Annotated in this window: 55 protein-coding genes, 1 tRNA gene, 1 rRNA gene and 1 riboswitch (1 of these 58 running past the window's edge); of the genes, 38 read left to right on the plus strand and 19 right to left on the minus strand. The window is 62.5% G+C overall.

The genetic code is table 11. From position 1 onward, the window contains the following. The first annotated feature begins 30 nt into the window (after nucleotides 1-30). The 19 genes from rrf (at nucleotide 31) to AC1DVN_RS20440 (ending at nucleotide 18,304) form a co-directional block, all read left to right on the plus strand. Nucleotides 31-147: ribosomal RNA gene (rrf, locus tag AC1DVN_RS20350) — 5S ribosomal RNA — on the plus strand. Between the two features lie 61 nt (nucleotides 148-208). Further along, nucleotides 209-1,150 (plus strand): tetratricopeptide repeat protein, encoded by a 942-nt coding sequence (locus tag AC1DVN_RS20355; RefSeq protein ID WP_073513327.1) that lies wholly within the window; start codon nucleotides 209-211, stop codon nucleotides 1,148-1,150. Beyond that, nucleotides 1,147-2,130 carry an HAD-IIA family hydrolase gene (locus tag AC1DVN_RS20360; RefSeq protein WP_060939849.1) on the plus strand — a complete coding sequence of 328 codons (984 nt, stop codon included), beginning with the start codon at nucleotides 1,147-1,149 and terminating at the stop codon, nucleotides 2,128-2,130. The genes AC1DVN_RS20355 and AC1DVN_RS20360 overlap by 4 nt, the downstream gene beginning before the upstream one ends. Nucleotides 2,131-2,206: 76 nt before the next feature. After that, entirely contained in the window at nucleotides 2,207-2,449 is a 243-nt protein-coding gene (locus AC1DVN_RS20365) for a hypothetical protein (protein WP_019748595.1), read from the plus strand. A gap of 1 nt (nucleotide 2,450) precedes the next feature. Continuing rightward, nucleotides 2,451-3,308 carry a TlyA family RNA methyltransferase gene (locus tag AC1DVN_RS20370; RefSeq protein ID WP_060939850.1) on the plus strand — a complete coding sequence of 286 codons (858 nt, stop codon included), beginning with the start codon at nucleotides 2,451-2,453 and terminating at the stop codon, nucleotides 3,306-3,308. Further along, nucleotides 3,305-4,252 (plus strand): NAD kinase, encoded by a 948-nt coding sequence (locus AC1DVN_RS20375; protein ID WP_019748593.1) that lies wholly within the window; start codon nucleotides 3,305-3,307, stop codon nucleotides 4,250-4,252. Before AC1DVN_RS20370 ends, AC1DVN_RS20375 begins: the two co-directional genes overlap by 4 nt. Nucleotides 4,253-4,254: 2 nt before the next feature. Next, nucleotides 4,255-6,033, plus strand: coding sequence for a DNA repair protein RecN (gene recN, locus AC1DVN_RS20380; RefSeq protein ID WP_477994168.1), 1,779 nt, complete (start codon nucleotides 4,255-4,257; stop codon nucleotides 6,031-6,033). 86 nt (nucleotides 6,034-6,119) lie between these two features. Continuing rightward, the gene (steA, locus tag AC1DVN_RS20385; protein WP_020907868.1) at nucleotides 6,120-7,304 is read left to right on the plus strand and encodes a putative cytokinetic ring protein SteA; all 1,185 of its coding nucleotides are present in this window, start codon (nucleotides 6,120-6,122) and stop codon (nucleotides 7,302-7,304) included. Further along, a complete protein-coding gene (locus AC1DVN_RS20390; protein ID WP_019748590.1) occupies nucleotides 7,301-8,254 on the plus strand; it encodes a copper transporter in 954 nt (317 codons plus the stop codon). Before steA ends, AC1DVN_RS20390 begins: the two co-directional genes overlap by 4 nt. Nucleotides 8,255-8,410: 156 nt before the next feature. Beyond that, a complete protein-coding gene (locus tag AC1DVN_RS20395; RefSeq protein ID WP_003946139.1) occupies nucleotides 8,411-10,171 on the plus strand; it encodes a CTP synthase in 1,761 nt (586 codons plus the stop codon). Between the two features lie 6 nt (nucleotides 10,172-10,177). Beyond that, nucleotides 10,178-10,810, plus strand: coding sequence for an NUDIX domain-containing protein (locus AC1DVN_RS20400; protein ID WP_020907867.1), 633 nt, complete (start codon nucleotides 10,178-10,180; stop codon nucleotides 10,808-10,810). A gap of 1 nt (nucleotide 10,811) precedes the next feature. After that, the gene (gene xerD, locus AC1DVN_RS20405; RefSeq protein WP_019748588.1) at nucleotides 10,812-11,735 is read left to right on the plus strand and encodes a site-specific tyrosine recombinase XerD; all 924 of its coding nucleotides are present in this window, start codon (nucleotides 10,812-10,814) and stop codon (nucleotides 11,733-11,735) included. Nucleotides 11,736-11,878: 143 nt separating this feature from the next. Continuing rightward, nucleotides 11,879-12,892, plus strand: coding sequence for a ParA family protein (locus AC1DVN_RS20410; protein ID WP_020969711.1), 1,014 nt, complete (start codon nucleotides 11,879-11,881; stop codon nucleotides 12,890-12,892). Continuing rightward, nucleotides 12,892-13,764: a segregation and condensation protein A gene (locus tag AC1DVN_RS20415; RefSeq protein ID WP_095996185.1), complete on the plus strand. Its 873-nt coding sequence runs from the start codon at nucleotides 12,892-12,894 to the stop codon at nucleotides 13,762-13,764. The genes AC1DVN_RS20410 and AC1DVN_RS20415 overlap by 1 nt, the downstream gene beginning before the upstream one ends. Beyond that, nucleotides 13,761-14,489 carry an SMC-Scp complex subunit ScpB gene (gene scpB, locus AC1DVN_RS20420; protein WP_269577159.1) on the plus strand — a complete coding sequence of 243 codons (729 nt, stop codon included), beginning with the start codon at nucleotides 13,761-13,763 and terminating at the stop codon, nucleotides 14,487-14,489. Before AC1DVN_RS20415 ends, scpB begins: the two co-directional genes overlap by 4 nt. 77 nt (nucleotides 14,490-14,566) lie before the next feature. Continuing rightward, nucleotides 14,567-16,012: a pseudouridine synthase gene (locus tag AC1DVN_RS20425; protein ID WP_477994169.1), complete on the plus strand. Its 1,446-nt coding sequence runs from the start codon at nucleotides 14,567-14,569 to the stop codon at nucleotides 16,010-16,012. An 11-nt stretch (nucleotides 16,013-16,023) separates the two neighbouring features. Then, the gene (cmk, locus tag AC1DVN_RS20430; protein WP_029255443.1) at nucleotides 16,024-16,704 is read left to right on the plus strand and encodes a (d)CMP kinase; all 681 of its coding nucleotides are present in this window, start codon (nucleotides 16,024-16,026) and stop codon (nucleotides 16,702-16,704) included. Further along, entirely contained in the window at nucleotides 16,701-18,128 is a 1,428-nt protein-coding gene (gene der, locus AC1DVN_RS20435) for a ribosome biogenesis GTPase Der (protein ID WP_019748583.1), read from the plus strand. Before cmk ends, der begins: the two co-directional genes overlap by 4 nt. A gap of 102 nt (nucleotides 18,129-18,230) precedes the next feature. After that, a tRNA-Pro gene (locus tag AC1DVN_RS20440) sits at nucleotides 18,231-18,304 on the plus strand. A gap of 157 nt (nucleotides 18,305-18,461) precedes the next feature. Here the strand turns inward: AC1DVN_RS20440 and AC1DVN_RS20445 are convergent. Then, nucleotides 18,462-18,731 carry a hypothetical protein gene (locus AC1DVN_RS20445; protein ID WP_223257804.1) on the minus strand — a complete coding sequence of 90 codons (270 nt, stop codon included), beginning with the start codon at nucleotides 18,729-18,731 and terminating at the stop codon, nucleotides 18,462-18,464. Between the two features lie 15 nt (nucleotides 18,732-18,746). Continuing rightward, complete coding sequence (locus tag AC1DVN_RS20450; protein ID WP_047888125.1) at nucleotides 18,747-19,172, minus strand: hypothetical protein; 426 nt, start codon at nucleotides 19,170-19,172, stop codon at nucleotides 18,747-18,749. Between the two features lie 338 nt (nucleotides 19,173-19,510). Here AC1DVN_RS20450 and AC1DVN_RS20455 point away from each other — a divergent pair, with 338 nt between their 5' ends. Then, the gene (locus AC1DVN_RS20455) at nucleotides 19,511-19,966 is read left to right on the plus strand and encodes a hypothetical protein (RefSeq protein ID WP_047888126.1); all 456 of its coding nucleotides are present in this window, start codon (nucleotides 19,511-19,513) and stop codon (nucleotides 19,964-19,966) included. On the opposite strand, the gene AC1DVN_RS20460 is transcribed toward AC1DVN_RS20455, so the two are convergent. The 8 genes from AC1DVN_RS20460 to AC1DVN_RS20495 all read right to left on the minus strand — a co-directional run bounded on the left by AC1DVN_RS20460 (nucleotide 19,967) and on the right by AC1DVN_RS20495 (nucleotide 27,589). Then, nucleotides 19,967-20,308 carry a hypothetical protein gene (locus AC1DVN_RS20460; RefSeq protein WP_047888127.1) on the minus strand — a complete coding sequence of 114 codons (342 nt, stop codon included), beginning with the start codon at nucleotides 20,306-20,308 and terminating at the stop codon, nucleotides 19,967-19,969. Between the two features lie 35 nt (nucleotides 20,309-20,343). Further along, nucleotides 20,344-21,024 (minus strand): hypothetical protein, encoded by a 681-nt coding sequence (locus AC1DVN_RS20465; protein ID WP_397510325.1) that lies wholly within the window; start codon nucleotides 21,022-21,024, stop codon nucleotides 20,344-20,346. A gap of 166 nt (nucleotides 21,025-21,190) precedes the next feature. Then, nucleotides 21,191-22,075 carry an SCO6745 family protein gene (locus AC1DVN_RS20470; protein ID WP_020907854.1) on the minus strand — a complete coding sequence of 295 codons (885 nt, stop codon included), beginning with the start codon at nucleotides 22,073-22,075 and terminating at the stop codon, nucleotides 21,191-21,193. 65 nt (nucleotides 22,076-22,140) lie between these two features. Further along, nucleotides 22,141-23,001 carry an ABC transporter permease gene (locus AC1DVN_RS20475; protein ID WP_020969703.1) on the minus strand — a complete coding sequence of 287 codons (861 nt, stop codon included), beginning with the start codon at nucleotides 22,999-23,001 and terminating at the stop codon, nucleotides 22,141-22,143. After that, nucleotides 22,998-23,960 (minus strand): ABC transporter permease, encoded by a 963-nt coding sequence (locus tag AC1DVN_RS20480; RefSeq protein ID WP_157920617.1) that lies wholly within the window; start codon nucleotides 23,958-23,960, stop codon nucleotides 22,998-23,000. Before AC1DVN_RS20480 ends, AC1DVN_RS20475 begins: the two co-directional genes overlap by 4 nt. Nucleotides 23,961-24,040: 80 nt before the next feature. After that, the gene (locus AC1DVN_RS20485) at nucleotides 24,041-25,567 is read right to left on the minus strand and encodes an ABC transporter substrate-binding protein (RefSeq protein WP_397510324.1); all 1,527 of its coding nucleotides are present in this window, start codon (nucleotides 25,565-25,567) and stop codon (nucleotides 24,041-24,043) included. Nucleotides 25,568-25,703: 136 nt separating this feature from the next. Continuing rightward, nucleotides 25,704-26,678: an oligopeptide/dipeptide ABC transporter ATP-binding protein gene (locus tag AC1DVN_RS20490; protein ID WP_020907850.1), complete on the minus strand. Its 975-nt coding sequence runs from the start codon at nucleotides 26,676-26,678 to the stop codon at nucleotides 25,704-25,706. Beyond that, a complete protein-coding gene (locus AC1DVN_RS20495) occupies nucleotides 26,678-27,589 on the minus strand; it encodes an ABC transporter ATP-binding protein (protein ID WP_241841158.1) in 912 nt (303 codons plus the stop codon). The genes AC1DVN_RS20490 and AC1DVN_RS20495 overlap by 1 nt, the downstream gene beginning before the upstream one ends. A gap of 275 nt (nucleotides 27,590-27,864) precedes the next feature. Between AC1DVN_RS20495 and AC1DVN_RS20500 the strand changes: the two genes are divergently transcribed. Beyond that, nucleotides 27,865-28,422 (plus strand): QsdR family transcriptional regulator, encoded by a 558-nt coding sequence (locus tag AC1DVN_RS20500; protein WP_020969699.1) that lies wholly within the window; start codon nucleotides 27,865-27,867, stop codon nucleotides 28,420-28,422. Nucleotides 28,423-28,506: 84 nt separating this feature from the next. On the opposite strand, the gene AC1DVN_RS20505 is transcribed toward AC1DVN_RS20500, so the two are convergent. After that, a complete protein-coding gene (locus tag AC1DVN_RS20505) occupies nucleotides 28,507-29,328 on the minus strand; it encodes a class II glutamine amidotransferase (RefSeq protein WP_397510334.1) in 822 nt (273 codons plus the stop codon). Between the two features lie 21 nt (nucleotides 29,329-29,349). Further along, nucleotides 29,350-29,793, minus strand: a complete 444-nt coding sequence (locus AC1DVN_RS20510; protein WP_037119503.1) for a DUF7144 family membrane protein — start codon at nucleotides 29,791-29,793, stop codon at nucleotides 29,350-29,352. Between the two features lie 337 nt (nucleotides 29,794-30,130). On the opposite strand from AC1DVN_RS20510, the gene AC1DVN_RS20515 reads away from it, so the two are divergent. The 6 genes from AC1DVN_RS20515 to AC1DVN_RS20540 all read left to right on the plus strand — a co-directional run bounded on the left by AC1DVN_RS20515 (nucleotide 30,131) and on the right by AC1DVN_RS20540 (nucleotide 36,261). Further along, the gene (locus tag AC1DVN_RS20515) at nucleotides 30,131-30,508 is read left to right on the plus strand and encodes a hypothetical protein (RefSeq protein WP_397510323.1); all 378 of its coding nucleotides are present in this window, start codon (nucleotides 30,131-30,133) and stop codon (nucleotides 30,506-30,508) included. A gap of 172 nt (nucleotides 30,509-30,680) precedes the next feature. Beyond that, nucleotides 30,681-30,815: a hypothetical protein gene (locus tag AC1DVN_RS20520; protein ID WP_397510322.1), complete on the plus strand. Its 135-nt coding sequence runs from the start codon at nucleotides 30,681-30,683 to the stop codon at nucleotides 30,813-30,815. 49 nt (nucleotides 30,816-30,864) lie between these two features. After that, nucleotides 30,865-31,479, plus strand: a complete 615-nt coding sequence (locus AC1DVN_RS20525; RefSeq protein ID WP_397510321.1) for a class F sortase — start codon at nucleotides 30,865-30,867, stop codon at nucleotides 31,477-31,479. A 94-nt stretch (nucleotides 31,480-31,573) separates the two neighbouring features. Beyond that, nucleotides 31,574-32,374 (plus strand): bifunctional hydroxymethylpyrimidine kinase/phosphomethylpyrimidine kinase, encoded by an 801-nt coding sequence (gene thiD / locus AC1DVN_RS20530; RefSeq protein ID WP_003946192.1) that lies wholly within the window; start codon nucleotides 31,574-31,576, stop codon nucleotides 32,372-32,374. A gap of 48 nt (nucleotides 32,375-32,422) precedes the next feature. After that, nucleotides 32,423-34,906 carry an aminopeptidase N gene (gene pepN, locus AC1DVN_RS20535; protein ID WP_477994170.1) on the plus strand — a complete coding sequence of 828 codons (2,484 nt, stop codon included), beginning with the start codon at nucleotides 32,423-32,425 and terminating at the stop codon, nucleotides 34,904-34,906. Nucleotides 34,907-34,971: 65 nt separating this feature from the next. Next, entirely contained in the window at nucleotides 34,972-36,261 is a 1,290-nt protein-coding gene (locus AC1DVN_RS20540; protein ID WP_477994171.1) for an alpha/beta hydrolase, read from the plus strand. Here the strand turns inward: AC1DVN_RS20540 and AC1DVN_RS20545 are convergent. Further along, entirely contained in the window at nucleotides 36,223-38,490 is a 2,268-nt protein-coding gene (locus AC1DVN_RS20545) for a DUF2254 family protein (protein WP_021344358.1), read from the minus strand. The genes AC1DVN_RS20540 and AC1DVN_RS20545 overlap by 39 nt on opposite strands. Nucleotides 38,491-38,494: 4 nt before the next feature. Further along, nucleotides 38,495-40,630 (minus strand): bifunctional lysylphosphatidylglycerol flippase/synthetase MprF, encoded by a 2,136-nt coding sequence (locus AC1DVN_RS20550; RefSeq protein ID WP_477994172.1) that lies wholly within the window; start codon nucleotides 40,628-40,630, stop codon nucleotides 38,495-38,497. Nucleotides 40,631-40,769: 139 nt separating this feature from the next. On the opposite strand from AC1DVN_RS20550, the gene AC1DVN_RS20555 reads away from it, so the two are divergent. From AC1DVN_RS20555 to gcvP, 11 genes are all read left to right on the plus strand, one after another. Beyond that, nucleotides 40,770-41,384 (plus strand): NUDIX hydrolase, encoded by a 615-nt coding sequence (locus tag AC1DVN_RS20555; RefSeq protein ID WP_020969692.1) that lies wholly within the window; start codon nucleotides 40,770-40,772, stop codon nucleotides 41,382-41,384. A 109-nt stretch (nucleotides 41,385-41,493) separates the two neighbouring features. Next, nucleotides 41,494-42,093 carry a CDP-alcohol phosphatidyltransferase family protein gene (locus AC1DVN_RS20560; protein ID WP_020907837.1) on the plus strand — a complete coding sequence of 200 codons (600 nt, stop codon included), beginning with the start codon at nucleotides 41,494-41,496 and terminating at the stop codon, nucleotides 42,091-42,093. After that, nucleotides 42,090-42,956 carry a DUF881 domain-containing protein gene (locus tag AC1DVN_RS20565; RefSeq protein ID WP_020907836.1) on the plus strand — a complete coding sequence of 289 codons (867 nt, stop codon included), beginning with the start codon at nucleotides 42,090-42,092 and terminating at the stop codon, nucleotides 42,954-42,956. Before AC1DVN_RS20560 ends, AC1DVN_RS20565 begins: the two co-directional genes overlap by 4 nt. Nucleotides 42,957-42,969: 13 nt before the next feature. Further along, nucleotides 42,970-43,320, plus strand: a complete 351-nt coding sequence (locus AC1DVN_RS20570) for a small basic family protein (protein WP_003946178.1) — start codon at nucleotides 42,970-42,972, stop codon at nucleotides 43,318-43,320. Between the two features lie 3 nt (nucleotides 43,321-43,323). Beyond that, nucleotides 43,324-44,103, plus strand: a complete 780-nt coding sequence (locus AC1DVN_RS20575) for a DUF881 domain-containing protein (protein WP_021344355.1) — start codon at nucleotides 43,324-43,326, stop codon at nucleotides 44,101-44,103. A gap of 44 nt (nucleotides 44,104-44,147) precedes the next feature. After that, nucleotides 44,148-44,552: a glycine cleavage system protein GcvH gene (gcvH, locus tag AC1DVN_RS20580; protein WP_477994173.1), complete on the plus strand. Its 405-nt coding sequence runs from the start codon at nucleotides 44,148-44,150 to the stop codon at nucleotides 44,550-44,552. A 211-nt stretch (nucleotides 44,553-44,763) separates the two neighbouring features. Next, nucleotides 44,764-45,258 (plus strand): glycogen accumulation regulator GarA, encoded by a 495-nt coding sequence (garA, locus tag AC1DVN_RS20585; protein WP_003946166.1) that lies wholly within the window; start codon nucleotides 44,764-44,766, stop codon nucleotides 45,256-45,258. Further along, nucleotides 45,258-45,995, plus strand: coding sequence for a transcriptional regulator FtsR (gene ftsR, locus AC1DVN_RS20590; protein WP_477994174.1), 738 nt, complete (start codon nucleotides 45,258-45,260; stop codon nucleotides 45,993-45,995). Before garA ends, ftsR begins: the two co-directional genes overlap by 1 nt. Nucleotides 45,996-46,088: 93 nt before the next feature. Continuing rightward, nucleotides 46,089-46,562: a bifunctional nuclease family protein gene (locus tag AC1DVN_RS20595; RefSeq protein WP_003946194.1), complete on the plus strand. Its 474-nt coding sequence runs from the start codon at nucleotides 46,089-46,091 to the stop codon at nucleotides 46,560-46,562. 335 nt (nucleotides 46,563-46,897) lie between these two features. Continuing rightward, nucleotides 46,898-47,452 (plus strand): MerR family transcriptional regulator, encoded by a 555-nt coding sequence (locus AC1DVN_RS20600; RefSeq protein WP_021344354.1) that lies wholly within the window; start codon nucleotides 46,898-46,900, stop codon nucleotides 47,450-47,452. A 220-nt stretch (nucleotides 47,453-47,672) separates the two neighbouring features. Beyond that, nucleotides 47,673-47,800: riboswitch (glycine riboswitch) on the plus strand. Between the two features lie 53 nt (nucleotides 47,801-47,853). Continuing rightward, nucleotides 47,854-50,712, plus strand: a complete 2,859-nt coding sequence (gene gcvP / locus AC1DVN_RS20605) for an aminomethyl-transferring glycine dehydrogenase (RefSeq protein ID WP_477994175.1) — start codon at nucleotides 47,854-47,856, stop codon at nucleotides 50,710-50,712. 22 nt (nucleotides 50,713-50,734) lie between these two features. On the opposite strand, the gene AC1DVN_RS20610 is transcribed toward gcvP, so the two are convergent. The 5 genes from AC1DVN_RS20610 to AC1DVN_RS20630 form a co-directional block, all read right to left on the minus strand. Beyond that, nucleotides 50,735-51,883 carry a metallophosphoesterase gene (locus tag AC1DVN_RS20610; RefSeq protein WP_133728092.1) on the minus strand — a complete coding sequence of 383 codons (1,149 nt, stop codon included), beginning with the start codon at nucleotides 51,881-51,883 and terminating at the stop codon, nucleotides 50,735-50,737. Then, nucleotides 51,883-53,577 (minus strand): VWA domain-containing protein, encoded by a 1,695-nt coding sequence (locus AC1DVN_RS20615; RefSeq protein ID WP_397510316.1) that lies wholly within the window; start codon nucleotides 53,575-53,577, stop codon nucleotides 51,883-51,885. The genes AC1DVN_RS20610 and AC1DVN_RS20615 overlap by 1 nt, the downstream gene beginning before the upstream one ends. A 161-nt stretch (nucleotides 53,578-53,738) precedes the next feature. Beyond that, on the minus strand, nucleotides 53,739-55,922 hold the full coding sequence (locus tag AC1DVN_RS20620) for a malate synthase G (RefSeq protein ID WP_019748551.1): 2,184 nt from the start codon (nucleotides 55,920-55,922) through the stop codon (nucleotides 53,739-53,741). 152 nt (nucleotides 55,923-56,074) lie between these two features. Beyond that, on the minus strand, nucleotides 56,075-57,325 hold the full coding sequence (locus AC1DVN_RS20625) for a saccharopine dehydrogenase family protein (RefSeq protein ID WP_021344351.1): 1,251 nt from the start codon (nucleotides 57,323-57,325) through the stop codon (nucleotides 56,075-56,077). A 44-nt stretch (nucleotides 57,326-57,369) separates the two neighbouring features. After that, nucleotides 57,370-57,671, minus strand: the 3' portion of a protein-coding gene (locus AC1DVN_RS20630) for a universal stress protein (protein ID WP_020723653.1). 130 nt of this gene lie beyond the right edge of the window; the window shows 302 of its 432 coding nt (coding positions 131-432); the start codon falls outside the window, past its right edge; its stop codon occupies nucleotides 57,370-57,372.

The following is a 57,671-nucleotide window of genomic DNA, read 5'->3' on the forward strand; positions in this document are numbered from 1 at the left end:
AGGTTGGTTACTGTGACAGTTTCATAGAGTTACGGCGGTCATAGCGAAGGGGAAACGCCCGGTCCCATTCCGAACCCGGAAGCTAAGCCCTTCAGCGCCGATGGTACTGCACTCGACAGGGTGTGGGAGAGTAGGACACCGCCGAACACCCGTTAACCGAAAGGGGACCCAACATATTGGGTCCCCTTTCGTGCGTTGTATGAGAGGAATGACTGTGTCGGAGAATGGCGACGAGCGTCGGTCCTTCCGTGGGGGAGGAGCGCCTCGATCAGGTGGCCCCCGTCGTGACAACGACGGGCGTGGATCACGCGGCGCTGCAGGCGGAGACCGCCGCGGTGGTGCCGGAGACAACAACCGTGGCGGTGCTGGAAACAGTAACCGTGGCGGCGGATTCAACGGCGGACAGCGTCGCGGCGGCGAGGGTGGGTTCACCCCTCGTGGACGCGACGGCGACCGCAACCGTCAGCAAGCACGACCTGACGAACCGGATTTGCCCGACAACGTAGAGCCCACCGAGTTGGATCCGGCCGTTCGTCGGGATCTGCTCAGCCTCGACAAGGACAACGCCAACACAGTTGCGCGTCACCTGGTCATGGCAGGCAAGCTTGTCGACGAAGACCCGGAACTTGCACTGCTCCACGCTCGTGCTGCTCGTCAGCGCGCCGGCCGAATTGCGGTGGTTCGTGAAGCTGCTGGAATCACCGCGTACCACGCCGGTGAATGGGCTGAAGCTCTCTCCGAGCTTCGTGCTGCCCGTCGAATGGCTGGTGGACCGGGTCTGATCGCTGTCATGGCCGACTGCGAACGCGGTTTGGGTCGACCCGAACGCGCCATCGAGCTCGGCCGTAGCGACGAGGCTGCCCTGCTTTCCGGCGACGAGGCTTCGGAGTTGAGGATCGTGGTCGCCGGCGCCCGCATGGATCTCGGTCAGTTCGATCAGGCAGTTGTCACACTGCAGACCAAGGATCTGGACGCAGCGCGTACCGGTGAAGCGGCGGCTCGGCTTTTCTATGCGTACGCTGATGCCCTCGTTGCAGCAGGTCGTGTCGAAGACGGATTGAAGTGGTTCCTCAATGCTGCAGCTGCAGACCTCGAGGGTGACACGGATGCTGAAGAACGGGTGGCCGAGTTGACCGGAGAAGATCAGTGACCGTGCTTCGTACTCAGTACGACGTACTTTTGCTCGATCTCGACGGCACGCTGTACGCCGGAGCTCATGCGATTCCCGGCACCCAGGCTGCGTTGGGTCAGGGTACGCAGGCTTTGTACTACGTGACCAACAATGCGAGTCGCTCGCCTTCGGCAGTGTCCGCGCATCTGACCGAACTCGGTTTCGATTCCGAAGACGATCGCGTGGTCACCAGTTCTCAGACGGCGGTGCGTCTGTTGGCTGAGCGTCTCGAACCCGGTGCCGCTGTACTCGTCGTCGGTACAGATGCATTGGCCGACGAGGTGACGCGCGTCGGTTTGCTTCCGGTGCGCGAATTCGCGGATTCCCCGGTTGCAGTCGTCCAAGGACATTCGACGGAGACCAACTGGTCGATCCTCGCCGAGGCATGCTTGGCGATCAGGGCCGGGGCGCTGTGGGTGGCTGCGAACCTGGACACCACACTGCCGTCGGAACGGGGTTTGGTGCTCGGCAACGGCTCGATGGTGGCGGCTCTGCGCGCCGCCACGAGGCAGGAACCCTTGGTGGCAGGCAAGCCTGCTGCACCGCTGATGGAGGATGCGCTTGCACGCAGTGGGTGCTCGCGTCCACTGGTCGTCGGTGATCGCTTGGACACTGATATCGAAGGCGCACATGCTGTTTCGATCGACTCACTGTTGGTACTGACCGGTGTGAGCACGCCGGGCGACGTACTGCGGGCGCCGATTGAGCAGCGCCCCACCTACATTGCAGCAACTCTGGATTCGCTCAATCAGCCGGCCGTCGAATCGCTGGTCGGTTCGGACTCCAAGTGGTCTGTCTCCGTGAACGGGTCGGCGCTGGTTGTCGACGGCCCGGTTGTCGGGGACGAGATGTCGCTTCTACGTGCGGTTGCGCCTGTCGCATGGGCTAATCCGTCGTTCCAGACCCTGGAAGCGTCGGATGCCGGCGTGGCGGATCTGTTTGCTTCCTGGCTGGCCTGATTTCTCGCATATGTGTTCGACTCGCGGGGGTGCGGGTGTATGCGCAACGGAGAGTCATGCACTAACGTTGTGCCCGATGAGCACGCCGACACCGCACCCCGGAAACTCGAGCAACGGATCACCGCTGCCCGGGTCACGCCCTACCGTCGATCCGGAACGAATACGTTCTGACGTCGACGGTTTGCTGGCACGCCTCGGCGGCATCGAACACGATCCGAACGATCATCACGGAGCAGGTGTGATTCCGCAGAAGGCACATATTTTGGAACAGGCACACGAGGTGCTCGTCCAGGCACTCGCCTCTGTGGACAGGGCTTGACGTGGCACGTAGAGCACGGGTGGACGCCGAATTGGTCCGTCGCGGTCTGGCACGATCGAGAGATCATGCGCAAGAACTGATCTCCGCGGGCCGAGTTCTCATTTCCGGAGCCGTTGCGACCAAGCCCGCGACGGCGATCGAAGCCGGAACGCCACTTCGGGTCGTCGAGGTGGAGCAGGAAGTTTCGTGGGCGTCGCGCGGTGCTCACAAACTGATCGGTGCCCTTGACGCCTTCGGTACCGAAGGATTGACGGTCGAAGGTCGCCGGTGCCTCGACGCCGGCGCTTCCACCGGCGGGTTCACGGACGTTCTGCTGACACGCGGTGCGAAGGAAGTTGTCGCCGTCGACGTCGGTTACGGCCAATTGGTGTGGCGCCTACAGTCCGACGACCGAGTGCATGTCATCGACCGAACCAATGTTCGCGCTATCGATGCCGAGACGATCGGCGGAACTGTCGATCTCGTTGTCGCGGACCTGTCGTTCATCTCTCTCAAACTGGTACTCGGGGCGTTTGTCGCCTGTACCGCTGACGGCGCGGACCTGGTTCCGATGGTCAAGCCTCAGTTCGAGGTGGGCAAGGACCGCGTCGGTGCCGGTGGCGTCGTACGAGATCCGGAACTGCGAATCTCCGCTGTGCTCGACGTGTCGGAGGCTGCTGCAAAGGTAGGTCTGCGGACGTTAGGTGTCGTGGCCAGCCCATTGCCCGGTCCGTCGGGAAATGTCGAGTATTTCCTGTGGCTTCGAAAGACGGGTACATCCGGCGACGAAGAGACGGTTACCGACACCGAGACGAACACCGAGGGAGTTCCCACGGTGGAGGACATGATTCGCAAGGCTGTAGAGGAAGGGCCCCAGTGAACGCGGTCACGAACGGCGAGTCGCGCGAGATCCTTCTTGTCGCACACCCTGGTCGACGTGACATCACGGAAACTGCCAAGCGGGTCGGGAAGATCTTCGAGCGCGCGGGAATCGGACTGCGAGTCCTCGTCGACGAAGCAGACAGCTCGCGCATCGAAGCAATGACGGAACCCGAGGGTTTCTCTGCGCCGGGTCTCGACGTCACGGTTGTTCATCCCGGCCCTGATGCTGCCGTTGGATGCGAGTTGGTACTTGTCCTCGGTGGCGACGGCACGTTTCTGCGCGCCGCCGAACTTGCTCAAGAAGCGTCCATTCCGGTACTGGGCATCAACCTCGGACGGATCGGATTTCTGGCAGAGACCGAGGCCGAGCATCTCGACGAGGCTCTCGCACAAGTAGTTCGCAAGGAATATCGCGTTGAGTCTCGCATGACACTCGACGTCGTGATTCGGGTGGACGACGAGATCATCGACCGCGGGTGGGCGCTCAACGAGGCCAGTATCGAGAACCGTTCGCGTCTGGGAGTTCTCGAAGTTGTCCTCGAAGTCGACGGCAGACCGGTGTCTGCGTTCGGTTGCGACGGTGTTCTCGTGTCCACTCCCACAGGCTCGACCGCTTATGCATTTTCCGCAGGCGGCCCCGTCGTGTGGCCCGAACTCGAAGCATTGCTCGTCGTACCCAGCAACGCGCATGCGCTGTTCGCGCGGCCGCTGGTTACCAGCCCGAATTCGATCATCGCGGTGGAGACCGTCGCAGGCAGCCACGACGGCCTGGTCTTCTGCGACGGCCGTCGTACCTTGGAACTGCCTGCCGGCGCTCGCGTCGAGATCGTTCGCGGCGCCACTCCCGTCAAGTGGGTCCGGTTGGACTCTGCGCCTTTCGCTGATCGGATGGTTCGCAAGTTCGAGCTTCCGGTTACCGGATGGCGAGGAAGGAAGCCTTAATCGTGCTCGCAGAGATCCGTATCGACAGTCTTGGTGTGATCTCCGAGGCCAGCGCCCAGTTTCACGAGGGCCTGACCGTCCTGACCGGTGAAACCGGCGCAGGTAAAACGATGGTCGTCACCAGCTTGCACCTCCTCAGCGGAGCGCGAGCGGATGCCGGTCGAGTGCGGTTGGGCGCGTCGCGAGCCGTTGTCGAAGGACGATTCTTCGCCGACGACGTCTCACCGGCCACCGAGCGTGAGATCGTCCGAATCCTGGAATCGTCCGGCGCCGAGCGCGACGAAGACGGGACCATCATCGCCGTGCGGACAGTCGGCAGCGATGGGCGGTCTCGGGCTCATCTCGGCGGACGAAGCGTGCCGGCGGGAGTTCTCTCCGAATTCACGGACCCACTTCTGACTGTCCACGGACAGAACGATCAGCTGCGATTGCTTCGTCCCGACCAGCAACGCAACGCGCTGGACCGCTTCGGGGACAAGGCAATCGGAACGCTGCTGACGAGGTACCGCAAACACCGTCGTGAATGGCTCGATGCTCGTTCGGAGTTGATCGAGCGCACGTCGAAGGCTCGTGAACTGGCACAAGAAGCAGATCAGTTGACCTTCGCGCTCAACGAAATCGACGGCGTGGCACCCGAGCCCGGCGAGGACACGGCGATCGTTGCCGAAGTTCGTCGACTCAGTGAACTCGATTCGCTCCGCTCGGCTGCGGAAGAGGCGCACGCTGCGCTCGCCGGTAGTGACGACATGGCAAGCGGCGACGTCGGTGTCATGCCGGCGCTAGACCTGATGTCCGAAGCGAGGGCGCGCATCGAGTCGGTCACCGACGCCGATCTGGACGGCCTCGGTTCCCGGTTGGCCGACGCTATTGCTGTCGTCACCGACGTTGCCGGTGACCTGAACACCTACTTGTCCGGGCTGCCCGCAGACCCGGGTGCTCTGGACTCTTTGTTGTCGCGGCAATCGGAACTGAAGACTCTGACTCGCAAGTACGCCGCCGATGTCGACGGTGTTCTCGAATGGGCAGATACTGCTCGCGCTCGTCTATCCAAACTCGACGTGTCCTCGGATGCGTTGTCACTGTTGGCCAAGCAGGTCGAGGAGACGGCTGGCCTGACCGCGGAAGCCGCTACCAAGCTGAGCGCCGCGCGAGTCAAGGCGGCGGCAAAGCTCGCCAAAGCCGTCAGCGCGGAACTCGCCGGTCTGGCGATGGGACGTGCGGGCCTCGAAGTGACTGTGCGTTCGCAGCCTGCCGGCCCGCAGGACTCGGCGCCGCTCAGTGTCGGGGGAGTAGACCTGCATGCCGGGTCTGCCGGCGTCGACGAGGTGGAATTTCGCCTGTCAGCGCACAGTGGGGCACCGTCACTTCCGATCAGCAAGAGCGCTTCCGGTGGCGAGCTGTCACGCGTCATGCTGGCGCTCGAGGTTGTTCTCGCTGGTAGCGACACCGGTGCGACGATGGTTTTCGACGAGGTGGACGCGGGGGTCGGTGGCCGCGCTGCTGTCGAGATCGGCCGCCGATTGGCGAAACTTGCTCGCACGCATCAGGTTATCGTTGTCACCCACCTTCCGCAGGTTGCTGCGTTTGCCGACACCCACCTCGTGGTGGACAAGGTCGACGACAAAGGCGGAGTGGTGAGCAGTGGCGTGCGGACCTTGTCGGATTCGGATCGGGTGGTCGAATTGGCCCGTATGTTGGCAGGGCTGGACGACACCGAAACCGGTCGTGCGCACGCCGAAGAACTGCTCGAGATCGCGAATGCGGCCCGCGTCACAGATTGAAGGTTCTGTGGTGTTGGTGTGACTGATGTGGTAGTTGTCGGCGCGCCTCCACCGGTCAACGCGGTTTCAGGTTCATCATCGAAGCCATGAAGATGCCCGGATTGCTCTCACGTAACACCGAATCCTTGCCTGGGATCAGTGGCATCGCCAGGGCCGATCGGAACACGGCGAAGCTTCTGCGCCGTGTCGGTCCTGGAGACATCGTGATCCTCGACGAAATCGACATCGATCGCCGGACCGCCGATGCTCTGGTGAAAGCCGGAGTCATGGCCGTGGTCAACGCGTCGCCGTCGATTTCGGGGCGGTACCCCAACCTCGGACCGGAAGTGATCGTCGCCAACGACATCGTTCTGATCGATGCCGTCGACGGTGATGTCTTCAAGAACATCAAGGACGGAAGCAAGATCCGCCTGCACGAGGGCGAGATCTTCAACGGCGAGAAGAGCCTCGTCAAGGGCGAAGAGCAGACCGAGGCCGAAATCTCCGACCGGATGATCGAGGCCAAGACCGGCCTGGTCGATCACTTGGAAGCGTTCTCGGGTAACACCATCGAGTTCATCCGCACCGAAAGCCCGTTGCTCATCGACGGAATCGGTGTTCCGGACATCGATATCGACTTGAAGGACCGCCATGTCGTGGTCGTCTCCGACGGCCCCGAACGCGAGACCGATCTGAAGAACCTCAAGCCCTTCATCAAGGAGTATTCGCCGATCCTGATCGGTGTCGGCGCAGGTGCGGACGTGTTGAGCAAGGCCGGATACCGCCCCGATCTGATCGTGGGCGACCCGGAGGAAATCACCAGTTCCACGCTCAAGTCCGGCGCGGAAGTTGTTCTGCCTGCAGACCAGGACGGTCATGCGGCGGGGCTTTCCCGAATCCAGGATCTCGGTATCGGGGCGATGACGTTCCCGGCGACCTGCTCACCGACCGACCTTGCCCTGCTGCTTGCCGATCACCACGGAGCTTCACTGATCGTGACGGTCGGCAACGTGGTGTCCTTGGACGAGTTCTTCGACCGTGGGCGTCGTGAAAGCAATCCGTCGGCGTTCATGACACGGCTCAAGGTTGGACCGAAACTGGTCGATGCCAAGGCTGTGGCAACGCTGTATCGAAGTCGAGTGTCCGGCGGCGCGATCGCGCTACTGGTGCTCGCCGCCCTGGTGGCAGTGATCGTCGCCCTGGTCGTGTCCAATGCCGGTAGTGAAGTTCTCGACTGGGCAATCGCAACGTGGAACAGCTTCGCGCTGTGGGTTCAGGGGCTCTTCAAGTGATTTCGATGCGTCAACATGCAATTTCCATAGCGGCAATCTTTCTGGCACTCGCGATCGGCGTGGTGCTCGGTTCCGGAATGCTGTCGAGTGGATTGCTGTCCGGTCTGCGTGACGACAAGGCGGACCTGCAGAACGAGATCGAAGACCTCAATCAACAGTCCAATCAGCTTCAGCAGCAACTCAATTCCGCGGACGGCTTCGATGCCGCTGTCGGCGGTCGCGTCGTGCGTGACAGTCTCGCTGGTCGCACCGTCGTCGTCATCACGGCACCGGACGCGGATCCCAGTGATCTCGACGGTGTCAACCGACTCGTCACTGCCGCCGGCGGCGCCGTGACCGGACGCGTCTCGCTCACCGATTCGTTTGTCGACGCCACCGGCGGTGACCGTTTGCGGACTGTCGTCACCAATGTCATCCCTGCGGGGATCACCCTCAAGACCGGTGCGGTCGATCAGGGCAGTCTCGCAGGTGATCTGCTCGGTTCGGTTCTGCTTCTCAACGGGCAGAACAGCGAACCCCAGAGCACTCCGGACGAGATGAATCTCGCGCTCGACTCGCTGCGTAGCGCCGGTTTCATCAGCTACGACGACGGAGCGGTCAAGCCGGCTCAGCTCGCCGTGGTCCTCACCGGCGACAACAAGAGTGAATCCGACGCAGCCACGGGTAACCGCGGCGCCGTCATCGCCCGGTTTGCCGGTGCTCTCGACGGACGCGGCGCAGGAACGATTCTCGCGGGCCGGCCTGGCTCGGCCGAGGGCAGTGGTCCGGTTGCCGTCGCGCGTGCGGACGCGGCGCTCTCAGCGGGCTTGACGACCATCGACAACATCGACCGGGAATCGGGCAAGATCACGACGCCGTTGGCACTTCAGGAACAGTTGAACGGCGGCGCCGGCCGCTACGGCACGGGACCGGGAGCGGCGGCGGTTACCGTCGGCGCACCCACCAACTGAACACCCCGGTATTGATACGCCGGTCACATCGGGGGCGGAAAGTCGGCGCGTTGTAGGCACCGACCCCCGATAGGTGTTACCGTGAAATCCCGTGGGTCGGCAGGCCCCAGCATGCTTCATCAGACCAAGCCCTGCACAGTCGTCACGGGAGCCCCTTTGCCACAGTCACGCACTAACACGCGTACCGCCACCAAGCACATCTTCGTCAGCGGAGGTGTAGCTTCCTCGCTCGGCAAAGGTTTGACCGCCTCGAGCCTGGGACAGTTGTTGACCGCGCGGGGAATGCGCGTGACCATGCAGAAGCTCGATCCCTATCTCAATGTGGATCCGGGCACCATGAACCCCTTCCAGCACGGCGAGGTCTTCGTCACCGAAGACGGTGCCGAGACCGACCTCGACGTCGGGCACTACGAGCGGTTCCTCGACCGTGACCTATCCGGTCAGGCGAACGTCACCACCGGCCAGGTGTACTCGACGGTCATCGCCAAGGAACGTCGTGGCGAGTACCTCGGTGACACCGTTCAGGTCATCCCGCACATCACCGATGAGATCAAGCGTCGCATCCTCGAGATGAGCGGCCCGGATCTGCAGGGACACCGCCCGGATGTCGTGATCACCGAAATCGGTGGAACCGTCGGCGACATCGAATCGCAGCCCTTCCTCGAAGCCGCTCGCCAGGTCCGCCACGACGTCGGCCGCGACAACGTCTTCTTCCTGCACGTCTCCCTCGTGCCGTACCTCGGCCCCTCCGGAGAACTCAAGACCAAGCCCACGCAGCACTCGGTTGCGTCGTTGCGCAGCATCGGCATTCAGCCCGACGCGCTGATCCTTCGTTGCGATCGTGACGTTCCGCAGGGCCTCAAGAACAAGATCGCGCTGATGTGCGACGTGGACGTCGACGCCTGCATCTCGACGCCCGACGCTCCCTCGATCTACGACATCCCGAAGGTTCTGCACCGTGAGGGCCTCGACGCCTACGTCGTTCGCCAGCTCGGTCTCCCGTTCCGCGACGTCGACTGGACCGTGTGGGGCAACCTCCTCGATCGTGTTCACCAGCCGCGTGAGACCGTGCGCGTCGCGTTGGTCGGCAAGTACGTCGACCTGCCCGACGCATACCTCTCCGTCACCGAGGCACTGCGCGCCGGTGGATTTGCCAACCGGTCGAAGGTCGAGATCTCCTGGGTCCCGTCGGACGCCTGTGAGACGGAAGCCGGAGCGCAGGCCGCTCTCGGTGACGTCGACGGTGTTCTGATCCCGGGCGGCTTCGGCATCCGCGGCATCGAGGGCAAGCTCGGCGCGATCCGTTTCGCACGTTCACGCAAGCTGCCGCTGCTGGGTCTGTGCCTGGGTCTGCAGTGCGTCGTCATCGAAGCTGCTCGCAGCGTCGGCCTCGACGATGCCAACTCGGCCGAGTTCGAGCCGGACACCAAGCACCCGGTCATCTCCACGATGGCTGATCAGGAAGACGTCATCGCCGGTGACGCCGACCTCGGTGGCACCATGCGTCTGGGTGCATACCCGGCCGTGCTGACCAAGGGTTCCGTCGTCGCTCAGGCCTACGGAACCGAGGACGTCTCCGAGCGTCACCGTCACCGCTACGAGGTCAACAACACCTACCGCGACCGGATTGCCAAGTCCGGCTTGCAGTTCAGCGGAACCTCGCCGGACGGTCACCTGGTCGAGTTCGTCGAGTACCCGCGTGAGCAGCATCCGTTCTTCGTTGCCACCCAGGCACACCCGGAGCTCAAGAGTCGCCCGACGCGCCCGCACCCGCTGTTCGCCGCCTTCGTCGAAGCAGCGTTGACGTACAAGCTCGAAGAGCGCCTGCCCGTCGACGTCCACGGTGACGAGAAGATCGACACCGCTGCCACCGAGACAGCGCTCGACGCTGCAGTCGAGAACGTGGAAAAGGTCTAGCCACAGATGAGCGATCCCGGTCGGCACGAATTCGACACCCTCGGCTCCAAGACGGTCTACACCGGCGCGATCATCGCGTTGCGCGTCGACACCGTTGCGATGCCTGGTGGTCAGCGTGCCGATCGGGAAGTCGTCGAACACCACGGCGCCGTTGCCGTCGTAGCACTGGACGAGCACGACAACCTGGTGCTGATTCACCAGTACCGTCACCCGCTCGGGCACCGGTTGTGGGAAATCCCTGCCGGTCTGCTCGACGCTGCGGGGGAGAGCCCGGTCGAGGCGGCAGCGCGCGAGCTGGGCGAAGAAACCGGACTCGGCGCCGATCGATGGTCGGTGCTGGTCGATGTAGCTCTCTCACCCGGGTTCACGGACGAGGCGGTTCGCGTCTTCCTCGCCGAGGGGCTGCACGAGGTGGAGCGCGACGATCCCGAACACGAAGAAGCCGATCTCGAGATTTCGCGAGTTCCGCTCGCCGACGCCGTCGACATGGCGCTGCGCGGCGACATCGTCAATGCCACCGCGGTATCGGGCATTCTCGCGATCGCTACCGCACGCTCGACGGGAAAGCCGCTGCGCCCCGCCGACGCACCGTGGCCCGATCGTCCTCGCGCATTCGGAGAACGCAAGTCGCGAGCCTGAAGTGCTTGCCCGACAGGTGGACTCGTATCTCGACCATCTAGCGGTCGAGCGAGGATCTGCGCGCAACACTCTGCTTTCGTATCGCCGCGACCTGAATCGGTATGCGGAGTACCTGAACGGGCGCGGCATCGACGACGTCGCGGGCGTGACGGAGAACGACGTCACCGAATTCGTGACACATCTGCGCCTGGGTGACAAAGATGCCGGCGTCGTACCGTTGGCGGCCAGTTCGGCAGCGAGGACCCTGATCGCGGTCCGCGGATTCCACAAGTTCTCCGCCGCCGAGGGCCTGGTCGGTGTCGATGTGGCTCGGACGGTCAAGCCGCCGACGCCCGGACGCAAGTTGCCCAAAGCTCTGCCGCTCGACGACGTGATCGCCCTACTCGACGCTTCGGGTGGCGGTGCGGCCGGTGACGGGCCCCGCGACCTGAGGGATCGCGCTCTCTTAGAGCTTCTGTACTCGACCGGAGCACGCATCACCGAGGCGATCGATCTGGACGTCGACGACATCGACACCGAAACCCGTTCCGTGCTGCTCAAGGGCAAGGGCGGCAAGCAGCGGATCGTCCCCGTCGGCAGGCCGGCGATCGCCGCCGTCGACGCGTATCTCGTCCGCGGGCGCCCCAGCCTCGCGACGCGTGGTGTTCCTGCCCTCTTTCTCAACGCTCGCGGGGGACGCCTCTCGCGTCAGAGTGCATGGCAGATTCTTCAGGACGCGGCCGCGTCGGCCGGGATCAAGGCGGACGTCTCACCCCATACGCTCAGGCACTCGTTTGCCACACACCTGCTCGACGGCGGCGCGGACGTACGCGTCGTGCAGGAACTTCTCGGTCACGCTTCGGTAACCACGACGCAGATCTACACACTGGTCACCGTCACAGCGCTGCGCGAAGTGTGGGCTCAGGCACACCCACGCGCCCGTTAGGCGTTGGTTGGCTCATGCGTGTCTGCGAGACCATTCGGTGATGTAAGCGGTAGCGTTCAAGGAGCGCGAGCGGCCTCCACCGCAGTTTCGGGGGTTTGCCGGCGCCGAGAGCAACCGCCGAAAGAGTAGGGGAGCATCGGACCGTGTCGACATCGCAGCCACCAGCGGCGGAGTCCGCGCCGCCGCATGTCAATGCCCAACTCTTCGAGCGCGTGAACGAATCAGCACCAGCTGTACCCTCCGAACCAGAGGCGATGTTCGAAATAGATACGACGCCAGTAGCCTCTCCACCTGCGGAAACCCCTGCTGTTTCCACGGAAGAACTCGGTCCGACGGGCCGGCCGGTCCGCGAGGTACCCCAACCGACACCGTTGGCGCACCACGGACCCGCGATGATCATCGCGATGTGCAACCAGAAGGGCGGCGTCGGCAAGACGACGTCGACCATCAACCTGGGCGCGTCGTTGGCCGAATACGGTCGCCGAGTGCTCTTGGTGGATCTCGATCCCCAAGGAGCGTTGTCTGCTGGTCTGGGCGTTCAGCATCACGACCTGGAACTGACCGTCCACAATCTCCTGGTCGAACCGCGTGTGTCCATCGACGACGTTTTGATGCGCACTCGGGTGGACGGTCTGGACCTGCTCCCCAGCAACATCGACCTTTCGGCCGCCGAGATTCAATTGGTCACCGAGGTCGGGCGTGAGCAGACTTTGGGGCGCGTGCTGCACCCGGTTCTCGATCGGTACGACTACGTGCTCATCGACTGCCAGCCGTCGCTTGGCCTGCTCACGGTGAATGCGCTGGCGTGCGCCGATTCGGTCATCATTCCGATGGAATGCGAGTACTTCAGCCTCCGCGGCCTGGCACTTCTCAACGACACCGTCGAAAAGGTGCACGACCGTCTCAATCCGAAGCTCGAGTTGGCCGGCATCGTCGTCACGATGTTCGACGCCCGGACCCTGCACGCTCGTGAGGTGATGGCGCGAGTGGTCGAGGTGTTCGGCGACGTCGTCTACGACACGGTGATCAACCGCACCGTTCGATTCCCCGAAACCAGCGTTGCCGGTGAGCCGATCACGACGTGGGCGCCGAAATCGGCTGGCGCCGAGGCATATCGAGCCTTGGCCCGCGAGGTCATTCACCGGTCTGGTCGTTAGTGGAACTGATTGCATCGCAAGAAGATCCGGTCGAAGTCGAGCCGGATTCGATCGATCCGAACGTGCCGACCGACGCTCAGACCGCAGCCAAGGCTGCCGGTTTTCGAGTCACTCTCCGGAACTTCGAAGGCCCGTTCGATCTGCTGTTGAACCTGATCAATCAACGGCAGCTCGACGTCACCGAAGTCGCCCTTCACACCGTCACGGACGATTTCATCGCGTACACCAAGGAACTCGGCAGTGCGATGGGCCTTGATCAGACGACGGAATTCCTGGTTGTCGCAGCTACGCTTCTGGATCTGAAAGCGGCCAGGTTGTTGCCCGCCGGGCAGGTCGAGGACGCGGAGGATCTGGCGCTTCTCGAAGCACGCGATCTCCTCTTCGCACGCCTGCTGCAGTACCGGGCGTACAAACAGGTTGCGGCGCTGTTCGGTGAGTTGGAGGAAGCAGCGCTGCGGCGCTATCCGCGCTCTGTTGCCGTCGAGGATCAGTTCACCCAACTCCTGCCCGAGGTGTTGTTGGGCGTCGACCCTCAGCGTTTTGCGGAGATCGCGGCGACGGTGTTCACACCGCGTCCGGTGCCGACAGTGGGCCTCGATCACCTCCATGTGTCCAATATCTCGATACCCGAACAGGCCGAGCGAATTCTCGAGTTGCTGCGCGAGCGAGGCATCGGGGAGTGGACACCATTCGGGGACCTCGTTGCCGAGTGCGAAATCACTGTCGAGATAGTGGCAAGGTTTCTCGCATTGCTCGAGCTGTATCGCCGGCAGGTCATCGTGTTCGAGCAACCCGAGGCCCTCGGACCGCTGATGGTGAGTTGGACCGGAGACGACCCGGCCGCGCCGGTCACAGAGGAGGACTACGGATGAATGCCGAACCGACGGAATCAGAGTCTTCGCAGCTAGACGAGATTATCGAGCCTACCGACGACGCCTCGGAGTCCGAAGAGTCTGCACCCGATTTCGACCTCGACGACGATCAACTCGACGCAGTGCTGGAGTCGCTTCTGCTTGTCGTGGATTCGCCGGCCGAAGTGAACCAACTCGCATCTGTCACCGGAACCGCACCGGAGCGCGTCGAAGAACGCCTGACGTCGATGTCGGCCGCATTGACCGCTCGCGGCAGCGGAATGGACCTTCGCTACGCGGGCGACGGATGGCGTCTGTACACGCGACAAGAGTTTGCCCCGTACGTGGAAAAGCTGCTATTGGACGGCGCACGCACCAAATTGACCAGGGCGGCATTGGAAACTTTGGCCGTAGTCGCATACCGTCAACCGTTGACTCGTGCGCGGATCAGTGCGGTACGAGGCGTCAACGTGGACGGGGTGGTACGCACCCTCCTTGCCCGCGGACTGATCGCGGAAGCCGGGCCTGACCCGGACACCAACGCGACACGGTACTCCACGACCGAACTGTTCCTCGAACGGCTCGGGCTGGCCTCGCTCAGCGAGCTCCCGGAGTTGGCCCCGCTCTTGCCTGATGTCGATCTCATCGACGACATCAGCGAAAGCCTGGAATCCGATCCGCGATTTGCGAGAATGAACAAGGCAGACGTGCCCACTGAGGTAGTGGACACCGAAGTCGACGACTGACCGGAATTCCGGCCGTCGTCAGCACCGAGAAAGACCCGACCACGCTCGGGAAACAGTAGAAAACTGACAGGAAAAAAGTGAACAATCCCGCTCGCCGTGATGGCACACCGGACCGTAACAACTCCCGCGACAACCGCGGCGCACGCAGCGATGCCCCCCGTGGTGGTCGCAGCGGCGCACGTAGCGAAGCGCCCCGTGGTGGACGCAGCAACACTTCCCGCAGTACCTCCGGATACGACCGCAACGCCGGATCCGACCGTCCCCGCACGGACGACCGTCGCGGTGGATTCAATGATGACCGTCGCCCGCCGCGCAGTGATGACCGTCGCCCTCCGCGCAGCGATGACCGTCGCCCTCCGCGCAGCGATGACCGTCGCCCGCCGCGCAGCGACGACCGTCGCCCCGCACGTACGGACGACCGTCGTGGTGGCTACAACGACGATCGGCGCGGACCGCGCACTGACGACCGCCGCGATGACCGCCGGACCCCCCACGTAGACGCCCGTCGGGCACCGCGCGGTGGCGCCGACCGTCGCAGTGACGATCAGCGCGGCGCACGCCCCGACGCTCCTCGCGGCGGCGCGTGGTCGAACGCACCTCGTGGATCCAAGTTCGACGGACCTCCGCGCAAGCGCCCGGCAGCTCCCACACCGCCGGCGACCAACAAGCGTGGCAAGCCGAAGACCGAGAAGCCGCAGCGCGTCGTCTCTCAGAACCCGTTGGTCTCCAACGCCAAGCCGGCACGTCATCAGCATGCCGAGATCACCAAGCACGACGGCCCGCCGAAGGGCGACGGCGTCCGCTTGCAGAAGGTGCTGGCTCAGGCCGGCGTCGCATCACGCCGTGCAGCTGAAGAGCTGATCGACCAGGGTCGCGTCGAGGTCGACGGCCGCATCGTGGTCGAGCAGGGTCTGCGTGTCGACCCCGAGAACGCAGTGGTTCGTGTCGACGGCGTCCGCGTCGTCGTGCAGAAGGACCTCGTCTACCTTGCGATGAACAAGCCGCGTGGCTGGCAGTGCACCATGTCCGACGATCTCGGTCGTCCGTGCGTCGGTGACATCGTCTCCGAGCGCGTTCAATCGGGTCAGCGGCTCTTCCACGTCGGCCGTCTCGACGCCGACACCGAAGGCTTGCTCCTCTTCACCAACGACGGCGATTTGGCTCACCGCCTGATGCACCCGTCGTTCGAGGTTCCGAAGACGTACCTCGCCACGGTTCACGGCGTTGTCGAGCGCAGCACCGGCAAGCAGCTGCGTGACGGTGTCACTCTCGATGACGGTCCGGCCAAGGTGGACGCATTCACCGTGCTCGAGATCAACGAGGGCAAGACGCTCGTCAAGCTTGTACTGCACGAGGGCCGTAAGCACATCGTGCGTCGTCTCCTCGATGCCGTCGGTCACCCCGTTGTCCGTCTGGTTCGCACCAACGTCGGAGTTGTCGCTCTCGGCGATCAGCGTCCGGGAACGCAGCGCGTCCTCGGACGTAGCGAGGTCGGTGGACTGTACGAGGCGGTCGGCCTGTGACCGATTCGTCCATGCCGCTGGTAGTCGCTATGGACGGACCGTCCGGAACCGGCAAGTCCAGCGTCTCTCGCGCGTTGGCGCAGCGTTTGGGCGCTCGCTACCTCGACACCGGAGCCATCTACCGGATCGCGACCCTGCACGTGCTTCGTCAGGGAATCGATCTGGCTGATTCCGCCGCGATCACCGCTGCCGTTGCGGCATTGCCGTGGTCCATCGGTACCGATCCAAGCAGTGAGCAGGTGCATCTCGACGGCGCGGATGTCAGTGAGGAGATCCGTGGCGACGCGGTCACCAAAGCTGTCTCTGCGGTGTCGGCCGTACCCGAGGTTCGCGACCTGCTGGTCGCCACTCAGCGTGAGCTGGCGGCCGGTGCGGAGCGGATCGTCGTGGAAGGTCGCGACATCGGAACCGTCGTACTCCCCGATGCAGACGTCAAGATCTTCTTGACCGCATCGGCGGAAACCCGTGCAGCACGGCGCAATACGCAGAACGTCGGCCAAGGCCGTGAAGACAATTACGAAGCGGTGCTGGCTGATGTGCAGCGCCGTGACCATCTCGATTCGACTCGGGCAGTGTCGCCGTTGCGCCCTGCCGAGGATTCCATCCTGGTGGATACGAGCGAATTGGGAATTGAAGATGTGATCGCCAAGTTGCTGTTGGTGGTCAGCGACAGAACTGGAGCAGTGCAGTGAGCGACGATCTGGTAACCGAATATGCCGGTGACGGAACTTGGTCCGAGGAATCGGAGTGGGATTACGCCGATCTCGAAGCGGACGGCGAAGGCGAAGCGCATATTGCCGTCCCGACCTTGGCTGTTGTCGGTCGACCGAACGTCGGCAAGTCGACGCTCGTCAACCGCATCATCGGCCGTCGTGAAGCGGTAGTCGAGGACATCCCCGGCGTTACCCGTGACCGCGTCTCGTACGAGGCGAACTGGGCCGGACGGCGCTTCCTCGTCCAGGACACCGGCGGATGGGAACCCGACGCAAAGGGTCTTCAGCAGGCCGTTGCCCGCCAGGCCGAATTGGCCATGGGAACTGCTGACGCCATTCTCCTGGTCGTCGACGCCGTTGTCGGCGCTACGACGACGGACGAAGCTGTCGCTCGAGTGCTTCGCCGCTCGAAGACTCCGGTCATCCTCGTTGCCAACAAGGTGGACGACGGACGCACCGAGTCCGAGGTTGCAGCGCTGTGGTCCTTGGGCCTCGGTCAGCCGTACTCCGTGAGTGCGACGCACGGACGCGGTACCGGCGACCTGCTCGACGAGGTTCTCGAGAAGCTGCCGGAAACCCCGCGTGAAGGTATCCCCGGCGGCGGCCCGCGTCGTGTTGCTCTCGTCGGAAAGCCGAACGTCGGAAAGTCCAGCTTGCTCAACAAGCTGTCCGGTGACGAGCGGTCCGTCGTGCACAATGTTGCCGGCACCACCGTCGACCCCGTCGACTCCATCGTCGAACTCGGCGGGCGCCCTTGGCGTTTCGTCGACACGGCTGGTCTGCGCAAGCGCGTCAGCCATGCCAGCGGCGCGGAGTTCTATGCGTCGCTGCGTACGAAGAGTGCAATCGAGGCCGCTGAGGTCGCGATCCTGCTCATCGACGCACACGAGCCGATCACCGAGCAGGACCTCCGTGTTCTGAGCATGGTGGCCGACACGGGTCGTGCATTGGTGATCGCATTCAACAAGTGGGACCTCGTGGACGAGGACCGTCGACTCATGCTGGACAAGGAAGTGGACCGCGATCTGGTCCGCGTTCCGTGGGCTCAGCGAGTCAATATCTCCGCCCACACCGGTCGCGCCGTGGCGAAGCTCGTCCCTGCGCTCGACACGGCACTCGAATCCTGGGACAAGCGCATCCCCACGGGTCGCCTGAACACCTGGCTCAAGGAAGTTGTGGCGGCCACACCGCCGCCGATGCGTGGTGGCCGCCTGCCTCGCATCATGTTCGCAACGCAGGCAAGCACACGCCCGCCGACATTCGTTCTCTTTACCACTGGCTTCCTCGAGGCCGGCTACCGCCGCTTCATCGAGCGGCGTCTGCGTGAAGAGTTCAACTTCGATGGCAGCCCGATCCGCGTATCCGTCCGAGTGCGCGAGAAGCGTGACCGTAAGGGCCGCTGATTCTGCGTCCAATTCGGTACTGAAAAGGCTCTGACCAGCCGATTGGTACTTCGGCCCGTCCCTGATGTAATCTTTCCAAGCGCCCGAAACAAGGGCGTGGGACGGGCTGTGGCGCAGCTTGGTAGCGCACTTGACTGGGGGTCAAGTGGTCGCAGGTTCAAATCCTGTCAGCCCGACCGAAGTTAGATCAAAAAGGCAGTTTCTCAGAAATGAGAAACTGCCTTTTTTGTATGTGCCTCACAGGTTCGGCAACGGATCTCGTGGGAAGTCCTGCGGTGACGTGATCTCCGCGTCGGCAGCGTTCACGACTGCAACATATTCTTCGTCGATCTCTTACGTTATGCCCGCGGCAGTGAAGTGCGGCGTGGACGCGGTGTCGACCGTGCCGAGAACGGTCATTCTCGGAAACTGGGTGAGGATCGACCTCGGCACTTTTCTGGAACGAGAGCTCGTCGAGAAGACGGTGATCGCCTTTCGGCTGACCACGACAAACACACTCGGTTTCGCGCTCATCAGTACGTCTGCTGGAAATACGTACCGGATCTCGTTCTCTGGATCCAGGTAAGACCGAAGGCGCTCGCGAACATCCGCAGAAACCGGCATGCGCGGAAGGCTAGCTCAGTTTCGCTGACTGAGGCGAATATTGTGGACGGCAACGGTTGCTCCGAAGAGCGCGATCAGAATGGCGGTAAAGATTGCTGCTAACCACCACGGCGCCGAACCTGCTGTATTCAGCCAGATTGTCAGTGCACCGAATATTGTAGTCGGAATGCCGACAGCACGAGACAGGTCGACGTTCCTCGGATTGACCGGCGGTGTTCTCCACCAATGAAGGCGATGTCCTCGATTCTCACGCAGCGTTCGCAGGATGGACCAGACAGTAAGCGGCAGACCAATCGCGAGGATGACCATCCCGCCAATGATCGCCAAAGTGGACCCGTCCCGGAAGTACGTCACGGCAGCGCCCACAACACCTGCAAAACCGATGGCCGTGAATACTTTCCACGCCGGGGTTATGGACTGGCCATGCGGTTGTGTTGCCATGCAAGCACCCTTCCATAAAACATGTTCGAAAACTTCACGCCTGTTGCGGCCGTCGATTGTGCATCAGGGTGACAGTCAAACTCGGCAGGCCGTTAACTATTCCGAGTACAGCGACTGCGATACCCGCACTCAAAATAGGTGCTGTCTCCCAATAGTTGTCAACGACGCGGAATGTCCCGATCAGGCTCAAAACCCAACCTGCGAGTTGAGCACGCCGAACATGTTGTGCCACTCGTGTCGAGAACCGCTCCGACGCAAGGAGGTTGTTTTGTCCATTTCGAGATTTGATTACTTTCTGCTTCGGAGCGCAATTTTCCCTACTGGCATGATCTCTTCGTATGACGGGGATTCGGATCGCGTGGGTTGTACTAGCGGTTGCCACCGGGATTCTAGGATCCGCGACGGCACAGTGGCCGCTGTACGAGATCACCAATTGTGAAATAGGTCTCGGCCCGCTCAGTTCTGCTGATTGCTACCGCTCGATTCATGACTATTTCGGGCGGGAGCTCTTCTTGGTGCTGGCGTTGCCGGTGGCTCTGTGCGTCATTCCAGCCGTGATTCCGCGACCATTAGTTTCCTGGATCGTCTCGGCGACAATGCTCTGCGCTGCAGTAGTGGGTTTCTTTACCGCTTTCAGCTCGGATGTGCCTTCTCTGCTCTCGATGGTGGGGAGCCTCCCTGCGGCAGTGCTGGCATTGGTACTTGCTGCGGTGCATCAGGGGATCGCATTGCGCAACCAGGGCGCCATTGCGCGTGCGCGCGGTGGAGTTCGCGATGCGCGGTCGAGTGAATGATCAGTCGGGGCTGAAGAACAGTTCCATCGAGATCCAGAACCACGCCACCATTGCAGCGACCGGAAGGAACGCAAACACCAATGGCAACGCGAATTGCCGGCCGGTGCGGCTGGGAATAGTCATAAGTCCGAGCAAGACGAACACGGCGGCAGGCGCCGCCCAACTTATCCAGTAGGTGAGCGGTGGTGGGTTGGGCCCGAACGACGTGAACGAACGGTTCGGATACAGCTGCGGCTGCGGGACATCCGCGAAGTGTTGCCACAGGAGTACCAATGGCAGGTAGCCGAACAGCCCCAGTAGGAGGCCGACGACGAGTCCCGCGAAGATTCGTTCGCCCCTCATCTCAACGCACCCGTCCGAATCAATCGTCCCACTGCCTATGCGACTTCTGGTAAGTCACGAGGCTGAATCCGTAGAGCCCACGCCCGGGCCGCAACGAACGTCATGGCCAATACGAAAACCACCAGCAGTACGACCGCGATCCAGGTGGGAGCGGCGGTGGAAAAGCCCAGCCTCCACGCAGTACCGACACCTACAGCCGTCGCCGCCAACGCCCCGACCGGAAGCATCGCCGCCACCGCCTGCGCCGTGCGCGTAGTAAGTCGATCCCCGGCTGCGCGAAGAACTCCGAACACGGCGGCGACCGCCAGACCGTAGGCCAGGAAACCGCTGACGGCATAAACCAGGAGCGGGGACCATCCGATGTCAACCGACCTGGTGAATGCCATGCTGATCAAGACCAACAGGGGCGTCAACCCAAGCGTGACTCCCACGAGGCCTGCCACCACAGTTCGAAGCATTCGATTGTCCTGACCTCCGGAGATTCGCACACCCGCGAGGTGGAGTACGAGCCCGGTCAGCGCGCCCAGAACGGCGCCGATCACCGCAGCCTCGATGGGCCAGGCCCATTGCGATTCACCCGCGAAGCCCGAGATTGTCGTGCCACCCGAAAAGAGGGTGATCGTGGCCGACGCCTGTGACGATCCTTGTGTCAGCGCCGCCGTGACGATGGCAACGGTCGCACCGAACAAAGCAAACCCGAGTGCCTGTTTCCACATCAAGCCATCTTGACCCATCCTGCGCGAGGATTCGGCACAACGGCAGTCTCATTCGGATGACGACCCGCTGCGCAGGTTCGGGGCTCAGTCGAATTTCGGTGAACGGGCTGGTGGTGATGCCCTCGTCGTATCACCACCAGCCACGTTCGACACTCACCTCTTGCTGTCACGCACGCAATCGGCGACGCGCTGCCAGAGCTGCCGGGAATCCGAGATCTGCATCGATCACTTCACCGGAGAGACGTTCCGAGATTTCGAGGAGTCGACTGCATCCGGTTTCACCGATCGCTTCGTACGGGTACGACCCCAGCACATCAGTCTGATGCTCAACCCTCTGCCGGCGATCACGACCCACCTCGTTCAAGTGAAGCTCGGGACCGTCTTCGAGCCATCCACGCGCCCGCACACTGGCGACGCCTTCCGCCCACTGATCGTTGTCCCATGCCCGGCTCATTTGCAGAGCAGCAGCAGGAACATCACCGGTTGCGGCGTGGACTACCAACGCTTCGACACCGTTGAGTCCTTCGGTGTGAAGAAGTGCGACATGAGAATCTCCGCGAAACTCCCGGAGCAAGGATTGGGCATGCCACAACACGAGATGAGGCTCATCAGGCCACGGCAATGATGCGTGCCCACCGAACAGGGGTCGCCCTTGTGGTCTGTTGCAGGCGCGTTCCGCGGCTCGACGTGCGAGTTCGGCAGCTTCGCGAACTTCGGTGCCGTCGACATGTTCTCCCCAGGCCTTGCGCAGCGAACGGTCGACAGCGTCGAGTCGAGCGGTGAGGATCTGTTCGGGGGTGGCGATTGTCCAGGCTTCCGGCAGCACCGCGTATACCAGTGCTGGGTTGAAGTTGAAGAACGTAGCGATGGTGACTTCAGCCGCTACTGCGCCCATGGGCGCAGACCGCGAAGCGAAGTAACCCATTCGAGGGTGTGTAAAGCCCAGTGCGGCATATGCTTCCGCGCCGAAAGGGGTGAAGTAGATCATGCCGTGTATCGGTTCGGCTCCACGGAAGACGCGGCGCGCGGTTTCTGGTGCGATCGAGGTCATCGATATTCCTTCATGCTGGTGGTGTGGTCTTCGAACAGTCGAGTCGGATGGTTGTTCTACGCCAGCTATCTCCCTCTGACATACATGCGGTCCCGGACGGCATCACCCACTCGGTAGACGGCCAGGACGACCAATGAAATCAGAATGCCGGAGGGGAGAATCTGTTGTGGTGCACTCAAGATGTGCAGGTACGCATCGGATAAGTCACCGCCCCAACTCGGAGTGGGGGGCTGTATTCCCAACCCCAGGAATGAGAGTGCCGCCTGCGCGAGAAAAGTCAGGCCGGTGAGCACGGTCACCTGAACGACAACCGGCCCGATTGCGTGCGGAAGAAGATGACGCAGGAGCACTACGTGCGGAGGGCATCCTGAGAGTCGCGCGCTCAGAACGAAGTCTCGGTTCCTCGTTTCGCTGACCCCGGCAGCCAGAATTCTTGCAATTGTGGGTGCATAGACGACTCCGAGCGCGGACATCGACGTGATCAGGCTCGGCCCCAGAACACCGGTAATAGCCACTGCGAGAACCAAACCTGGGAATGCCAGCAATGCATCCGCCACCCGGAGGAGTGACGCGCCGATCCAGCGTGGCCAATATCCGGCGATCAACCCCCACGGAATTCCCAACAGCAGACTGACGGCGACAGCGATCGCGACGCCGAAGAAGGCGGAGCGTCCTCCCCAGATCAATCGACTGAGCACGTCACGACCGAAGCCGTCAGTGCCAAGCAGGTGCTGTGCACTCGGACCGGCGAACGTGTTGGTCAGGTTCTGATCGGTCGGACTGTGCGGAGCCACGAACGAGGCCAAGACGGACGCCGCTATCAGCGTTCCGAGAAAGCAGTAGCTGAGCCATAATCCGGGGTGCAGTCGAGGGAGAGCCCACTTGGAGCGGGTCTCGCCTGCGGTGGTCAGCGCGAGTTGGCTCACGAGATCGTTCCCTTCCTTAATTGTGGGCTGATCATGTTGTTGGCGACGTCGACCAGGATGTTCACGAGAAGCACGATCACGACGAACAGCAACACAATGCCTTGAAGCATCGGATAATCTCGCGTGTCGATCGCAATGACGAGAGCGCTCCCGAGGCCCGGCAGCACGAAGATCTGCTCGAGAATGACCGTCGCACCCAGCATCGCCACGGCGAGCAATCCATAGACAGTGACAATCGTGGGAACGATGTTTCGTAGCGCGTAGCGCCACACGATCTTCCGCTCGTCGATGCCCATCGCACGCGCAGTTCGTACGTAGTCACTTGACAGTGTCTCGATCATCGCAGCCCTGGTCTGCCGAACCGCAATCGATGCTGCGCCGGCAGCGAGCGCCGTTGCTGGTAGGACCAAATGGCTCAGGTTGTCGATCACACTGTTCTCGAGAGGAACCCAGCCGAGCACCGGTAGAACTCCCAAACCGAGGGCGAAGACATCGACCAGCACGATAGCGAGGAAGAAGTCCGGTACCGCGAGTCCGATCCCCGAAACCGTGCGAGTCAGACCATCGCTGCGTCGTCCCTGCCGCGTCGCGGTCCACACACCGAGCGGTATGGCGACGACGGCGGACAGTAACAGTGCGAGTACAACGAGCTCGGCGCTCGCCGGCAGGCGCGCAAGGATCTGTGGGCCGACGGGGGCGCTGTTCTGTAGCGACGTTCCCAGATCTCCGTGCAGAGCCGACACCACCCAGTTCCAGTACTGGACCAGCAGAGGTTGATTCAATCCGAGGCGCTCGTTGAGTGCCGCGATCGCTTCATCGCTGCCGTTCGGACCGAGAAGTGCCTCGGCTGGTCCACCGGGGATTATCCGGATAAGGGCAAAGGTTATGAAACTAGCGATAATCGCGGTAGGAATTATCTGTGCGAACCGGACGCCGATCATCCGTATGTAAGGATTCACCGGCGATCGGTGAGGGTTTCGGGTCGGAACGCTCTCAGGCTCGGGGGCCAACGAATTCTCTTGCGATACAACGGTCGTCGTCATGACTTCGAGAGGTACGTCAGATTGGGGGAGCCGTTCAGTGCGGGAACGGCCCCGTGGACGTTCTTCGTGTAAGCGACCACGTCGGGAGTGAAGTACAACGGTACGTACTCAGCGGACTTGATCACGACTTGATTGATCTGTTTGACGATGTCGAGCTGAGCGCTTTCGTCATACGTGTTGTTCAACAGTGCGATCAACTTCTCCAACTCCTCGTTGGGAACGGAATTCTGCCGGAAGTACGACCGCGAACCCAGCGAGGCTTCGAAATTGAGCGGTGCGGATGCTCGCGTGGGCCATCCCACGCTGAAGACGTCCGCGCTGTTGTGTGCGACGAACTCCGTAATCGCCTGAGGTCCACTCATTTCGACGAAGTCGACCTTGATGCCGACCTTCTCCCACTGTTCTCCGACAAGGACCGCGTTGGTCGAGTACGGCGGTAGATTGCCTGCTAATCCGCGCACGGTGACCCCGTTCGGATACCCAGCCTCCGCTAGCAGCGATTTGGCCTTCTCCGGGTCGTACGGCCATGCATCTTCGGTTTCCTCGTCGTAGAACTGCGAACCGGGAGGATATTGACCGAAGGCCGCAGTACCTTCCGCGCTGTCCAGTGCGGCTCGCGCAATTGCTTTGCGGTCGAGCGCATACTGCATCGCCAGACGAACCCGGACGTCGTTAACCACGGGGTTCTTGTTGTTGATCACTACGAGCGCAACTCCGAGTCTCGGGTCGTGACTGATGTTCAGGTTGGGATTCCGTTCGAGGATCGGAGCACTCGACGGTGTGAGCCCGTATGCAAAATCCGCGGCGTTCGATGTAAGGGCATTTGTCAGCGCTGTGGGGTTGGAGATCACCTGGATCTGGATCTTGGCGAGCTGGGGGTTGGGAGGACCTGCCGGTTTGTAGTCGTCGAATCGACTGAATGTGTACGAACTGTTCGGGACTGCGCTGGTGAACGTGTACGGCCCGGCGCCTACAGGCTTGTTGGCGAAGTCCGTCCCGGCCGCTGTCAGTGCAGTGGGGGAGACAATCATTCCCAGTCTGCCGTTGAGCCACCCTGGTAAGCCGGAGGTAGGTGCGCTCAACGAGATCTTTATCTGATCCGGGGACGTTGCTTCGACGCTCTTGATCGTCGGGACGGAAACGATTCCGAGACTCAAGCAGTGTTCCATGCTTGCCTTGACTGCTGCTGCATCGAGAGTTGTTCCGTCGTGGAAGGTCAAGCCGTTCTGCAACGTCATCTCGAACGTGAGGTTGTCCGGTCCGGAGAAACCCCACTCGCTGGCGATTCCGGGCCGCAGTTTCTGGGTGGCAGGTTCAGCATCGATCAGTGGTGCATACATCAACTGTAGGTAGTCGATGTCGTATCCGATGTTTCCCGCACACGGGTCGAGCGAAGCTGGGACGTGTGAAGTCGCGACCTTCAGTTCGGCGTTCGGATCAGCAGGTCCGGTACCGCCGGCGGTACCGGTGGCGCTGCTCGAACAGCCGCTGAGCACGAGGGCAGAAAGTGCGAACGCAGCCACGAGGATATGGGGTCCACGCTTCCCATGATTCTGGAAGCGTGTGATCGGATATCGGGATCGCAAAGACAGACGTGGATTCATATGGTGGACTTTCGCTTTGGTCTTCTCGGAATGGGGAGACTGACGCGGCACGCATTTACTGCGGCAGGTTCGAGATGCCGGTCGATGTGGCCGGGGACGATAGATGGCACGCGGAGCTGTGTGCGGAATTCGAGGCCGCGCGAAGTGCCGGCGATTCCGACGCGCAGCGATCCATCGCAAACGGACAGCGGGTGCGGAATCGACAGCCCGAGGGTGGATTACGCGGGTCGGGTAACTCCCCGCGCACCAATGCTTTTCGACGACTGCGGCGCTCGAGTTCGATGTGCGGGGCCGCGGCGAGAAGTGCCTGCGTGTAGGGGTGCGACGGAGTCCTCAGGACCGTGGCAACCGGTCCGATCTCGACGATTCGCCCGAGGTACATCACCGCGACGCGATCGGCGATCCGTGCCACCGAACCCAAATCGTGCGAAATGAAGATGTACGTGAGGTCGTGCTCATCCCGGAGCTCGGCAAGAAGTTGCAACACCTCTTCCTGCAGTGAAACATCGAGGGAAGCAACAGGTTCGTCGCAGAGAATCAAGGGTGCCTTGGAGGCAAGTGCGCGAGCGATGGTCACGCGTTGGCGTTGGCCGCCGGAGAGCTGGGTCGGGAGACGGTCGGCAAGCTCGGCGCCGAGACCGACTCGACGCAACAGCTCGACGGCTTTCGGCCGCAACGACTGCGGGATGCGTACGCGTCCTGGCGCCATCGGCTCGGCTACGCAAGCCCAAGAGGCCATCCGTGTGTTCAATGCAGACGTGGGATTTTGAAAGATGAGATGGGACGATCCGCCCTTGCCGAAAGCCGGGCTGTCGAGGTTCGTCGTGATGGAGCCTGCGGCTGTACCGACCAGGCCGGCCAGAGCGTGGGCCGTCGAAGATTTTCCCGACCCTGATTCACCGATGATCGCCAGGGTTTCACCTCTGTGCACGGAGAAGCTGACGTCGTCGACCGCTCGAAGAGTTTTGCGCCCTCGTCCGTACTCGACGGCCAGATTCCGAACATCGACGATGATGTCGGTGTTGCGCATCAGCTCACCAGTCCGAGCAACTGGAGTTCGGAACTGCGATGACATCTCGTTGCCGATTCCGGTGATCCGATCAGAAGTGGATGATCGGATGCGCAACGCTCCTCGGAGTAGTTGCACCGGGCGACGTATCGGCAACCCACGCCGTCAGCACGGGCGCTGGTGGTGAAATCGCCTCGAAACTTGGGTGATCGGTAGGAGATGTCTTCGAAGGTCGATCGTGCCGCCTCGAGAAGGCTGAACGTGTACGGATGCGCGGGCCGGCGAAGCAGCGCGTCCCGCGGCGCGACGTCGACGATCTCGCCGCGAAACATCGTGACGACTCGATCCGCGACCTCGGCGACAACCGCTAGGTCGTGACTGATCAACAACACGGCAAGATCGCGTTGTTCGGCCAGTTCTCGAAGGAGATCGACAATCTGAGCTTGGATCGTCACGTCGAGCGCTGTTGTCGGTTCGTCAGCGATCAGCAACTTCGGACCGCACGCCAGGGCCATCGCGATCATCACCCGCTGACACATCCCACCGGAAAGCTCGTATCCGTACGACTTCAAGGTTCTGTTCGGGTCGGCCAGACCGACCTGGTGGAGAAGATCTGTAGCTACGTCCTCCGCGTCGGCCTTCGTGATGTCGCGGTGGGCCTTCAACACATCGACGATCTGGCGACCGATGCTGACGGAGGGATTGAGAGCCGAACTCGGGTCCTGGAACACCATACTGACGTCGCGACCGCGTATTTTCCTCAACTCGGCGGCGGGCAGGCCGACAAGTTCCCGTTCCTCGAAGCGGATACTTCCGTTGACTGTCGCCGTGCGTGGCAAGAGCCCGAGCAGAGCGAGTCCGGTCAGCGTCTTTCCGCTCCCACTCTCGCCCACGAGGCCGGTGACCTCGCCGGCTCCCAACTCGAAGCTCACTCCGTCGAGGAGCCTGTTCGAAATCGTTTCTGTCCCAATGTCAACCGTGAGATCTCGGACTTGCAGAAGTGGGCTCATCGTCGAGTCGTCCACTGGTGATCGTTCATCGCATTCCTCCGTAAACAACTGAATTGTTGTGACTGGAATCACGTACCGGGGAACCATAAACACTCACCTGCAACAAAGTCAATGAATGTTGCAACGATTGTCGTTGATGGCTCTCGTTCGCTGTCTCCGGCTACCGACCAGCACGTCGTCAGGGATACATTCACTGCATGGCCGAGACACGTGACGTTCGCGCGGAGGCGTTGAGTGCTGCCCGCCGACAGTTCGCAGCCGGAAAACCGCTCGATGTGAATGCTTTGGCTACCGAGTTGGGCGTGGATCGGACTACGTTGTTCCGGCGCGCAGGGAATCGCGACACGATTACCGGGGACGTGCTCGATTCTCTGGCGCGTCGAACGTGGCGAATGGGCCTCGCGGAGTGCGGCGGAAGCGGAGCGTCAAGGGTTGTCGACGTCCTCACTTACCATGCGCGGGCGACGATCGAGACCGAATTCTTCCGGGCATATTTGACTCGCGAGCCGCAAAAGGCGCTATGCATACTCACTACTGGACTCGGGCCGATTCAGGGGACGATGGTCGAATCCGTGCGGAGGCTGATCGAAGCCGAAATACCGGAGCAGATTCGGCCCGACCTGCCCGTCGAGGACATGGCATATCTGCTGGTTCGCGTGGGTGAGTCGTTCATCTACAACGATTTGCTCACCGGTGGCACTCCGGACGCAGAGAAGGCCCGCCTGGCGTTCCGGCTCATCCTCTCGCGTGACTAGCGCGCCGAGTTTTCGTTTTCTAAGTTTTCGTGAAAGCGCTTCGAATGCAAGCTATTTCACAGCTATGCTGGTTGTGTGACAAACTCAGGCGGGTGGGATCGGCGCGAAGTTCCGCATCTCGTCCCGTCCGGGCCGGATGACGCCTGCGGCGGACTCGGGAACCTCGTTCCATGCTCCAGGAAGGTCGCGCAGAGGCTCGGATACGACGATTCGGGTCTCCTCACTCAGATGGTGCAGGGCATCCACCTCAGGATGGAGCTTGCGCAACGTGGAGATCTCGGTGGAGAAGAACAGTGACCTCGACCGGTTCTCGCTCGAATAGCGAAAGATCCAGGTGGAGACGCCATCCGACGTAGCAACGGTCATCTGGACCGGATCGTCGATACCCTGCGAGCGAGCCGTGTGCTCGACAAATCCAACGGCCCTCGCGACACCTTCGAAAGGATCGTCGGTCAGGCCGAACGTCAGCGCGAGGAAGAACAAGGTTTCCGAGTCCGTCGATCCTTCGAGATCCGGAAAGAGCGACGGATCAATGGCAGTCACCAATTCCCTTTTCATGTCGTGGAATCCGCGTAGTGAACCGTTATGCATCCACAACCAATTGCCGTGCCGAAATGGGTGGCAGTTGCTGCGCTGCACCGCAGTTCCCGTCGAAGCGCGCACGTGGGCGAACATGAGCGGGGTGCGCAGTTGCGAGGTGACCTCGCGCAGGTTCGAGTCGTTCCACGCGGGTTCGATGCTCTTGAACACTGCTGGTTGGGACCCCTCCCCGTACCAACCGATTCCGAAGCCATCACCATTCGTCGTCGTTGCCCCGAGTTGAGAATGCAGGCTCTGGTCGATCAGCGAGTGCTGTGGCCTGAACAGCAAGTCATGGGCCAGTATCGGTTCTCCCGAATACGCCATCCACCTACACATGCTTTCAACTCAAACAGATTGAGTCGGCGTTGACGGTGCATGCGCAGCGGCGTGCGTCGTCTGGGCGGGCTTCCATGTCGACACAGCCCAGATCACGACGATGTTCAGCGCGATGATGAGAGTCGACCACCAGGGGTAATACGGCAGCCACAAGAAGTTCGCGATGATCGAGATCGCACAGATCACGACTGCCGATACCCGTGCCCACGCCGTTCCGGTGAACAGTGCGAGACCGACGAGAGCGACGAGCGCGCCCAGCACGAGATGGATCCAACCCCACGTCGTCAGGTCGAATTGATAGACGTAGTCGATCCCGACTACGAACACTTCGTTCTCGGCGACGGCAGCGAGTCCTTGAAAGAACTGCACGATGCCGACCGTCACCAGGATGACTGCTGCCCCGATTGATGTTCCTACCGCGAAACCCTGCTTGACTGACGTTGTATCCGACATGGCGGTTTCCCTTGATTCGGTGGGGTGACCGGACACGTGCCCGGCACGTTGTACCGATCGTTGTTCCACCGGCCGACTGCCGTGAAACGGAAATGCCGGTCCGGTTCGGTGAGAAATCAGTGCGTTCTGCTCCGATGTGCGGACGAAATGTAACTTCTGGCCCCTGTTGATGCGATGTACCCCTTGCCGGAACGCGTGTGCGGAGGAATTGCTCGTAACCGAAGTTCACAGAAAACAAGAAGAATTCGGCACGGAATTCGACCTATTTGTCCAGCTGTACTGGTATTTTGACTGAATTGACCGGAAGCTACGGTCCGCGGAAAAGAGTAGCGAGAGAATGACGATCTTCGGCAGGCGTTCCGCGGGCATCTCCGCGACGGCCTTCGTCTTGGCAGCTGTTGTATCGACGGCACTTCCCGCGGTGGGGTCGGCAGCACCGGTCGCACTCACTCACGCGTGCACTCCCGAGATCAACGACAATTCGATGTCACTCGATCCGGCAGTGATAGACGGTTGGTACGACATCTCGACTGGTTCACCGGGAACGAAGATCAACTCGATCGAGGCTTGGCGGACAGTGCCGGGAGACATCCTCGAGTTTCGCGCATCGGTGACGATCAGAGCCCACGGAAGTCCCGTCCGAGGGACCCTTCGGATCGACGGCGCCGGCTTGACCGGAGATCAGGATTTGATCTCCAGAATGACGTTGACCTAAGACCTCGGTCGCTCAGGATCGACGGTCACCGATGCCGACGACGGCTCGGTCATTCCGGTTCGTGCCAAGCTTGCATTCGACGTCACAACTCCTGGACAAGTGGCACAGAACCAGACGGTCAACCTCTCGGCAGTCAAGATTGTCTTGGCAGGAGACACCACCGATCCGGGAGGTGAATGCCCCGGCCCCGGCCCCGGCCCGGGCCCCGGCGGCGGCGGGAATGGAAGCGGTGGCGGGAATGGCGGTGGTGACGGTTCCGGTGGGAACGGTGGGGATTCCGGTGACGCACTTCCTGGTCGTGACGTAGGAAACCGAGTACCAATTTCCCAGATTCCGTCCGGCCCGACTTCTCGCCCGTGACAGCGGCACCTGGATTCACAGTCCGTCGAACATGGGCCGCTGCAGTAGTGGCGACAATGCTCTTGATCGGCGGATGTTCTGACGACGGCGACTCGCCGACCCGCGTCCTCGCGACCGGCCAACAAGATTTGCCGCCAGAGATTCGCGCTGTGGTCGACGGTCCGGATGTCCCGACCACGCTTCGCATAGTCGACAGCACCGCTGACGTTCTGTCGATCAAGACGACGACAGACGGCTCGCTCATTCCGCCCGATGATGTCAGTGAGATCGGATGGCGGGCAGATTCGGCATTCCCGGGCTCGGGCGCGGGCACCGTGGTGATCACCGGACACATCAACGACATCTATCAGGGTGACGGTTTCGGAAAGAAGTTCTCGACACTGGAAATCGGCTCGATCGTGACCGTGGCGGGCGCCGGGGGACAGACCTGGAACTACCGTATCGATGCGGTCGATCACTACGGCAAGGACGGCGAGCTGCCGGTCGAGCGATTGAACAGCCTCGACGGACCGGAAACCCTCGCGCTGATCACCTGCGGCGGCGAGTTCGTCGGTCCACCCTTCGGTTACGAGGACAACGACGTCGCGTGGGGAACTCCGGTGCCCGCATAGCCGAAAACCAGACGTCGGAACGGTTGATAAACTGGGGCCCCGCGTTCGTGGCCATCCACGCACGTTTCGAAAGTCCGAAGAAGGAGATTGTGCTGTGGTTGACCTCGCCTATGTCATCGCTGGGTCCGAAGCGACTGGCGGTGCCGGCCTGCAGGTCGACCTGAAGACGTTCCAGGCATTGGACGTCTACGGCGTAGCGACCACCACATGCATCGTCTCGTTCGATCCCAAGAACAACTGGGGTCATCGCTTCGTGCCGATCGCTCCTGACGTGATCGCTGATCAGATCGAGGCTGCCACTGCGGCTCACGATCTGGACGTCGTCAAGATCGGCATGTTGGGCACGCCCGCCACGATCGAGGTTGTGGCAGAGGGCCTGCGTCGGCAGTCCTGGCGCCACGTCGTCCTCGACCCGGTCCTGATCTGCAAAGGCCAGGAGCCCGGCGCGGCTCTCGATACCGATACAGCACTTCGTGATTCGATCCTCCCGCTCGCCACCGTCGTCACACCCAACCTGTTCGAGGCACGCACCCTCGCCGGAATGGACAGCATCGAAAGCGTGGACGACCTCATCGAGGCCGCACGTCGTATCCACGACCTCGGACCCAAGTACGTGCTCGCAAAGGGTGGTGTCGAACTCGCCGGTGGCGACGCTGTCGACGTGTTGTTCGACGGGACCGACGTGACGGTTCTCTCCGCCCCCAAGGTCGGCGAAGAGCGCGTCTCGGGTGCCGGTTGCACGCTGGCCGCCGCAGTGACCGCCGAACTGGCAAAGGGCGCCGACGTGGGAGAAGCCGTCGCTCTGGCCAAGAAGTTCGTCACGGCGGGCATCGAAGGCCGCGTCTCGGCACACACGCCGTTCGACACCGTCTGGCAGGGCGCTTTCAAGGGATAGGCACACTGCGGCTCACATCGCCGCGCGCGGCCTGGCAGGATCGAGTGCGTGAGTACTGCGAACCTGAATCGAAGCGAAGTCGCCGAACGATCTCGAACCATCGACGTCACCGGGTACCGGGTGGAGTTGGATCTGCGATCGGCGGCGGACTCTGCCGCGAAGACCTTTTCGACCGTCACGACAATTGATCTGACGTCGTCGGCGGAGTCCACGTGGCTCGACTTCATCGGTGCTGCAGTCGATTCCGTAGAGGTCGACGGTGCGTCGATTCCGGTGGAGTACGACGGATCCCGGATTGTGATGCGCGGACTCGGCGGATCGAACGTCGTTCGGGTGGCAGCTCACGGCCACTACAGCCGTTCCGGTGAAGGGCTGCACCGATTTGTCGACGACGCTGACGATCAGACGTATCTGTACACGCAATACGAGCCCGCCGATGCCAGGCGTGTTTTCGCCTGCTTCGAGCAACCGGACCTCAAGGCGCCCTTCACATTCGAGGTGGCAGCACCTGACGGCTGGGAAGTCCTGTCGAATCAGCCCGCGACACGGACTCTCTCCGTCGACGGTGCGCAACGCGTCACTTTCGCACCGACGCTGCCGATCTCGACTTACATCACCGCGATCGCGGCCGGGCCGTATCACCGCGTGGCCTCGTCGTGGAGTCGCGGCGAACTCACTGTCGAGTTGGGCGCTTTGTGCCGGGCGTCGTTGGCTCCACACCTCGATGCAGACAATGTTTTCGACATCACCCGTCAGGGGTTGGACTTCTACGCCGAGCACTTCGACTATCCGTATCCGTTCGGCAAGTACGACCAGATCTTCGTCCCCGAGTACAACCTCGGCGCCATGGAGAACCCGGGACTGGTGACCTTCACCGAGGCGTATGTGTTCCGCGGCACTGCAACCGACGAGCAGCATCAGCGTCGCGCCAACACGATCCTGCACGAAATGGCGCACATGTGGTTCGGCGATCTCGTGACCATGGTCTGGTGGGATGACTTGTGGCTCAAGGAATCCTTCGCCGACTTCATGGGATCGCTGGTCAGCGCCGAAGCCACTCGCTTCACCGATGCCTGGGTAGCATTTGCCATCAAGCGAAAGGCGTGGGCGTACCTCCAAGATCAGCTGCCGACCACGCATCCCATCGTCGCCGACATCGTCGATCTCGAAGCTGCAAAGCTGAACTTCGACGGAATCACCTACGCCAAGGGCGCCAGTGTCCTCAAGCAACTCGTGGCTTTCGTCGGCCGTGACGCGTTCTTCGAAGCGGCACGACGGTACTTCAAGGCCCACGCATTCGGGAACACCACGCTTGTTGATCTGCTCGACGTGCTCGCGGAGACTTCCGGACGTGATGTGCGCGAATGGGCCCGAATCTGGTTGCAGACCACCGGAGTGTCCACGCTGTCGCTCGACGGAACAGCCCTGGTCCAGACGGACCCGAGGCCGCATCGGCTCGCAGTCGGAATCTACGACTACGACGAGTCCGGAGATCTTGTTCGCACCGAACGCGTCGAACTCGACATCACCGAATCCCGCACGTCGGTCGACCTTCCGCCCGGAGCGCTCACACTGCTCAACGACGAAGACCTCACCTACGCGAAGGTGCGATTGGACGCGGAATCTCTGTCCACGGTCGAGGCATCCCTGGACCGCGTGAGCGATCCCCTTGCGCGCGGTGTGATCTGGTCGTCGCTGTGGAACTCGGTGCGCGATGCGCAGCTCTCGGTGTTCCGATACCTCGACATGGTGGAACGATTCGCTCCCGCAGAGACAGATCTTGCGATTCTCAGCGCGATCCTGACCGATGCCCAATATGCGGTTCTTCACTACGTTCCGAAAAGCTTGCGGCCCAATGTCAGTGCGGGCTGGTTGGAAACGACCTGGAAGGCGTTGTTCGAAGCCGAACCGGAGTCCGGAAGACAGCTGGCATGGGCACGGGCTCTGTCGGCCGCCGCACCGGTCAACGATGCTCGCGCCGGCGAGCTGCGGTCGATACTCGACGGCACTTGCCCGGGACCGGTCGGACTGGCTCTCGATCCTGATCTGCGGTGGGCATTGTGGATCGCCCTCTCAGCGACCGGGCATGCGAGTGTGAGCGACTTCGACAGTGAGCTGAGCAAGGACAGCACGTCAGCGGGTCGAACGGCGTACGTCCGCGCCGCGGCGTCGATTCCCGATGCCGAGACCAAGGCGGCTGCCTGGGCGTCGGCGACCACCGATGCCTCACTCTCGAACGACCGCCTGGATGCGACGATCGCCGGATTCCGTTCGGGCACGGACCCGTCGTTGATCGAGGGATATGCGGTCGAGTACTTCTCGTCCCTGGGGAAGTGGTGGTCCGAACGCAGCATCGAGATCGCGCGACGGTTGGTGAACGGACTCTTCCCGGCAGCTGAAGACACCTCTGCTGTCGATTCCTGGATCCAGGCCAATGCGGAGGCTCCCGCGTCGCTGCGGAGGCTTGTTCTCGAGCGTCGGGATCACCTGGCCCGAGACCTACGTGCCCAGGCGTCGAACGCAGTGATCTGACGCCATCAGCTCCGAAATGTCCTGTTCTTGGATATTGTCTAAACAGGGCTGCGACGGGAGACGACGTGCACACGATCACGGATCTGTCGCTGGTCACGGGCCCGGTTCCGCCCGTGGTGACGGTGCTCGGAATTCTGGCACTTCTGTGGCTGATCTTCTCGAGATCGAGGCGTCACGTGCTGATCTCGATTCCGGTCTGCATCGTCGCGGCAATCGCGATCACTCTCGTGCTGTACTGGCTGATCGAGAAGGTGTGGCACCCGTTCCCCGATCCGATTGCCCGTCCGGTCTACGTGTGGATCGGGTTGGGCATTCTCGGCGTGCTGCTGGGTGTTTCGCGGGTATTTGCGGCGACGCGGATCGACGGCCGCGTGCTCACCGTGGTCTCCGTGCTCCTGGTGGTCGTGTCGAGCGCGGCTCACGTGAATCTGCAGTTCCAGTCGTATCCGACGTTGGGAACAGCGCTGGGACTCTCGGACGCGGAGAAGGTTTCACTCGCCGACCTGGACGACGGCAAGGACGGGGCGGTACCGGTTTCGCAATGGAAGGCTCCAGCGGACATGCCGTCGGCCGGCAAGGTCAGCACGGTCACGATTGCGGGGACGGTCTCCGGATTCAGCGCCCGCGACGCCGAGATCTACCTACCGCCCGCGTATTTCACCAACCCACGACCGGAGTTGCCGGTGTTGGTACTGCTTGCCGGCCAACCAGGCGCGCCCGAGGACTGGCTACAGGGCGGACGTCTCGTCCAGACCATGGACGCCTACGCCGCTGCGCATTCGGGCTTGGCTCCCGTTGTCGTCGTTGCTGACGGGACCGGGTCGGAACTGGCGAATCCGCTCTGTGTCGATTCCCAACTCGGGAACGTCGCAACGTACCTTTCGCGCGATGTTCCAGACTGGGTGCGCGGGAACCTCCAGGTGGATCCCGACCCGAGGAAGTGGGCGATCGGGGGACTTTCCTACGGCGGTACCTGCGCGTTCCAGCTGGCAACGAACTTCCCCGCGGTATATCCGACGTTCCTGGATCTGTCCGGTCAGATCGAACCCACCCTCGGCGATCGGAAGCAGACGGTCGATGCAGCGTTCGGCGGCAATGAAGCCGCGTTCGTGGCAGTGAATCCGCAGGATCTGCTCCGGGAGAAGAAGTTCCCCGACAGCGCCGGAGTGTTCGTAGTCGGCAAACAGGACAACGACTACCGCCCAGGTCTTCAAACGCTCTACGAAGCCGCAAAAGCAGCAGGGATGGACGTCCAGTACGCCGAGGTCGACGGAGGACACAGCTTCCAGGTGTGGTCCGCTGGTTTGGCGAGTCAATTAGGTTGGCTGGGAACGCGACTCGGTCTGCCCGGATGAACGATCGTCTGGAAGTTCCGAAGACCCGATGATCAGCGGGTGAATTCTTCCGGTCGCCCCGGCTTCGGAGCCCAATCCCTGCGGATCTGCCACACTCGCGAGCCGAAGGTCGAGTGCGCCGGTCCATTCTCGGGTCAATTGCGCATCGAGTGCGTCGACGCGCTCGAGTAGCGGAGGGTGCTGGTCCGGCGGGCAGGCTTCGAGCAAGGTGGCGAATACTGCGCGTAGACGACGCTGGACCTGCGCGGAATTGGTACTGAAGTGCCGGATCTCGTCGGTGGCGACGGACACGTAATCGGTCCAGGTGCGTTGCTGCCCTCGGATCAGCGTGAGATCCGAGGTTGACGTGTCGAAGCGGACCCGCGGGGCGAGAAGTACCAGAAGATCTTCGATGTGGTCGAGAGCCTGCACCGCTCGGCCCGGGTCGTTGATGGCGGGTGACAGTGCCTTGAGCGCGATGTCCACGATCGACTGAAGCGCTGCACCGGGGCTGACGACCGGGCTGTGCGTGTCACCGAAGATCAAGCACGACATCAAGGTGTCAGGACGTACCTTCAGCGACGGTCCGCGTACCTCGAAGAGGGGCGCGTTCTGGGCGACGAACTCGCCGATGCTGGGGACGACCTCGACCGAGACGTCCCAGCGGCTGGCCAACCGCTGCAGTCGTGCGAGATCGATCGCCAGCAGAATCCGGCCGTCGGGTGAGAGGTGGCGCAGGCGAATCACCAGTGCGTCGGCGCTCTCGGAGGTTTCGGACTCGCGCGGTTGGGGGAGTGGGAGCGGCTGACTGGGTTTCGGTGCGCCGGAAGGTAAGTCCTCGTACAGCGGATAGGCACGAATCGTCGCGCTGCGACCCTGGGCCGCTATCCAACGCAGCAACCGACTGGAATTGAGAATCGACCCGACCTTCGCCACCAACGCGATGAACAGGATCGCACTGGCCAATGCCAGAAGCAGTGCGATCGCCGTGGAGATGGTCGGTGAGGAATTCTCCGAATCGAGCGCCAGATCGAGCGCAATGATCAAGGAGAAGACGAACGTGGCCAGAAACATGCCGATCGACCACCGCATCACTCGCTGTTGCGCAAGCATCGGGACCACCCGCACCGAAATCTGCGATGCGCCGAACTGCATTGCGAGGGTGATGGCGGTGAACACCAGACCGGTGAGAGTGATCATCCCGCCGGCGATGACGCTGAGCAGCGTTGCGGTGGCACCGGCGTCCACGCCCTCGGAAATGGTACCGACGTCGCCGTCGCTCACCAGGTCTCCGTCGATCCCGACGAGGATGTTCGCGGTGACGACGGACAGCACGACGAGGATCACGGGGAGGCGCCAGACCGGGACTGTTCGTAATCGTCGGCGAGTTCGGCGCCAGCGAATTCTGTCCGAAAGCCGCCGTGTTAGTCCGACTTTCGTCGTAGGCGTCGTGGTGTCGACGACTGGGAGTGGTGGTGGGGTCGGAGGAGTGGAACCGAAACTTCCTGACACCGTTTCCTGAACGTAGATCTTCGCGTGGATCATCGGCTCGCGATACCGCTGCTCACGGGCGACTGCCCGGCTCATCTTCGCGGGCTTGTCGCGGTAACGCGAACGCGCCCACGGCGCACCCGGGCGACTCAACCGAATTGCTCCGACCAACAGAAGCGGGGTGAAGAACAGTCCGATCAAGCCGGTCCAGAGTTTGCCCTTCATCAACGTGATCACGGCGAGTCCGAGTTGGATCACGATCGCGACGACAACGCCGATCAACGTCGCCAGGCTACGGTCCTGCTCATACGGGTCGAACTCTCCGGCGAACCCGATCGGGTGGACTCCGAGAAGGAAAAGGAACGAGATCGCGATGGCAACGAACACCGCGTCGATCGACGAGCGACCCTCCTCGGCCCAGTAGACATCGCGCAGATGTAGCACGAGTGCGTACTCGTCGAGGACCAGCGCGCTGCCGATACCGAACACCGACGCAAGAACACAGTTGGCGATCGGCGTGTGATAGTCGGCTAGAGCGATGAAGGCAAAGCCGGACACGAGCATCATCATCAAACCGAAAACCATGTGGTGGATGTGCATTCCACCGGGCGTGACATTGCCTGGCCACCACGAGACCTCAGCTCGGATCATTCGAACGCTGAACCGAATGAACAGGAACGTCAGGACAAAGGCGAGCAGAAGGAAGAACAGCGGGAGTCTGCCGGTGTCGACGACCGTGTGCTCGAACCAGGACCGCACGGCGTCAGCTCTTGCTGGTGGCGAGCTTGATCAGCTGAGGAGCCGTCGCGTCCGGAAGGTAAGCACGCGTGAGCGCGATTCCGATTCGAGGCAGGTCGGCCTCGTCGCGGAAACACAGGAAAACGGGTTCGTATCTCGGCTTGAACTTCTTCTTGAACGCGTGAAGAGACCGGAAGCCGTAGAGCGGTTCCATCGCGGCTCCGAGCATGTCGAGCAGGCGGTCCATCGATGCGGCGTCGGCGCCGTCGTCGCTGCGGGCCAGTGGCGCGCCGGACAGTGAGACGAATTGGGCACCTTGTTCTTTGAACTCGAGGGCCGACGATGCGATGAGGAACTCGACCACCGGCCGGAAGCCGTCCGGGCGTCGACGCATGACGTCGAGCGTCCAACCCCGGACCACGCCGCCTTCGCCGTACACCGGCAACCACGAGGTGACGCCGTGAATACTTCCCGTCGGGTCGACGGCCAAACCGACCCGGACGTCGCGATCGAGCGCCTCTTCGACGCTGCCGAGGGTGAACCCCATCTCGGGTAGTCCCTTGTCGCCCACCCATTCCTCGGATATAGCGCGCACCTGAGCCAATACGGAGAACGGCTCGTCTGCCAGCGTTGTCATCCGGAAGGTGATGTCGTCCTTCTTGGCCTTGTTGAGTGCCGAACGGATGTCCTGCCAGGACTTTCCGGTGAACTGCAATTCCGGCAGGTCGACGATCGTGTCCTCGGCGACCTGAACGGTGCGCCACCCGCGCCGTGTGGCGGCATCGGCTGTTTCCTTCCCTACGGAGAACAAGCAGGGAGTGAGGCCGTTGGCTTCGGACATCGTCGTGAATTCGTCGACCGCCGCGGCAAGTCGGTCGGGGCTCGCTATCGGATCGGCCAGCACTACGACGACACCGACATGCCGTTGGAATGCAACGACGCTCTCACCCGACTCGCCGAAGTAGTAACTGTTGCCGTCCCACGTCGTCATCCACGACATGGTTCCGCCGCCGTGCTGTTTGAGCAGTTCCCGAGCAGTGGCGCGAGGATCGTTCCCGGACAGCGGTCCGCCTCGAATCTTGCGCCGCATCGGCACGTGAAAAGCGTGACGGCCCTTGATCAGCAAGATGAGTTCGAGAAGCCAGAGCAGCGCGGTACCGACCGTGACGGCTCCGGCGCTTTCGTAGTCGAAGAAGATGACCGAACCGAGGACGAGGGCGGTGGCCAAGACCGTCAGAGAGCCGAACACCACGGCAACCCACCAGGCCCAGCGGCGACCTCGTCGCAACTGATCCGCGATCAGTGCAACGATGATCACGTCGACCAATGCGGTCCAGCCCGAACCGGTTTCGGCTTCCGTCGGCCCGAAGGGTCCACTGCCGGGGAACAACCACACGGCGATCTCGACCACTCCGATCAGGAGCAGGCCGATGAATCCGAGCAGACGGATCTCGCGTCGGGTTCGGGGGATGAAGCCGCGCTCTCCGTCACCGAAGAACTTTTCGCCGGCCGGAAGGAAGATCGCAACCGCGATGAGGTGCTGTACGTCGGCGAGGCGACCTTCGAAGAGAAAGGCGATCGCGATGTACGCGCACAGGATGGCGCGCACTCGCATTCGCCAGGGCGAGCGCAGAGTTGCGGTGGTCGCGGCGAGTGCGGCGATGATTGCGGTGGTGACACCGACGTCGCGGTGGGTGGCGAGGTTGCGAGCCCAATCCCAATCGGTGTGGCTGCCCGCCCAGAGGAGGAGCGATGCACCCAGTTCGCCCGCCAACTGACCGCTGATCGTGACGATGGCCGCGTTCTTGGTTCCCAGGCGCCACTCGCACCAGCCGACCGCGAAGGCAAAAACGACGATGATCGAAACATACTGACCCGGCGTCAATCCGAAGAACCAACCCGTGACGAGAGTCCACCACTTACCTTCCTGCAAGGCAGGGACTCCGTAGGCGATGTCGTCGAACCACGAGTAGGTACGGACGTGATTCCACAAGGCGCCGGTCGCGATCCCGACGACGGTGATGGTGAGCACGACGATCGAGGTGAACGGCACGCGCCGCAGGACGCTCAGCGCGTCGGAGGCAAAGCGAGAGGCCCGATTCGGCGCGCCTGGCGCGCTCTGGTCGGTCTGCGGGGTGGGGGTCTGGGACTGCTCAGCCATCGAGGTTCTCTTCTCGCCATGCCGCACGGTGGATTCTGCCTGTTCAGCATGACAGGAATACAGACCGATAATCAGGCGAAGCGGTCAAAATGGACGAGACTGGCTGGGGGTCTCAGTCTCGTGGCGCTACTGTCGAGCCATGGTGAACGGAGATTTACTGAATCGGGACCACCTGGTCGCCTCACTTGCCGCTTTCGAACCTCGGTCGGTCGAATTGGACGGAAGGCGCTCGGCGTCGGTGGTCATCGTCGTCATGCGGACTGCGGACGGAACACCCGTGTTCCCGGTGACGAAGCGGCCGAGCAAGATGCGCGCTCACCCCGGTCAGTTCGCGTTGCCAGGCGGAAGCGTCGACCCGGGTGAGTCTTCCGAACAAGCAGCGGTTCGGGAGCTGTCCGAAGAGTTGGGCGTCGACGTCCCTGAGTCGAACATCATCGGCCGGCTCGACGACTACGTCACCCGTTCGGGATTTGTGATCCGACCGTTCGTCGTCTGGTCCGGTGAGGACATCGGGGGACTGGTACCCAATCCCGACGAGGTGGCCCAGGTGTATGCCGTGACGTCGGAGGAGCTCGACGTGGACTCGCGCTTCGTCACCATCGAGGAATCACCGAACCCGGTGATCCAATGGCCTTTCCGAACGAGCCTGATCCATGCGCCGACCGGAGCCGTCATCTATCAGTTCCGCGAAGTACTGAACGGACGGAACACGCGCATCGACAACCTCGAGCAGCCGGTGTTCGCCTGGCGATAGGGTCAGCTCGACACGCTCGGGACAGTTCGGGCTACGGCGCCTCGGCGAATAGTCCGTCGTGCTGTGGAAAGCTGGCCGCACGGCAATCGAAAGACGCGAGGTGTGTGCAGTGAACTCTGGCGAACAAGAACTGGTCCCCACGGATCGGATTCTCACTGTTCCCAACGTGCTCAGTATCGTGCGTCTACTCGCTCTGCCGCTGTTCGCCTACCTGCTGCTCGTCACGCACTCGGACGGCTGGGCATTGGCGCTGCTGATGCTCAGCGGGTTCACCGACTGGCTCGACGGCAAGTTGGCCAGGGTGCTCGGACAGACCTCGCGTCTGGGAGCGCTTCTCGACCCGCTGGTCGACCGTCTCTACGTCGTCACGACGCTGGTCACCTTCGTCGCCCGCGATTTCATTCCCTGGTGGGTCGCGGCGATTTTGATCGGCCGTGATCTTCTACTCGCGTTGACGTTGCCGATCTACCGCCGGCGTGGACTGCCGCCGCCCGAGGTCATCTACCTCGGCAAGGCCGCCACCTTCCTGCTGATGTTCGCTCTGCCGTTGATTCTTGCCGGGCATGGAGACTGGGCCATCGGACCGTTCACCCATGCCTTCGGTTTCGCTTTCCTGATCTGGGGAACCGTCCTGTACGTGTGGACTGCCGCGATCTACGTGCTCAAGGCCGTTGACGTTGCGCGAACGCACGAGGTCGTGCGCCGATGAAGTCGACCGGGGAGGACGTCCGTCGTAACCCGGTACCGTCGCTGCTTCGGTCGCTCATGACCGAACATCTCGATCCGGGCTACGAAGCGACGGCATTCGAACGCCAACACGAGCACACGACGAACAGATCCTCGAAGACGGGGCCGTGGCTGGCCCTCGGTGCACTGTTGATCGGGTTCATCGTCACGGTCTCTGCAGTTCAGGCCACCAAGCAGGTGACCGGCACCGAGGAGGTTCGAAGCGAGTTGGTCGCCAAGGTCCGTGACGCGGAGGATCGAATCGATTCGCTGGCCGCGTCCCGCGATTCACTCGGCGGCGACGTCGACGCCGCCCGTGGCGTGGCGCTCGAAGGCGATGCCAGAGGCAGCGCGGTCCTCGATCAATTGCGAGCGGTCGAATCCGGCGCAGGAGCCGAAGCCGTTCACGGGGAGGGGCTGGTGGTGACGTTGACTGACCCGGCCGGGCGCCCGAACCTCTCGGATGCGTCCCAGCGCAGCGTCGGCGGTAAGACAGTTGTCCTCGATCGTGATCTGCAGACCGTCGTCAACGCCCTGTGGGCTGGGGGAGCGGAGGCAATCGCCGTCGGCGGCGTGCGAATCGGGCCGACGGTGACCATCCGTCAGGCGGGCGGCGCGATGCTCGTCGACAACCAACCTGTCTTCTCGCCGTACCGCGTCGAGGCGATCGGCGACACGCGCGCGCTGCAGCGAGAGTTCGTCGTGAGCGACGCCTACGTGAGAATGTCGAGCGTCTCGCAACTGTACGGAGTCGGTTTCGCAGTGGCCGAGGACGACTCGTTGACACTGCCACCCGCGACGCCTCGTGCGGTCCGGGTGGCAACAGAACCCACAGAACCCAAGTGACAGAAGGAGTTCGATGAAGGCCGGTTCCGCCCTGTACGGACTCGCAGCACTGGTCGTCGGCATCGTCTTGGGCGTCGTTTTCAGCCCGCAGGTCCCCGACGTCATCCAGCCCTATCTTCCGATCGCTGTCGTTGCGGCACTCGACGCCGTCTTCGGCGGACTACGCGCGTATCTGGACGAGATCTTCGACGCAAAGGTGTTCGTGGTCTCCTTCGTCTTCAACGTGCTCGTCGCGTCGTTGATCGTCTGGCTCGGCGATCAGTTGGGTGTGGGTACTCAACTCTCGACGGCAATCGTCGTCGTGTTGGGTATCCGGATCTTCGGCAACGCAGCGGCATTGCGACGACGACTGTTCGGAGCGTGAGCCATGTCCGACCACGCCACGACTGACCCCGAAGAACCACCGGTGACGACTACGGGTGAAGGTCGTCACGAGTTGCGTTCGCCGTCGAAACATCGCACGAACGTCGTGTTCGCGATCCTCGCCGCCGTGCTCCTGGGTGTGCTCGGTGTCGCGATTGCCACACAGGTACGCAGCACCGTGGCCGGAGATTCGCTCGACGCCGCGCGCCCTGCCGACCTCCTGGTGGTTCTCGACAACTTGAATCGGCGTGAAGCCGCGCTGAGGCAGGAAGTCGCGAATCTTCAGGAATCGCTTGCCACTTTGGAAGCCGGCGGCAACACGGGAGCAGCGCTCGACGAGGCGCGGGCGCGGCTGACCTCGCTTTCCATTCAGGTGGGGACCGCTCCTGCTACCGGACCGGGTGTGACGATGACCCTGACGGATCCAGCAGGGGGCGTCGGCTCCGAAGTGATTCTCGATCTCATCCAGGAACTACGCGCTGCCGGTGCCGAAGCCATCTCGATCGCAGGTGCGAACGGCGAACCCATTCGTATCGGCGTGAACTCGTGGGTGAGCGGGCGCGGCGGCGAGATCGAATTGGACGGAACCCGGATCGAGCAGCCGTACACTGTGACCGCGATCGGGGATCCACCGACGTTGGCAGCAGCGTTGAACATTCCCGGAGGCGTTTTCGACAACGTCGCACGCAACGGCGGAACTTCCTCAGTCGACCAATCGCAGCAGGTCACGATCTCCGTCTTGCGACAATTGAATCCGCGCCAATACGCTCAACCCGGAAATTGATCTTTTGCGTCCGACTTTCGGACGGCCTGTGAAAGGAAGCCACTGTGAGTGAGCTCGATACACCTACCGATCTGCGCTACACCGCGGAGCACGAGTGGGTGAAGCGGACCGGCCCGACCTCAGTTCGAGTCGGTATCACCGACTTTGCTCAGTCGCAGCTCGGTGACGTCGTGTTCGTCCAGCTTCCTGCTGTCGACGAAGACGTGACCGCTGGTGAATCGCTCGGTGAGGTCGAGTCGACCAAGAGCGTCTCCGACATCTTTGCTCCGTTCACTGCGAAAGTTCTTGCAGCCAACGGTGAATTGGACGGACAGCCTGACCTCGTCAACACCGATCCCTACAACACGGGTTGGTTGGTCGAGCTCGAGGTCGCCGACAAGGCCACACTCGACGCCGCACTCGCGGCAACGCTGGACGCGGAGGCATACAAGGGACTCACGTCCGAGTAGAAAACCTGCGCGTGGACCGGCCAACTCGTGTTGTGTCGCGGCCTGTCTCGCTGCACGCGGCGGTCTGCGCAGGGTACGGTCGTTAGGTACGCATGTGCCGAGTCGGGGCGCAGGGCCGTATCGAACGTGACTGTGAAAGATGCTCGTGAAGAAAGTGCACTGCGTAGTCCAGTGATTCATGATCTGGATGATTGACCCAGGAGGAGAAACAGTGAGCGAGAACGGTAACGACGCGGGCTATGGGGAGTCGCCGGCGGAGACCACTTCGGTTTTCCGTGCGGACTTCCTCAATGAGCTCGACAACACCTCCTCTGCAGCACCGGCCGCCGAGCAGCCGGTTTCGGGCGTGGAAGGCCTTCCCGCCGGAGCCGCCCTTCTGGTGGTCAAGCGGGGACCGAATGCAGGATCCCGCTTCTTGCTCGATCAGCCGACGACGTCGGCAGGTCGGCACCCGGACAGCGACATCTTCCTCGACGACGTGACCGTCAGCCGTCGTCACGCCGAGTTCCGTCAGGAAGATGCAGATTTCCACGTCGTCGACGTCGGAAGCCTCAACGGCACCTACGTCAACCGTGAGCCTGTCGATTCGGCAGTTCTCGCGAACGGTGACGAGGTTCAGATTGGCAAGTTCCGTCTGGTGTTCCTCACCGGCCCTCGTGCCGGCGGTTCGCAGGTCGGCGAGTCGTCAGCAGGTGCGGGTAGCTAATGACGGCAGTGCGGCAGCAGAGCCAGCCCGGAATGTCGATTGGTTCCGTGCTGGATCGGTTGCGTCCAGATTTTCCCGACGTGACGATTTCGAAGATCCGTTTCCTCGAGTCCGAGGGCTTGATCAGCCCACAACGGACACCGTCGGGATACCGCAGATTCTCTGTCGAGGACTGCGAGCGTCTTCGCTTCGTGCTGACCGCTCAACGCGATCAGTACCTGCCGCTCAAAGTGATCAAAGAACAACTCGAAGCGATCGACAGCGGCGCAGCGACGGTGAGTGCAGAAGTTCCTGCGCCTCGTCGTGCTCGCGTCCTGTCGATCGCTACGGGCGATGTTTCACCCGAGGCTTTCCGGGTCGATCGCGAAGTTCGAGTCGGTCGTCAGGACCTTCTCGCTCGCGCCGACATCGACGATCGGTTTCTGACCGAGCTGATCCGCACCGGTTTGGTCGTTCCCGGCGCAGCGGGCTTCTTCGACGAGGACGCCGTGACGCTGGCGCGCACCGCGAAGGCGATGTCCGAGTACGGCTTGGAGGTTCGTCATCTGCGGGCGTTCAAGTTGGCTGCTGATCGTGAAGCGGGACTCGTGACCCAGATCGCCGGACCGGTTGCCAAGGGTCGTGACGCCGGAGCACGTGATCGTGCCGAGGAAATGGTCCGGGAACTGGCTGCGCTGTCGCTGACTTTGCACACATGTCTGGTCAAGTCGGCGGTTCGGGGAAGTCTCGATCGCTGAGTTCCTCGATCAGCGGGGCACACTCGAATAGAATTTCAGTACGACCGCATCGGAGTCGGTCGGCTGGATCACGTCAGGTTGGAGGCAAGCTCGATGGGCGAAATGCGTGTGATCGGAGTTCGTGTCGAGCAGCCTCAGAATCAGCCGGTCCTGTTGCTGCGAGAGTCCGACGGCGATCGGTACCTGCCGATCTGGATCGGGCAAACCGAAGCTACCGCGATTGTTCTCGAACAACAGGGAGTCGAGCCGGCGCGGCCGCTGACTCATGACCTGATCAAGATCTTGATCGAATCATTCGGTCGGAGCCTCAAGGAAGTGCGGATCGTGGACCTGCAAGAGGGCACTTTCTACGCGGATCTCGTCTTCGACGAGCAGACCACCGTCTCGGCACGTCCGTCGGACTCGATTGCATTGGCCCTGCGCATCGGCGTTCCGATCTTCGCGTCGGAGGCTGTTCTCGCCGAGGCCGGTCTGGTCATTCCCGACGAGCGCGAAGACGAGGTCGAGAAGTTCAAGGAATTCCTTGACACCATCTCGCCGGACGACTTCAAAGCCACTGACGGTTAGTCCTGTTTGCCCGTAATCAGGCTTTAGTCTTCAACTCTCAAGTAGAGGTTGAGTCTCGGTCGGCGTGTTGCGTTGACCGAGCACCCTCGTGGTCTTACCGTTGCGTGCGGTGGAGATCTTCTCGCCTTGTCGATCGAGGCGTACTCTGGGTAAGTCCACTCATGGAATTACCTGCCTTGGATTCACATCTGAAAGTTCGGTCGGCACGGGATTCTCGTGACTGCTGATAGCACAGGTTGGTTACATGATGGCGAAGCGAGAGGGAGACGGCAGTGGAAGAACAGTCGAATGAGCGCGGAACGGGCATAGCCGATAGTGCCGAGCCGACTGCAGAAATGTCTTCCGAAGAGCTGCAGCCAGGCCTGTTCCCGGACGATTCCATCCCCGACGACCTCGTCGGATATCGAGTACCCAGTGCGTGCCAGATCGCCGGGATCACGTACCGCCAACTCGACTACTGGGCACGGACGTCGTTGGTTGTTCCGTCAATCCGAGGCGCTGCCGGATCCGGTAGCCAACGTCTGTACTCCTTCAAGGACATCCTCGTTCTGAAGATCGTGAAGCGTCTGCTCGACACCGGCATCTCACTGCAGAACATCCGCGTTGCCGTCGATCACCTCCGTAAGCGTGGCGTCCGCGATCTTGCCAACATCACCCTGTTCTCCGACGGCACCACCGTGTACGAATGCACGTCTCCCGAAGAGGTCGTCGACCTCCTCCAGGGTGGGCAGGGCGTATTCGGCATCGCAGTCAGTGGAGCGATGCGTGAACTCACCGGAACAATCGCCGACTTCCCAGCCGAGCGGGCTGACGGCGGCGAAAGCGATCCCAACCCGGAAGACGAGTTGGCTTCGCGACGCAAGAATCGCGCCAGCCGCAAAACCGGATAACGCACGTCACATCTCTTTGGAGGATGCCACGGTGCAGGTAGGCGTTTCGGTCAACTAGACTGGGCCTGCGTCGCCGGCGTACGGGAGAGCCTCGGATACCGATTCACCGAACTTGTCTTTGTTTCAGTCTTTGTCTCAAAGGTCAGTCGTGAGCGGGATCAGGGCGCCGAAGGAGCAATACCTCCCCGTCAATCTCTCAGGCACCAAGGACCGTACGGGCTCCGACGCCTCTGGAAAGCGGTGGGACAACCCACCCGCCGACGGGGAAAGGCTGTGGCTTCCGTCTCGGCGGATCACTACCGAATCTCTCAGGCGCTCGGGAATCGAGCATGCGACAGAGGGGGAGGAACGCACCGCAGTTCGGTGTGTGTCCTGATCCTCCGATCTGTCTGGGAGTTGTCGTGATCGACGCTGCAAGCCGTATATTTGCCGACCGCCATGTCGGTCCGAACGCCGCGGAACTCGCGCGCATCCTCGAACTCGTCGGGGTCAATTCACTCGACGAACTGGCAACCAAGGCCGTTCCCTCCGTCATCCTCGACGCTGCCCCGAACGGCATCGCGGCCGGACTCGACGCTCTGCCGCTTCCGGTTGGAGAGCACGAGGCACTTGCCGAACTGACTGCACTCGCAGCCCAGAACACTGTCGCGACGTCGATGATCGGCCTCGGCTACTTCGACACGTTGACGCCGCCGGTGTTGTTGCGCAACATCATCGAGAACCCGGCCTGGTACACCGCGTACACCCCGTATCAGCCGGAGATCAGCCAGGGCCGCCTCGAAGCCCTCCTCAACTTCCAGACCATGGTCGCCGATCTCTCCGGCATGGAACTGGCCAACTCGTCGATGCTCGACGAGGCCACCGCCGCTGCCGAAGCCATGACGCTCCTGCGCCGCGCGAACCGCAGCAAGTCCCCACGCTTTGTCGTCGACACGGACCTGTATCCGCAGACCCTCGCCGTCATCGAGACACGCGCCGAGCCGCTCGGCATCGAGATCGTCTCCGCAGATCTCACTGCCGGACTGCCCGAGGGTGATTTCTTCGGTGTCATCGCCCAGATCCCGGGCGCTTCGGGACGCGTCGTGGACTACACCTCGATCATCGCGGAAGCTCACGAGCGCGGCGCACTGGTTGCCGTCGGCGCCGACCTTCTTGCGATGACGCTCATCACCTCGCCGGGTGAACTGGGTGCGGACGCGTGCTTCGGCACCACCCAGCGCTTCGGTGTTCCCATGGGGTACGGCGGACCGCACGCCGGTTACCTGGCCGTGCACTCCAAGCACGCGCGTCAGCTGCCCGGCCGTTTGGTCGGCGTCTCCATCGACGCCGACGGAGACAAGGCATACCGCCTCGCGCTGCAGACACGTGAGCAGCACATTCGCCGTGAGAAGGCGACGTCCAACATCTGTACCGCGCAGGTGCTCCTCGCGATCCTCGCTGCGATGTACGCGAGTTACCACGGCGCCGAGGGGCTCAAGGCGATTGCGTTGCGCGTCGCTGCCCGCGCACACGCGTTGGCAAACGGCCTGCGCGAGGGCGGCGTGACCGTAGTCCACGATTCGTTCTTCGACACCGTGCTGGCTCAGGTTCCGGGTAAGGCGGCCAGCGTTGTCGCTGCGGCCAAGGAATCCGGGATCAACCTGCGTCTGGTCGATGCCGATCATGTCGGTATCTCCTGCGACGAGGCCACCACCGCCGACCACGTCCTTGCCGTGCTCGACGCGTTCGGGATCGAGGATGCTGTTGTTGCCATCGAAGCCGAGGGCAACTCGGTTCCGGCTGCTCAGGAGCGCACGTCCGACTACCTGCAGCACGAAGCCTTCACCCGTTACCGTACGGAAACGGCAATGCTTCGCTACCTGCGCGCGCTCTCCGACAAGGACATCGCCCTCGATCGCAGCATGATCCCGCTGGGCTCGTGCACCATGAAGCTCAACGCCACCGCCGAGATGGAATCAATCACCTGGCCGGCGTTCAACGCGATCCATCCGTTCGCGCCCACGTCGGATGCACCCGGTCTGCTGAAGATCATCAAGGATCTCGAAGACTGGCTGGTCGCGGTCACCGGCTATGACAACGTCAGCCTGCAACCCAACGCCGGCAGCCAGGGGGAGTATGCGGGCCTGCTCGCGATCCGCAACTACCACCTCAGCCGGGGCGACGACCACCGCGACACCTGCCTCATCCCGTCGAGTGCTCACGGCACCAACGCGGCGTCTGCCGTCATGGCCGGGATGCGCGTCGAGGTAGTCGCCTGCCGTCCCAACGGTGACGTCGACGTCGACGATCTGCGCGCGAAGATCGCCGATCACGCCGAGCGTCTCGCCGCGATCATGATCACCTACCCTTCAACGCACGGTGTCTACGAGCACGAGATCTCCGACATCTGCGCAGCGGTACACGACGCCGGTGGCCAGGTGTACGTCGACGGCGCCAACCTCAATGCGCTTGTCGGCCTTGCCCGTCCGGGCCGATTCGGCGGCGACGTCAGCCACCTGAATCTGCACAAGACCTTCTGCATCCCGCACGGCGGCGGCGGACCCGGCGTCGGCCCGATCGGTGTGCGCTCACACTTGACGCCGTTTTTGCCCGGACACCCGATGGCCCCCGAACTCGGTGGTAGAGGAACGATCTCGGCAGCGCCGTACGGCAGTGCGTCCATTCTGCCCATCACCTGGACCTACATCCGGATGATGGGTGCTCAGGGCCTGCGCCGGGCCAGCCTGACCGCCATCGCGTCGGCCAACTACATCGCGCGTCGACTCGACGAGTACTTCCCGGTTCTCTACACCGGCGAGAACGGCATGGTCGCGCACGAGTGCATCCTCGACCTCCGTGGGTTGACCAAGGACACTGGCGTCACCGTCGACGACGTGGCAAAGCGTCTGGCCGACTACGGTTTCCATGCACCGACCATGAGCTTCCCCGTGGTCGGCACACTGATGGTCGAGCCCACCGAGAGCGAGAACCTCGAAGAGATCGACGAGTTCTGCGAGGCGATGATCGCCATTCGCGGCGAAATCGATCGCGTCGGCGCCGGCGAGTGGACGGTGGAGGACAACCCGCTACGCGGTGCTCCCCACACTGCCGGAAGCATTGCAGCGCAGTGGGATCACCCGTACTCGCGTGAGATTGCCGTCTTCCCGCGTGGCAAGGCTCGCCCGAAGGTGTGGCCGTCCGTGCGTCGTATCGACGGTGCACATGGCGACCGCAACCTGGTCTGCTCGTGCCCGCCGATCGAAGCGTTCGCAGGCAACTAAGGCGTGTGCGCGCCGGAGATCATCACCTCTCGCGTACGAGTTCGAGAACGGTGATCTCCGGCGGTGCGCCGACGCGTACCGGCGGGCCCCAAGCCCCGGCGCCACGCGTCGTGTACAACACTGTGTTTCCGACCCTGTCCAAGCCTTGCACCGAAGGCTGCTGCAGCGGAACGAGATACCTCAGCGGCCACATCTGACCGCCGTGAGTGTGCCCGGACAGCTGCAGATCGATACCCATCTCGGACGCCTCGATCGCCTGACGCGGTTCGTGCGCGAGAAGCAAGGCGAAAGTATTCGGATCGCGACCTGCGAGCGCGGCAGTAAGGTTCGGCTCGTACGGGGCCGGCGACGTGTAGTCGTGGATGCCCACGATGTCGATGGTGTCGCCGTCATGCTGGATCGAGGCGCGGCTGTTGCGAAGTGTGGTGATCCCCAATGTTTCCCACACGTCGAGCCATTTGCCACCGTCGTCCGCGTAGAACTCGTGGTTTCCGCTGACTCCGAAGATTCCGTCCGGCGCCTGAAGATCGGCGAGCGGAGCAAGATCGGGAGCAACTTTTGCGACGGTGCCGTCCACGAGATCGCCGCCGATCGCGATCAGATCGACATTCTGCGAGTTCACGATCTCGACCACCTTGCGGGTGAAGTCGACCCCGCGGGCCGGTCCCACGTGCAGGTCGGTGATCAAGGCGATCCGGTATCCGTTGAAGCCCTCGGGCAGGCGAGCGAGCGGCACGCGGACGCGTGAAATCTTGGGGCCCGACGCCTCGTAGACGCCGTAGCCGGCGGTGCCGATCGCCGCGAGAGTGACTGCTGCTGTAGCCAACTGCAACGTACGACGCTTGGCCGGGTCGACTTCGGTCGTGGTATCCGTGCGGCGTGCACCTAGTCGACTGATCCCGGCAAACAGGCCGATCACGAGCAGTCCGGGAATCAGGTACAGCCACGAAGCCAGCCAGACCCATCCGAGAAATCCGATCGGTCGCGCCCAGGACGTCGGAAAGATTTCGCCGCTGCCGACCCCGATGAGCGTCGAGACCGCCAAGACGACAAGCGCAGTGTCGGCAAGACGAGCCCATCGCCTCGGGATGCCGGTGGCGCGAACGAGTCGGCGGTGCAGGAACCAGGTCAGAAGGGCGAGAAGGACTGCAAAAACCGCGACGCGCCCCATCAGGACAGCATCTTGGTCACTGTGGCCGCGAGAGCGGGGTCGGACGTCGAATCGACGCGAACCAAGGTTCCGCCGGTCCGATCCGAGACGTCTTGGAGTGTGGAGACGTCGTCGCCCGCACCGACGACGATCACGTCGACCTGTACCGGACGCGACGGATTGCCCGCAGCGGCGATCGCGCTGAGCAGTTCGGCTCGCGTCGTGGTGGATTCGTCAGGTGTACTCGAGGTGATCAGCAGCACCGAGTTGACTCGTCCCGCGTCGAAACCGTCAACCGCGGCTTTGTACGAACTGGCAAGCGCCGGGTACTTGGAGGTCTTTCCGCCGGCTCGAAGCCCGTTGAGGAAATCGGTGATGGTGGCACGCCGATTCGGCTCGGACAGTGAACCGCCCGGAACCAGGATGCGCTCGGACGGTTTTCCGTCGGTGCCCGTGCTGAACTCGCGGAGGCCGATGTCCGAAGCGTCAGGGCTGCGACCCAATTGCGTGTTCACTGCCGCGGCAACGTTCGCCAAGCGGGTAGTGCCACCGTCGTCGGTACCCATCGACGCCGACGTGTCCATCAGGATGGTGGCACTACGCGGAGAGACCGGATTGGCGACGATGTCACCGAGCGCAGCTGCGGTTTCGGCCGAAGCCGGTTTCAACGTGGACGAGATCTTGGCCGGAGACACCGCACCGAGATCGGGAAGATCTTGACCCTCGACCCGGAAACCGGCGCCGACGAACAACTGTGACTGATTCGGCTCACGCATGAAATCGGCAAACTGCGCCGCTGCGCGCGAGGCGGTTTCGTCGATCCCGCTGCCCGAGACGATGACCGCCGGATAGTCCGCGACTGGCGTTGCGCCGGCGGGGGAGTACGTCGTCATCGCCGCGTTCGCGCTCTGCGCTATCGACTGTTCCGTGGCCGGAACGGCTTTCACCGAATCCGGTGTTCCGGCGCTCAGTGCTCCGAGGGCTTCGGCGGTGGACGTCGGGGGAGTCGGCAAGGATTGGAACTGCAATGCCCGCGCACTGAGCGCAGCGTTGACCTGCGCGGACTTCACCTGATCCGTCGTGACCGGACCGGCACCCGCATCGGCGACGTCGGCAGCGATTGCCTGTGCGGCCATCGAGGTTTCGGTACTTCCGACCGGCAGGGCGACCGTCAGATCGGAAGGCAATGACTTCCAACTCGATGCTGCGCCGGCCAATGCTGCCGCGGTCTCGGGGCCGGTTGCCAGAACGATCGGGGAACTCGCGAGCGAGCGAGGATCACCGTTGATCACGGCCTTGCCCGCCAGCGGCGCGAGTTCGAACGAGCTCGTCGGGATCCACAGGGAGGGACGCGGTCCCAATGCTGCGTCGTCCCAGGATGCCGCCGGACCGGCTTCGAGTGCCGTCGAGACCGACGCGGACGGCGCACCGTGCACCACGACGGTGATGCAGTGATCGCGCACGACCGGAGAGGTCTGGGTGTACCGCTTGGCCAGTTCCTCGATCTGTGGGGCGATGGACGGATCCGCGGTGACGTCGAGTGTCTTGTTGCCTTCGACGCACGTACCTGCTGCCTGCTGGCCCTGATCGTCGATCCGGTTGCTGAGGGCCTTCCACCCGAAGAAGCCTGCAACGATCAAGACGATCAGCACGACGACGAGAATCGGCCCCTTGCTGATACCTCTGGCGCCTGACCCGCCGCGATGTTCGCCCACGTACCTTGCCCTACCTTGGTCACTCGAAAAGAATGTCTGCTGAACGGACTGTGTCCTCGGCCAGTCTAGTGACGAATCTTCGGGGCCTACGCGAACAGCCTCGACACCGGTAGCGGTGCCGAGGCTGTTCGGGTTCAGCTTCGAGTTCGAAGAAGGTGAAATCAGGCGTTGGCAGCCTTGTACTCGCGGCGGCGGCGATGCAGGATCGGCTCCGTGTATCCGCTGGGCTGCTTCGCGCCTTCGAGGATGAGTTCCTTGGCAGCCTGGAACGCGATGTTGGAATCGAAATCAGGTGCCATGTTGCGGTACTCGGCGTCGCCCTCGTTCTGACGGTCGACAACCGGGGCCATGCGCTCGAGTGCACTGACAACGTCGCTCTCGCTGACGATGCCGTGACGCAGCCAGTTGGCGAGCAGCTGGCTCGAGATGCGCAGGGTGGCGCGGTCCTCCATGAGCGCGACATCGTGGATGTCGGGAACCTTGGAGCAGCCGACACCCGCGTCGATCCAGCGGACGACGTAGCCGAGGATGGACTGGCAGTTGTTGTCGAGCTCTTCCTTCTTCTCCGCGTCCGTCCAGTCGGTGCTGGGAGCGAGCGGGATGGTCAGGATGTCGTCGACGCTCGCACGCGGCTTGCCCTTCAGGCTGTCCTGAACAGCGAACACGTCGACGCGGTGGTAGTGCGTCGCGTGCAGCGTTGCGCCGGTCGGCGAAGGAACCCACGCGGTGTTGGCGCCGGCCTTGGGGTGGCCGATCTTCTGCTCGAGCATGTCTGCCATCAGCTCGGTCATGGCCCACATGCCCTTGCCGATCTGCGCCTTGCCCTGCAGGCCGCAGGCCAGTCCGGTGTCGACGTTCCAGTCCTCGTAGGCACCGATCCACTTCTGCTTCTTCATCTCGGCCTTGCGCACCATCGCGCCGGCTTCCATGGAGGTGTGGATCTCGTCGCCGGTGCGGTCGAGGAAGCCGGTGTTGATGAACACGACGCGGTCGACGGCTTCCTTGATGCAGGCAGCGAGGTTGACTGTCGTGCGACGCTCCTCGTCCATGATGCCGACCTTGAGCGTGTTCTCGGGAAGCCCGAGGACCTGCTCGACGCGGCCGAACAGTTCGGTGGTGAAGGCAACTTCCTCGGGGCCGTGCTGCTTGGGCTTGACGATGTAGATCGAGCCGGTGCGGCTGTTGTCGAGCGGGCCGTTGGCGTCACTGATCGAGAGGCCGTGCACTGCACAGGTGCTCGTGATCAAAGCGTCGAGAATGCCCTCGGGGACCTCGTTGCCGTCGGCATCGAGGATCGCGGGATTGGTCATGAGGTGACCGACGTTGCGGACGAACAGGAGCGAACGACCGTGCAGGCTGAGTTCGCTGCCGTCGACGGCGGTGTACTTACGGTCGCCGTTGAGCGTACGAGTGAAGGACTTGGCGCCCTTCTTGATCTCCTCGGACAGATCACCGCGATTGAGGCCCAACCAGTTCCGGTAACCGACAACCTTGTCGTCGGCGTCGACAGCGGCGACCGAGTCCTCGAAGTCCATGATCGTGGTGACGGCCGATTCGAGAACGACGTCCTTGACACCGGCGGCGTCGGTGCTGCCGATCGGGGAGGACGCGTCGATCTGGATCTCGGCGTGCAATCCGTTGTTGAGCAGCAGGATGCTCGTCGGTGCGTCCTTCTCGCCGAGGTAGCCGACGAACTTCTCCGGCTGGGCGAGGGTGGTGACCGTACCGTCTGCCAACGTGATCTTCAGTTCACTGCCGTCGATCACGTACTTGGTCGAATCTGCATGCGACCCCGACGCGAGAGGTGCTGCCGCGTCGAGGAATTCACGCGCCCAGGCGATGACCTTGTCGCCTCGGACCTTGTTGTAGCCGGAACCCTTCTCGGCGCCGTTCTCCTCCGAGATGGCGTTGGTGCCGTACAGCGCGTCGTACAACGAACCCCAGCGGGCGTTGGACGCGTTGAGAGCGAAGCGCGCGTTGAGGATCGGCACGACCAACTGCGGGCCGGCCGTCGAGGTGATCTCAGTGTCGACGTTCGCGGTGGTGACCGAGAACTCGGCAGGCGTCGGCAGGAGGTAGCCGATCTCCTGCAGGAACGCCTTGTATGCGGCAGCGTCGATGGGAGCGCCGGCATGATCGCGATGCCACTGATCGATCTGAGCCTGCAGATCGTCACGCTTGGCAAGCAAATCGCGGTTCTTCGGTGCGAGCTCGGTGATGACCTTGTCGGCGCCGGCCCAGAACGTCTCGGCGTCTACACCGGTGCCGGGAAGAGCCTCCTCGACCACGAAGTCGTAGAGAACCTTGGCAACCTGAAGACTGCCGACCTGAACGCGCTCAGTCATGAATAGCCTCACTTTTCCGAAAGCGGAGCACCACATATGGATGCCATGAACCAACATCAATGTTACCTGGGAGTATTCCCACCGCTGTCCGCGCCCTGAGCTGCGATAATCGGGCGCGAAGAGCTGAAACGATCAAGTGAAATTCGTTCTGTCTAGAGTTTGCGCGCGGAAATCTCGAAACCGGCCTTGGTTAGACGCTCGACCAGGACGTCGCCGAGCGCTGTCGATGGAGTCAATACGCCGGTGGCCGCGGGGAGATCCTTGTGGTCCTTCGCCAATGACAACGCAGATTCGCCGAGCATTACCGCCGTCGCGCTGTATCCCGGGTCGCCCTTCGCCTTCACTCGTGAGGTGTATCGAGCGCCGGTCGTGGTCGTGGTGAACACATCGAGCGTGAAGTGCCCCTTCTTCTGGGTGCTCTCGCTCGGGCCCTCGCCGGGCGCAGGCAATACCTTGTCGAGAAGGAAACGCGTCGGAGGAAGAGCGAGTCCGGCGACCAGCGCGCCGAGGCCGACTGCGACACCGCCCGCGATTACCGGTGACACCACCGAGGAACCGACACTCATCACCTCGCTGTACTTGAACTTCTTGCCGTACGCCCACTCTCGGAGCGCATTGCTGCGACGGACGACTCGTGTGTTGTACGACGCCATCACGAACGGTGCCTTCCAACCCTTCAACGACGGATCGATCTTCTTGCCGTCGACCACGCTCACGTCGCTCTGTCGTCCGAGGTCGGGCTCCCGGTCACGATCGGGGCTCAGTGAATACGGCGAGGCAGCGAGTTTCCTTAGGCGCGCATCGTCTTTCGACACGTCGATCTGATTGCGAAGAGAATCGATCGTGCCGCCGCTCACGCCGCCGCGCAGCGCCGTGACCACCAGCGTTGTGTCGGTGAGCTCACCGGCGCCGTCGGCAGTGACCTTCTCGTGGAGGACGTGAACTCCGAGATCGGAAGGGATGGAATCGAATCCGCAGGAATGGACGATCTTTGCGCCGGTCGAGACCGCCAGCTCATGGTTGGCGTCGATGCTCTCGCGGTGGAACAGCACCTCACCGGTCAGGTCGACGTAATGAGTTCCGGCGGAGGCGCATTCGTGAACAAGGGTGTGACCGTACTTGGCGTACGGGCCGACCGTGGTGGCGACGACCCGAGTTCGCTGCGCGAGCGCCTTCAATGCGGTGGCGTCGTCGGCGTCGGCAATGATCAGGGGGAGATCGGCCGCGGCGGTACCCAGATCGGCGCGAGTGGCTGCCAACTTCTCGAGGGAGCGGCCACCGAGGCCGATTTTCGTGCCTTCGGGAGCATGTTTGACGAGGTAGTCGGCGAGTAGCTTTCCGACGAAGCCGCTCGCTCCGTAGACGATGATGTCGAGTTCTCGGGCGGGCGAGGTTCCAGTCATGGAGCCAGCCTACAAACGCGCACTCGAAAGTGATGTGACCGTGGTCACTCAGCAGGGAGGGGTTCCTTGACGACGAGGATCGGAGCCTCCACTTCGAGCAGGAGACGCTGCAGCGGGCGTTCGAGGAGGAACTTGCCGATGGGGGACATCCGGCGTGTTCCGACGATCAGGAGATCGACACCCGCGCCGTGGACCAGGTTCACGAGCGCGGTCACCGGATCGCCGTCGTGCTCGGTGGTGCGCAGATCCCACTTCGTCTCCGAGAATCCACCGGCGTCGAGCGCTGACTGAATCTCGCCGCGAAGAGCGGCCCGATCGTCCTCGGTGTCTCCGGTGTCGGCCGTGT

Source organism: Rhodococcus sp. P4_E4, from assembly GCF_056401575.1.

Excerpts from the sequence above, each read along its gene's own strand:
- AC1DVN_RS20355 (WP_073513327.1), top strand. The coding sequence starts at position 209 with ATGACTGTGTCGGAGAATGGCGACGAGCGTCGGTCCTTCCGTGGGGGA.
- AC1DVN_RS20365 (WP_019748595.1), top strand. The coding sequence starts at position 2,207 with ATGAGCACGCCGACACCGCACCCCGGAAACTCGAGCAACGGATCACCG.
- steA (WP_020907868.1), top strand. The coding sequence starts at position 6,120 with ATGAAGATGCCCGGATTGCTCTCACGTAACACCGAATCCTTGCCTGGG.
- AC1DVN_RS20400 (WP_020907867.1), top strand. The coding sequence starts at position 10,178 with ATGAGCGATCCCGGTCGGCACGAATTCGACACCCTCGGCTCCAAGACG.
- scpB (WP_269577159.1), top strand. The coding sequence starts at position 13,761 with ATGAATGCCGAACCGACGGAATCAGAGTCTTCGCAGCTAGACGAGATT.
- cmk (WP_029255443.1), top strand. The coding sequence starts at position 16,024 with ATGCCGCTGGTAGTCGCTATGGACGGACCGTCCGGAACCGGCAAGTCC.
- AC1DVN_RS20445 (WP_223257804.1), bottom strand. The coding sequence starts at position 18,731 with ATGCCGGTTTCTGCGGATGTTCGCGAGCGCCTTCGGTCTTACCTGGAT.
- AC1DVN_RS20450 (WP_047888125.1), bottom strand. The coding sequence starts at position 19,172 with ATGGCAACACAACCGCATGGCCAGTCCATAACCCCGGCGTGGAAAGTA.
- AC1DVN_RS20455 (WP_047888126.1), top strand. The coding sequence starts at position 19,511 with ATGACGGGGATTCGGATCGCGTGGGTTGTACTAGCGGTTGCCACCGGG.
- AC1DVN_RS20460 (WP_047888127.1), bottom strand. The coding sequence starts at position 20,308 with ATGAGGGGCGAACGAATCTTCGCGGGACTCGTCGTCGGCCTCCTACTG.
- AC1DVN_RS20465 (WP_397510325.1), bottom strand. The coding sequence starts at position 21,024 with ATGTGGAAACAGGCACTCGGGTTTGCTTTGTTCGGTGCGACCGTTGCC.
- AC1DVN_RS20470 (WP_020907854.1), bottom strand. The coding sequence starts at position 22,075 with ATGACCTCGATCGCACCAGAAACCGCGCGCCGCGTCTTCCGTGGAGCC.
- AC1DVN_RS20490 (WP_020907850.1), bottom strand. The coding sequence starts at position 26,678 with ATGCGCAACACCGACATCATCGTCGATGTTCGGAATCTGGCCGTCGAG.
- AC1DVN_RS20500 (WP_020969699.1), top strand. The coding sequence starts at position 27,865 with ATGGCCGAGACACGTGACGTTCGCGCGGAGGCGTTGAGTGCTGCCCGC.
- AC1DVN_RS20505 (WP_397510334.1), bottom strand. The coding sequence starts at position 29,328 with ATGGCGTATTCGGGAGAACCGATACTGGCCCATGACTTGCTGTTCAGG.
- AC1DVN_RS20510 (WP_037119503.1), bottom strand. The coding sequence starts at position 29,793 with ATGTCGGATACAACGTCAGTCAAGCAGGGTTTCGCGGTAGGAACATCA.
- AC1DVN_RS20515 (WP_397510323.1), top strand. The coding sequence starts at position 30,131 with ATGACGATCTTCGGCAGGCGTTCCGCGGGCATCTCCGCGACGGCCTTC.
- AC1DVN_RS20550 (WP_477994172.1), bottom strand. The coding sequence starts at position 40,630 with ATGGCTGAGCAGTCCCAGACCCCCACCCCGCAGACCGACCAGAGCGCG.
- AC1DVN_RS20555 (WP_020969692.1), top strand. The coding sequence starts at position 40,770 with ATGGTGAACGGAGATTTACTGAATCGGGACCACCTGGTCGCCTCACTT.
- AC1DVN_RS20565 (WP_020907836.1), top strand. The coding sequence starts at position 42,090 with ATGAAGTCGACCGGGGAGGACGTCCGTCGTAACCCGGTACCGTCGCTG.
- AC1DVN_RS20570 (WP_003946178.1), top strand. The coding sequence starts at position 42,970 with ATGAAGGCCGGTTCCGCCCTGTACGGACTCGCAGCACTGGTCGTCGGC.
- AC1DVN_RS20575 (WP_021344355.1), top strand. The coding sequence starts at position 43,324 with ATGTCCGACCACGCCACGACTGACCCCGAAGAACCACCGGTGACGACT.
- ftsR (WP_477994174.1), top strand. The coding sequence starts at position 45,258 with ATGACGGCAGTGCGGCAGCAGAGCCAGCCCGGAATGTCGATTGGTTCC.
- AC1DVN_RS20595 (WP_003946194.1), top strand. The coding sequence starts at position 46,089 with ATGGGCGAAATGCGTGTGATCGGAGTTCGTGTCGAGCAGCCTCAGAAT.
- AC1DVN_RS20600 (WP_021344354.1), top strand. The coding sequence starts at position 46,898 with ATGTCTTCCGAAGAGCTGCAGCCAGGCCTGTTCCCGGACGATTCCATC.
- AC1DVN_RS20610 (WP_133728092.1), bottom strand. The coding sequence starts at position 51,883 with ATGGGGCGCGTCGCGGTTTTTGCAGTCCTTCTCGCCCTTCTGACCTGG.
- AC1DVN_RS20620 (WP_019748551.1), bottom strand. The coding sequence starts at position 55,922 with ATGACTGAGCGCGTTCAGGTCGGCAGTCTTCAGGTTGCCAAGGTTCTC.
- AC1DVN_RS20625 (WP_021344351.1), bottom strand. The coding sequence starts at position 57,325 with ATGACTGGAACCTCGCCCGCCCGAGAACTCGACATCATCGTCTACGGA.